Annotated in this window: 51 protein-coding genes; 12 read left to right on the forward strand and 39 right to left on the reverse strand. The window is 70.4% G+C overall.

The features are described 5' to 3' along the window. Positions 1–71: 71 nt before the first annotated feature. From chvE to BJ984_RS00855, 6 genes are all read right to left on the reverse strand, one after another. Positions 72–1199 carry a multiple monosaccharide ABC transporter substrate-binding protein gene (gene chvE, locus BJ984_RS00830; RefSeq protein ID WP_271206337.1) on the reverse strand — a complete coding sequence of 376 codons (1128 nt, stop codon included), beginning with the start codon at positions 1197–1199 and terminating at the stop codon, positions 72–74. Next, positions 1196–1894, reverse strand: coding sequence for an L-ribulose-5-phosphate 4-epimerase (locus BJ984_RS00835; protein ID WP_173182632.1), 699 nt, complete (start codon positions 1892–1894; stop codon positions 1196–1198). The genes chvE and BJ984_RS00835 overlap by 4 nt, the downstream gene beginning before the upstream one ends. 160 nt (positions 1895–2054) lie before the next feature. After that, positions 2055–3113 carry a LacI family DNA-binding transcriptional regulator gene (locus tag BJ984_RS00840; protein ID WP_179546422.1) on the reverse strand — a complete coding sequence of 353 codons (1059 nt, stop codon included), beginning with the start codon at positions 3111–3113 and terminating at the stop codon, positions 2055–2057. Between the two features lie 197 nt (positions 3114–3310). After that, on the reverse strand, positions 3311–3832 hold the full coding sequence (locus tag BJ984_RS00845; protein ID WP_179546423.1) for a hypothetical protein: 522 nt from the start codon (positions 3830–3832) through the stop codon (positions 3311–3313). Positions 3833–4054: 222 nt separating this feature from the next. Then, positions 4055–5536, reverse strand: a complete 1482-nt coding sequence (locus BJ984_RS00850; RefSeq protein ID WP_179546424.1) for an MFS transporter — start codon at positions 5534–5536, stop codon at positions 4055–4057. After that, the gene (locus BJ984_RS00855; RefSeq protein WP_179546425.1) at positions 5533–6195 is read right to left on the reverse strand and encodes a PadR family transcriptional regulator; all 663 of its coding nucleotides are present in this window, start codon (positions 6193–6195) and stop codon (positions 5533–5535) included. Before BJ984_RS00855 ends, BJ984_RS00850 begins: the two co-directional genes overlap by 4 nt. A gap of 125 nt (positions 6196–6320) precedes the next feature. On the opposite strand from BJ984_RS00855, the gene xylB reads away from it, so the two are divergent. From xylB to BJ984_RS00870, 3 genes are all read left to right on the forward strand, one after another. After that, complete coding sequence (gene xylB, locus BJ984_RS00860; protein WP_179546426.1) at positions 6321–7799, forward strand: xylulokinase; 1479 nt, start codon at positions 6321–6323, stop codon at positions 7797–7799. An 84-nt stretch (positions 7800–7883) separates the two neighbouring features. Beyond that, positions 7884–8324 carry a hypothetical protein gene (locus BJ984_RS00865; protein ID WP_179546427.1) on the forward strand — a complete coding sequence of 147 codons (441 nt, stop codon included), beginning with the start codon at positions 7884–7886 and terminating at the stop codon, positions 8322–8324. Next, positions 8321–9655, forward strand: a complete 1335-nt coding sequence (locus BJ984_RS00870) for a cellulase-like family protein (protein WP_179546428.1) — start codon at positions 8321–8323, stop codon at positions 9653–9655. Before BJ984_RS00865 ends, BJ984_RS00870 begins: the two co-directional genes overlap by 4 nt. Here BJ984_RS00870 and BJ984_RS00875 read toward each other — a convergent pair. The 6 genes from BJ984_RS00875 to BJ984_RS00900 form a co-directional block, all read right to left on the reverse strand. Next, complete coding sequence (locus BJ984_RS00875; RefSeq protein ID WP_179546429.1) at positions 9652–10695, reverse strand: acyltransferase family protein; 1044 nt, start codon at positions 10693–10695, stop codon at positions 9652–9654. The two genes, BJ984_RS00870 and BJ984_RS00875, sit on opposite strands and share 4 nt — an antisense overlap. A 97-nt stretch (positions 10696–10792) precedes the next feature. Further along, entirely contained in the window at positions 10793–11773 is a 981-nt protein-coding gene (gene nrdF / locus BJ984_RS00880) for a class 1b ribonucleoside-diphosphate reductase subunit beta (RefSeq protein ID WP_173182624.1), read from the reverse strand. 31 nt (positions 11774–11804) lie between these two features. Continuing rightward, a complete protein-coding gene (gene nrdE, locus BJ984_RS00885) occupies positions 11805–13952 on the reverse strand; it encodes a class 1b ribonucleoside-diphosphate reductase subunit alpha (protein WP_271206339.1) in 2148 nt (715 codons plus the stop codon). Further along, positions 13937–14341 carry a class Ib ribonucleoside-diphosphate reductase assembly flavoprotein NrdI gene (gene nrdI / locus BJ984_RS00890; protein WP_271206340.1) on the reverse strand — a complete coding sequence of 135 codons (405 nt, stop codon included), beginning with the start codon at positions 14339–14341 and terminating at the stop codon, positions 13937–13939. The genes nrdE and nrdI overlap by 16 nt, the downstream gene beginning before the upstream one ends. Before the next feature lie 8 nt (positions 14342–14349). Next, positions 14350–14589 carry a glutaredoxin-like protein NrdH gene (nrdH, locus tag BJ984_RS00895; RefSeq protein WP_173182623.1) on the reverse strand — a complete coding sequence of 80 codons (240 nt, stop codon included), beginning with the start codon at positions 14587–14589 and terminating at the stop codon, positions 14350–14352. A gap of 322 nt (positions 14590–14911) precedes the next feature. Beyond that, on the reverse strand, positions 14912–15415 hold the full coding sequence (locus BJ984_RS00900; protein ID WP_179546430.1) for a MarR family winged helix-turn-helix transcriptional regulator: 504 nt from the start codon (positions 15413–15415) through the stop codon (positions 14912–14914). Positions 15416–15454: 39 nt separating this feature from the next. Between BJ984_RS00900 and BJ984_RS00905 the strand changes: the two genes are divergently transcribed. Both BJ984_RS00905 and BJ984_RS00910 read left to right on the forward strand, forming a co-directional pair. Beyond that, positions 15455–16459 carry a DMT family transporter gene (locus BJ984_RS00905; RefSeq protein ID WP_179546431.1) on the forward strand — a complete coding sequence of 335 codons (1005 nt, stop codon included), beginning with the start codon at positions 15455–15457 and terminating at the stop codon, positions 16457–16459. A gap of 13 nt (positions 16460–16472) precedes the next feature. Then, positions 16473–18269, forward strand: a complete 1797-nt coding sequence (locus tag BJ984_RS00910) for a M1 family metallopeptidase (RefSeq protein WP_218869946.1) — start codon at positions 16473–16475, stop codon at positions 18267–18269. Between the two features lie 72 nt (positions 18270–18341). Here the strand turns inward: BJ984_RS00910 and BJ984_RS00915 are convergent, their stop codons facing one another. The 7 genes from BJ984_RS00915 to BJ984_RS00945 all read right to left on the reverse strand — a co-directional run bounded on the left by BJ984_RS00915 (position 18342) and on the right by BJ984_RS00945 (position 27726). Next, positions 18342–19709, reverse strand: coding sequence for an FAD-binding protein (locus tag BJ984_RS00915; RefSeq protein ID WP_179549242.1), 1368 nt, complete (start codon positions 19707–19709; stop codon positions 18342–18344). A gap of 20 nt (positions 19710–19729) precedes the next feature. Next, positions 19730–20887 carry a cystathionine gamma-synthase gene (locus tag BJ984_RS00920; protein WP_179546432.1) on the reverse strand — a complete coding sequence of 386 codons (1158 nt, stop codon included), beginning with the start codon at positions 20885–20887 and terminating at the stop codon, positions 19730–19732. Between the two features lie 38 nt (positions 20888–20925). Then, a complete protein-coding gene (locus tag BJ984_RS00925; RefSeq protein ID WP_179546433.1) occupies positions 20926–22293 on the reverse strand; it encodes a cystathionine beta-synthase in 1368 nt (455 codons plus the stop codon). A 216-nt stretch (positions 22294–22509) separates the two neighbouring features. Continuing rightward, entirely contained in the window at positions 22510–24474 is a 1965-nt protein-coding gene (locus tag BJ984_RS00930) for a glycoside hydrolase family 127 protein (protein WP_179546434.1), read from the reverse strand. Between the two features lie 2 nt (positions 24475–24476). Continuing rightward, entirely contained in the window at positions 24477–25406 is a 930-nt protein-coding gene (locus BJ984_RS00935; protein WP_179546435.1) for a carbohydrate ABC transporter permease, read from the reverse strand. Next, a complete protein-coding gene (locus BJ984_RS00940) occupies positions 25403–26320 on the reverse strand; it encodes a carbohydrate ABC transporter permease (RefSeq protein WP_179546436.1) in 918 nt (305 codons plus the stop codon). Before BJ984_RS00940 ends, BJ984_RS00935 begins: the two co-directional genes overlap by 4 nt. 104 nt (positions 26321–26424) lie before the next feature. After that, on the reverse strand, positions 26425–27726 hold the full coding sequence (locus BJ984_RS00945) for an ABC transporter substrate-binding protein (protein WP_179546437.1): 1302 nt from the start codon (positions 27724–27726) through the stop codon (positions 26425–26427). Between the two features lie 160 nt (positions 27727–27886). On the opposite strand from BJ984_RS00945, the gene BJ984_RS00950 reads away from it, so the two are divergent. After that, on the forward strand, positions 27887–28918 hold the full coding sequence (locus BJ984_RS00950; protein WP_179546438.1) for a LacI family DNA-binding transcriptional regulator: 1032 nt from the start codon (positions 27887–27889) through the stop codon (positions 28916–28918). A 25-nt stretch (positions 28919–28943) separates the two neighbouring features. Here BJ984_RS00950 and BJ984_RS00955 read toward each other — a convergent pair whose 3' ends face one another. Further along, complete coding sequence (locus tag BJ984_RS00955) at positions 28944–29426, reverse strand: hypothetical protein (protein WP_179546439.1); 483 nt, start codon at positions 29424–29426, stop codon at positions 28944–28946. Positions 29427–29581: 155 nt separating this feature from the next. On the opposite strand from BJ984_RS00955, the gene BJ984_RS00960 reads away from it, so the two are divergent. Both BJ984_RS00960 and BJ984_RS00965 read left to right on the forward strand, forming a co-directional pair. Continuing rightward, positions 29582–30250 carry a response regulator transcription factor gene (locus tag BJ984_RS00960; protein ID WP_179546440.1) on the forward strand — a complete coding sequence of 223 codons (669 nt, stop codon included), beginning with the start codon at positions 29582–29584 and terminating at the stop codon, positions 30248–30250. After that, entirely contained in the window at positions 30247–31908 is a 1662-nt protein-coding gene (locus BJ984_RS00965; protein ID WP_271206342.1) for a sensor histidine kinase, read from the forward strand. Before BJ984_RS00960 ends, BJ984_RS00965 begins: the two co-directional genes overlap by 4 nt. 17 nt (positions 31909–31925) lie before the next feature. On the opposite strand, the gene araA is transcribed toward BJ984_RS00965, so the two are convergent. The 13 genes from araA to BJ984_RS01030 all read right to left on the reverse strand — a co-directional run bounded on the left by araA (position 31926) and on the right by BJ984_RS01030 (position 49060). Then, the gene (gene araA, locus BJ984_RS00970) at positions 31926–33449 is read right to left on the reverse strand and encodes an L-arabinose isomerase (RefSeq protein WP_179546441.1); all 1524 of its coding nucleotides are present in this window, start codon (positions 33447–33449) and stop codon (positions 31926–31928) included. Then, the gene (locus tag BJ984_RS00975) at positions 33446–34156 is read right to left on the reverse strand and encodes an L-ribulose-5-phosphate 4-epimerase (protein WP_179546442.1); all 711 of its coding nucleotides are present in this window, start codon (positions 34154–34156) and stop codon (positions 33446–33448) included. The genes araA and BJ984_RS00975 overlap by 4 nt, the downstream gene beginning before the upstream one ends. Continuing rightward, positions 34153–35784, reverse strand: a complete 1632-nt coding sequence (locus BJ984_RS00980) for a xylulokinase (protein ID WP_179546443.1) — start codon at positions 35782–35784, stop codon at positions 34153–34155. The genes BJ984_RS00975 and BJ984_RS00980 overlap by 4 nt, the downstream gene beginning before the upstream one ends. 106 nt (positions 35785–35890) lie before the next feature. After that, positions 35891–36907: a LacI family DNA-binding transcriptional regulator gene (locus BJ984_RS00985; RefSeq protein WP_179546444.1), complete on the reverse strand. Its 1017-nt coding sequence runs from the start codon at positions 36905–36907 to the stop codon at positions 35891–35893. A 67-nt stretch (positions 36908–36974) separates the two neighbouring features. Continuing rightward, positions 36975–38051: a LacI family DNA-binding transcriptional regulator gene (locus BJ984_RS00990; protein WP_179546445.1), complete on the reverse strand. Its 1077-nt coding sequence runs from the start codon at positions 38049–38051 to the stop codon at positions 36975–36977. 62 nt (positions 38052–38113) lie between these two features. Next, the gene (gene yjfF / locus BJ984_RS00995; RefSeq protein WP_444979736.1) at positions 38114–39163 is read right to left on the reverse strand and encodes a galactofuranose ABC transporter, permease protein YjfF; all 1050 of its coding nucleotides are present in this window, start codon (positions 39161–39163) and stop codon (positions 38114–38116) included. Further along, a complete protein-coding gene (locus tag BJ984_RS01000; protein WP_179546447.1) occupies positions 39157–40209 on the reverse strand; it encodes an ABC transporter permease in 1053 nt (350 codons plus the stop codon). The genes yjfF and BJ984_RS01000 overlap by 7 nt, the downstream gene beginning before the upstream one ends. Then, positions 40206–41879, reverse strand: coding sequence for a sugar ABC transporter ATP-binding protein (locus BJ984_RS01005; protein ID WP_179546448.1), 1674 nt, complete (start codon positions 41877–41879; stop codon positions 40206–40208). The genes BJ984_RS01000 and BJ984_RS01005 overlap by 4 nt, the downstream gene beginning before the upstream one ends. 162 nt (positions 41880–42041) lie before the next feature. Beyond that, positions 42042–43031 carry an ABC transporter substrate-binding protein gene (locus BJ984_RS01010; RefSeq protein WP_179546449.1) on the reverse strand — a complete coding sequence of 330 codons (990 nt, stop codon included), beginning with the start codon at positions 43029–43031 and terminating at the stop codon, positions 42042–42044. A 388-nt stretch (positions 43032–43419) separates the two neighbouring features. Then, positions 43420–45315: an ABC transporter ATP-binding protein gene (locus BJ984_RS01015; protein WP_179549244.1), complete on the reverse strand. Its 1896-nt coding sequence runs from the start codon at positions 45313–45315 to the stop codon at positions 43420–43422. 163 nt (positions 45316–45478) lie between these two features. Then, the gene (locus BJ984_RS01020; RefSeq protein WP_173182597.1) at positions 45479–46462 is read right to left on the reverse strand and encodes a carbohydrate ABC transporter permease; all 984 of its coding nucleotides are present in this window, start codon (positions 46460–46462) and stop codon (positions 45479–45481) included. Next, positions 46459–47589, reverse strand: a complete 1131-nt coding sequence (locus tag BJ984_RS01025) for a carbohydrate ABC transporter permease (RefSeq protein ID WP_173182596.1) — start codon at positions 47587–47589, stop codon at positions 46459–46461. The genes BJ984_RS01020 and BJ984_RS01025 overlap by 4 nt, the downstream gene beginning before the upstream one ends. 148 nt (positions 47590–47737) lie before the next feature. Next, positions 47738–49060: an ABC transporter substrate-binding protein gene (locus BJ984_RS01030; protein ID WP_173182595.1), complete on the reverse strand. Its 1323-nt coding sequence runs from the start codon at positions 49058–49060 to the stop codon at positions 47738–47740. A 250-nt stretch (positions 49061–49310) separates the two neighbouring features. On the opposite strand from BJ984_RS01030, the gene BJ984_RS01035 reads away from it, so the two are divergent. Next, a complete protein-coding gene (locus BJ984_RS01035) occupies positions 49311–50333 on the forward strand; it encodes a LacI family DNA-binding transcriptional regulator (RefSeq protein ID WP_179546450.1) in 1023 nt (340 codons plus the stop codon). Between the two features lie 45 nt (positions 50334–50378). On the opposite strand, the gene BJ984_RS01040 is transcribed toward BJ984_RS01035, so the two are convergent. Continuing rightward, a complete protein-coding gene (locus BJ984_RS01040) occupies positions 50379–50741 on the reverse strand; it encodes a DUF952 domain-containing protein (protein WP_179546451.1) in 363 nt (120 codons plus the stop codon). Positions 50742–50817: 76 nt separating this feature from the next. Here BJ984_RS01040 and BJ984_RS01045 point away from each other — a divergent pair, with 76 nt between their 5' ends. Beyond that, a complete protein-coding gene (locus BJ984_RS01045; protein ID WP_179546452.1) occupies positions 50818–51399 on the forward strand; it encodes a TetR/AcrR family transcriptional regulator in 582 nt (193 codons plus the stop codon). 95 nt (positions 51400–51494) lie between these two features. Here BJ984_RS01045 and rplL read toward each other — a convergent pair whose 3' ends face one another. The 5 genes from rplL to BJ984_RS01070 form a co-directional block, all read right to left on the reverse strand. After that, positions 51495–51881, reverse strand: a complete 387-nt coding sequence (rplL, locus tag BJ984_RS01050; protein ID WP_173182593.1) for a 50S ribosomal protein L7/L12 — start codon at positions 51879–51881, stop codon at positions 51495–51497. 51 nt (positions 51882–51932) lie between these two features. Next, on the reverse strand, positions 51933–52448 hold the full coding sequence (gene rplJ, locus BJ984_RS01055) for a 50S ribosomal protein L10 (protein WP_173182592.1): 516 nt from the start codon (positions 52446–52448) through the stop codon (positions 51933–51935). Between the two features lie 265 nt (positions 52449–52713). Next, positions 52714–52932, reverse strand: coding sequence for a hypothetical protein (locus tag BJ984_RS01060; protein WP_173182591.1), 219 nt, complete (start codon positions 52930–52932; stop codon positions 52714–52716). 30 nt (positions 52933–52962) lie between these two features. Then, complete coding sequence (locus BJ984_RS01065) at positions 52963–54441, reverse strand: sensor histidine kinase (RefSeq protein WP_271206343.1); 1479 nt, start codon at positions 54439–54441, stop codon at positions 52963–52965. Then, entirely contained in the window at positions 54438–55202 is a 765-nt protein-coding gene (locus BJ984_RS01070; protein WP_373877405.1) for a response regulator transcription factor, read from the reverse strand. The genes BJ984_RS01065 and BJ984_RS01070 overlap by 4 nt, the downstream gene beginning before the upstream one ends. A gap of 175 nt (positions 55203–55377) precedes the next feature. On the opposite strand from BJ984_RS01070, the gene BJ984_RS01075 reads away from it, so the two are divergent. Then, positions 55378–56025, forward strand: a complete 648-nt coding sequence (locus BJ984_RS01075; protein WP_371741862.1) for a YqaJ viral recombinase family protein — start codon at positions 55378–55380, stop codon at positions 56023–56025. After that, positions 56022–56798, forward strand: a complete 777-nt coding sequence (locus BJ984_RS18860) for an alpha/beta fold hydrolase (RefSeq protein ID WP_179546453.1) — start codon at positions 56022–56024, stop codon at positions 56796–56798. Before BJ984_RS01075 ends, BJ984_RS18860 begins: the two co-directional genes overlap by 4 nt. Positions 56799–56808: the final 10 nt, after the last annotated feature.

Genomic DNA, 56808 nt, shown 5'->3' on the forward strand with positions numbered 1-56808 from the left:
CGGGTGGGGCGAGACCCCCGCGCCCCGGCCGCGCTCTCGCGCGACCGGGGCGGGGGTCTCAGTGGGGCTGACTAGCCCTTGATCTCTTCTTCGGTCCAGTAGCCGGACTTGACGAGGGTGTCCTCGATGTTGTCCTTGACCACGATCTGCGACTCGAGCAGGAAGGACGGGACGACCTTCACACCGTTGTCGTAGTCCTCGGTGTTGTTCGTCTCGGGCTCGTCGCCCTCGAGCAGGGCCGAAGCCATCTTGACGGCCACGGTCGCGAGCTCGCGGGTGTCCTTGAAGATGGTGGCGTACTGCTCACCGGACTCGATGGCCTTGACGGAGTCGAGCTCCGCGTCCTGGCCCGAGATGACGGGCCACTCGGCGCCGACGGAGTAGCCGGCGTCGGTCAGGGCCGAGATGATGCCGCGCGAGATGCCGTCGTAGGGCGACAGCACCGCGTTGACCTTGGAGCCGTCGGAGTAGGTCGACGTCAGCAGGTTCTCCATGCGCTTCTGGGCGGTCTCGCCGTCCCAGCGGAGCGTGGCGGCCTGCTCGAAGGCCTCCTGGCCGCTCTTCACGACGAGGACCTTCTTGTCGATGTAGGGCTGCAGGGTGTCGATCGCACCGTTCCAGAAGAACGTGGCGTTGTTGTCGTCGGGCGAACCGGCGAACAGCTCGATGTTGAACGGGCCGGCGGGGGCACCGTCGGTCGCGTTGCCGTCGAGGTCGACGAGGCCGAGGCCGTTCAGCACGGAGTTGGCCTGCTGCACGCCCACCTTGTAGTTGTCGAACGACGCGTAGTAGTCGACGTTCTCGGTGTCGCGGATGAGGCGGTCGTAGGCGATGACGGGGATGTCGTTGTCGGCGGCCTCCTGCAGCACGCTGGTGAGCGTGGTGCCGTCGATCGACGCGACGATCAGGGCCTTGGCGCCCTTGGTGATCATGTTCTCGATCTGCGAGACCTGGGTGGGGATGTCGTCCTCGGCGTACTGGAGGTCGACGGTGTAGCCGGCGTCCTCGAGCTGCGACTTGACGGCGTCGCCGTCCTGGATCCAGCGCTCCGACGACTTCGTCGGCATCGCGACGCCGATGAGGCCGCCGTCTCCGCCGCCCTCACCGCCGCCCGAGCTGCTGCCCCCGCTGGAGCAGGCGGCCAGGCTGACCATCAGGGCGCCGGCGGCGACTCCTGCGAGCAGTGTCTTGATCTTCACTGTGTTTCCTTTCGTGATGTGGTGTAGGACTTCTTCGTCGTGATGGGACTGGTGGCTGAGGGAGTGAGCTCCCGCGGCTCGCCGAGCTGGCGGGCCAGGTGCGCGACCCGCGCGGCGTCTTCGACGAGCACCGCCGTCTTCACCGCGGTCCGGGCATCCGGGCCGATGGTGAAGGGGCCGTGGCTCTGCATCAGCACGGCCGGTGAGCGGTGGCCCGCCAGCGTGCCGACGATCCCCCGCCCGATCGAGTCGTCGCCGATACGGGCGAGCGGCCCGACGGGGATCTCACCCCCGAACTCGGCTTCCATGGTCGTGGTGACGCAGGGGATGGGCTCCCCGAGCGTCGCCCAGGCCACGGCGTAGGGCGAGTGGGTGTGGGCCACTCCCCCGACCTCCGGCATGCTGCGGTACACGTAGGCGTGCGCCGCGGTGTCGACCGAAGGGGCGCGGGCGGCACCGGGCGTACCCGGCACGACCGTGCCCTCGAGGTCGCAGAGGATCATGTTCTCCGGTGCCAGGTCTTCATAGGAGACACCGGAGGGCTTGATGACGAACAGGTCGGCGCCGACCACACGACCCGAGATGTTCCCGCCCGTCCAGACCACGAGCTCGTAGCGCGTGAGCTCGGAGTGCAGACCAGCGATCTCCGCCCGCAAGCGGGCGATGCCCACCTCGAGTTCGGCTCGCATCGTCATCCTCATGACCCCTTCGTCTTGTGTGACCGTTCACAAATTCGTTCATGTGAACGGTCACATCGGATTGATATTACGCCCATGGCGGCCGAGCCTGTCAAGTCGGCGATGGTCTCGGTTCGGTAACCGAGCGGATGCGCCCACTTCGGGGGGTTCCGCGCGATCAGGCGGGCGGCGGGGCCGTCGAACGCCGCACCACGAGGGTCGGCAGCAACGACCCGGGCCACTGCAGCGGTGCCTCGGCGACCGGAGCCTCCCCCGACGCGTCGTCGCCGACGGCCGAGACCAGGAGCGCCACGCAGCGGCGGCCGAGCTCGGCGAAGTCCTGCCGCACCGTCGTCAGCGGCGGCCAGAAGTGCGCAGCCTCGGGGATGTCGTCGAAGCCGACCACGCTGATGTCGCCCGGCACGTCGAGCCCGGCGTCGCGAATGGCGTGGATGAGCCCCAGCGCCATCTGGTCGTTCGAGGAGAAGATCGCGGTGAAGTCGCGAACGCGCAGCAGCTCGAGCCCGGCGTAGTAGCCGAACTCCGCCGTCCAGTCGCCGAGGATCGGGGCCGTGGTCGGCACGTCCTGGTCGCTCATCTCGCGGAGGAACCCCTCCATCCGCGCCTCGGCCTCGACCCAGTCCTGGGGCCCCGCGAGATGGTAGATGCCGCGGTGGCCCAGCTGGATCAGGTGCCGGGTGGCGAGTCGCGCTCCCTCGATCTGGTCGACCGACAGCGAGTGGTCGCCCTGCCGGCCGGTGGACTGCAGGGTCACGTAGGGCAGGTCGAGGTTCAGCTCGTGCAGGGTGTCGAAGACGCGCACCTGCGGCGCGATGACGACCATGCCCTCGACCGCCTGGTCGAGGAGGTGCGTGATGGCCCGGGCGATCGAGGCGCGGTCGGTGCCGTCGGCGTTGGCGGTGACCACCAGGTAGCCGTGCAGCAGCGCGGCCTCCTCGATGGCCTTGATGCTCGAGGCCGGTCCGTACTCCGAGCGCGAGGAGGTGAGCACGCCGATGGCGCGGGAACGGCTCGTGACCAGGGCTCTCGCCGCGCGGTTGGGGCGGTAGTTCAGCTCGCCCATCACCTCGAGCACGCGGGCCTTGGTCTCGTCGCGGATGCTCGGGTGGTTGTTCAGCACCCGGGAGACGGTCTGGTGCGAGACACCGGCGAGCTTCGCGACATCGCGGATGCTCGGCGCCCGGGGGCGCTTGGCCTCCGCCGAGGGCTCGTTCATCCCGTACCTGCTCTGGTGCTGATGTGCACGTTCACACGGCGTGAACGCCCTTACATTATGCACGCCGCCGGGGTGGCCGGAACTGGGAGCCGGGGATATCCCGCTGAGGCCGATGTGACTGTCACACGCACTCGTCCCGACCTGGGGGACGAGCGTGTGACAGTCACACCGACGGTCGGCTCGGCCGCCGGGCCCCGCTACACACCCGCGTGGACGCGGGTGCCGCGGGGCGCCGGGACGGCCCGGGCCGAGTGCCGCAGCTGCTGCACTCCGCCCTCGAGCTCGGTCTCGCCGAGCACCGTGAGGCCGGCCGCGACGGCCGCCTCCCGGCGCCAGGCGAGGGCGTTCTGCACCTCGTCGGCGTGCCGGGTCGCCACCGGCACCTCGATCACGAAGTCGGGCGCCAGGATGGCTCCCGCCTCCGCGAAGGCGCGGTGCGCCGTGCGGATCAGCGCCGACGCCCACACCTCGGGGTGGGGCAGGGACGCGTCGACGATCAGGCAGTGCAGTTCGATGGGATGCACCGAGCCGACGGGGCCCCACCAGACGCCGCGGGCGACCGGGCGGTCGTCGACGAGGGCCAGCCAGGTCCAGTCGCGGCGATAGGTGCCGGCCGCGAGCCCGCGGCCGAACTGCAGGGAGTCGACCCCCGAGACGGGGTCGTGTTGATGGAACAGGAGCAGCTCGCTGTCGTGCGAGCGGGTTGATGCGGTGAACACGGGAAGTCTTCCTCCATGAGATGACGAGCGATGGAGGCGCTTCCTGGCGTTCGGGTCGCGGCTAGGCCGTGACGCGCATGAACGGGGGAAGCGCCATGTCGAAGTTCCGATTCGGAATCATGGTGTTCACCTCCCCTTTCGTTCATGGCGGCCGAGTTGCCGCGGGTAATGACGTTAGCGGCTGCCCGGCCCCGAGCGCAAGGGTTTTCCCAGGAATGTGTTCTAGTGACCCGTCGAGGTGCGCTTGGGCAGCGCGAAGACGAGCAGGAACGCGAGCACCGCGAAGCCCGTGCTGACGGCCATCGCCAGGGCGGAGCTGTTCACGAAGCCGGTGGCGAGAGCATCCGGAGACCCCTGCCCGACGACCAGCGAGCCGAAGAACACGCTGCCCACGACCGCGATGCCGATCGCGCTGCCGACGCGCTGCATGGCGCTGATGACGCCCGACGCCGAACCGGCCTCCTTGCGCTCCACCGTGGCGACGATGAACTGCGCGTTCGGGGCGATGAACAGCCCGTTGCCGGCGCCCGCGATCAGCAGCGGCGCGAGCAGCAGCCAGTTCGTGAGATCGGCCGCCGGGGTCACCAGGAGGATGACCCAGATGGCGGCGAGGCCCACGACCACGGCCGCGGTGCCGATCACGAGCACCGAGCGGCCGAGTCGCTGCGCCAGGCGCGCGCTCTGGCTCGAGCCGACGATGGAGCCGATGGCGAAGGGGATCGAGACGGCACCGGACTCGAGCGCGGTGTGACCGAGGCCCGCCTGCCAGAGCAGCGAGATGGTGAAGAAGATGCTCGTGAAGGAGGCGAAGTAGACCAGGGCGAGCACGACGCCGCCCGTGAAGGCCGGGTGACGGAACAGGCTCGGCGGCACCAGCGGGATGCTGCCGCGGCGGGTGTACCGCACCTCCCAGGCGCCGAAGGCGACGAGGAGGAGCGCGCCGGCGACGAGAGAGAGGATGGTCCAGAGCGGCCAGCCCTCGTCCTGCCCCTCGATCAGCGGCACGAGCAGCGCGACCAGCGCGGCCGAGACCAGCACGAGGCCCAGCCAGTCCATCGCGATCCTCGGGCGCTCGGCCGGAGCGCCCTCAGCGGCGGCCGTGCGGCCGGGCAGCAGGAAGACGGCGGCCACAAGGGTGGCGAGACCGATCGGCAGGTTCACGCCGAAGACGAGACGCCAGCCCGACTCCTCGCCGAACGCCTGGATGATCAGACCGCCCACGATCGGGCCGAGCGCCGACGAGACGCCGATCACGGCGCCCATGATGGCGAAGGCCTTGCCGCGCGACTGCGGCGGGAAGAGCAGCTGGATGAAGGCGGTGACGGCCGGCACGAAGATGCCTCCCGCGAGGCCCTGCACGACGCGGGCGACGATGAGCTGGGTGCTGTCCATCGCGAGACCGCAGGCGAGGCTCGCCACCGTGAAAAGCGCGACGCCGGTGAAGAAGACCCACTTGTGGCCGATGCGGTCGCCGATGCGGCCCGCCGGGATGAGGGCGAGGCCGAAGGCCAGGGCGTAGCCCGAGATGATCCAGGAGAGGGTCGCCTCCGAGGCGTCGATGCTGGTGCGGATCGTCGGCAGGGCGACGTTCACGATGGTCGTGTCGAGCAGGGCGATGAACATGCCGGCGAGCAGCACGATCAGCGCGCGCCAGGCTCGGGCCGGAACGGCGGGAGGCGCCTGGGTGGTGGCGGTCTCGGTCATGGGGTGGGGGCCTTTCGGGGGGTGCTGGGGGTGTCGGGACTGCTCGCCGTGGGGGGTTCGTCGTGCCGGTGGGTGCCCGGCGCCTTCGGGTCGGGGAGGGCGCCGGCGCGACGGCGCTCGTCGGCGACGATGTCGGGCACCGCGGCGAGGAGACGCTCGTGCGAGGCGATCTCCGAGCGCACGCGGTCGGAGCGGTGCTCCATCACCCAGGTCTCGGCGAGCGAGAGGTGCGGCCGGGCGCGGTCGAGGCGGTGCTGCTGTTCGGCGAGCAGCATTCGGAGGGCATCGACCCGGCGTTCGAGCTCGGGGGCCAGCTCGTCGAGGCGATCGGGGTCGAGGCGCGTGACCGCTAGGTCGAAGGGGTCGTGCTTCAGCCGGATGTCACGGAGACCCTCCTCGCGCAGGGCGGCGAGCGCCTCGCGCCCGGCCGGCGTGATCGCGTAGACCTGCCGCTCGGGATAGGCGCCCTCGCGCTCGACGCGTTCCTCGGCGATCAGGCCGTCCGCGGCCAGCCGCTTCAGGGCGCCGTAGAGCGAGCCGACGCTGACATCGGTCCAGAGGTGGATGCGCTCCTCCTCGCCGAGCAGCCGGAGCTGGTGCCCGTGCATCGCCCCGCGCGCGTCGAGCGAGCCGAGGACGAAGAGACGGAGCGGAGACACCGGAGTACTCTCGCACGAGTAGTCGGCATGCGCAAGCTCGGCCTCGGTGCCGCCGGATTGCCCCGGCGGGCATCCGTCGAATATGTTGTGCAAGCAAACTTTTTCATCCGCACCAGGAGACACCAATGACGCTCGTCGCCGGCATCGACTCATCCACCCAGAGCTGCAAGGTCGTGATCCGGGACCTCGACAGCGGGGAGCTCGTCCGCCAGGGGCGGGCCTCCCACCCGGCCGGCACCGAGGTCGACCCGGCCTTCTGGTGGGATGCGCTGGTCACCGCCCTCGCCGCGGCCGGCGGGCTCGACGACGTCGCCGCCATCTCGATCGCGGGCCAGCAGCACGGCATGGTGGTGCTCGACGAGGCGGGCGAGGTCATCCGGCCGGCGCTGCTCTGGAACGACACCCGTTCGGCGCCCGCAGCCCGTGCACTGATCGAGGAGTTCGGCGCCGCGTCCCTCGCCGAGCGCACCGGCGCCGTGCCGGTGGCCTCGTTCACCGCCACCAAGCTGCGCTGGCTGCGCGACGCCGAGCCTCCCGCGGCCGAGCGGGTGTCCGCCGTCGCGCTGCCGCACGACTGGCTCACCTGGCGCCTGCGCGGCTACGGGCCGACCGGGTCGTCGCCGCTCGGACCGGTGCTCGAGGAGCTGGTGACCGACCGCTCCGACGCGAGCGGCACCTCGTACTGGAACCCGCGCACGGGCTCCTACGACCGCGAACTGCTGGTGGCGGCGCTGGGGCACGACGCCGTGCTGCCGCGGGTGCTGGGGCCGGCGGAGGCCGCCGGGTCGACGGTCGCGTTCACGGCGTCGGCGTCGGCGTCGGCTTCTGCCTCTGCTTCGGCGCCGGTCTCGCTCGGGGTACCGGCGGGGATCGTCGTCGGGCCCGGTGCGGGCGACAACGCCGGCGCGGCCCTCGGGCTCGGCGCGGTCGAGGGCGACGTCGTGGTGTCGATCGGCACCAGCGGCACCGTCTTCGCCGTCACCAGCGAGCCGTCGGCCGACGAGAGCGGCACGGTCGCCGGCTTCGCCGACGCCTCGGGCGCGTTCCTCCCCCTGGTCGCGACGCTCAACGCGGCGCGGGTGCTCGACGCGACCGCCGCCCTGCTCGGGGTCTCGCACACCGAGCTGGGGGCGCTGGCGCTCGAGGCGCCCGCCGGCTCCGACGGCCTCGTGCTGCAGCCCTACTTCGAGGGCGAGCGCACCCCGAACCTCCCGACCGCGACCGCGAGCCTGTTCGGCCTCACCCTCGCCTCCACCACCCGGCCGGGGCTCGCCCGGGCCGCCATCGAGGGGCTGCTCTGCGGCCTGGCCGACGGCCTGGACGCGGTGCGGCGGGTCGGGGTCGTGCCGCAGCGCATCCTGCTGATCGGCGGCGCGGCTCTCAACCCGGCGGTGCAGGCGGTGGCGGCGCAGGTGTTCGACGTGCCCGTGACGGTGCCGCTGCCGGGCGAGTACGTGGCCGACGGAGCCGCCGTGCAGGCCGGCTGGGTGCTCTCGGGCACGCGGCCGTCGTGGGCGATCTCGCTCGCGGGCTCGCCGGCGCCCGACCACCGGCCGATCATCCGGGAGCAGTACGCGGCGCACGCCGTTCCGCCCCGGGGCTGAGGCTCCGCCGGGCGGCGGATCGTCCAGGCCGAGCGACGTTTCGGCCATGGTGCGGTGCGGTCGCGCATCCGTAGTGTCGATGCCGTGACGACCGACGACGCCCGCACGGCTCTCCCCCGCGGCCCGCTCGCGCTGCGCGACGAGCAGTCGACGTGGTGCGTGGGGCCGTACGCGGTGAGCGTGTCGGTGGAGACGGATGCGCGGCGGCGCCGGATCGCCCGCGTCGGCGTCTCGACGACCGTCGTCGTGCCGCGGGCCCGAGTGCGGCTCGAGGGGCCCCCGTTCGCCCCCGCGTCGCTGACCCCGCCCGTCACGGGCACCCTCTTCGCCGCCATCGCGCCGGCCGGCGGCATGACGGCCTGGGAGTGGTGGGTGGCGCTCGCGCCGGGCTCGCCGTTCGTGGTCGAGCTGCCGCTCGCGGGCCCGGTCGCCGCCTCCGCGCTGACGCTGCGGGTGCTCGCGGGCGCCGAGGAGCTGCTGTCGTGGACACCATCGCCCACCCCCACCGAGAGGCTGCCCGCATGACCGACCTGACCGGCGCCGTTCCGGCCCACCTCCCGCCGCGGCTCACCATCAGCCTGTGGGACTTCTCGTGGTACACCCGCGCCGAACCCGGCGGCCCCTTCGCCGACCTCGATCGCGCCTTCGCCGAGACCGTCGAGCGCGGCTACAACGCCGTGCGCATCTGCGCCGCTCCCCTCTTGCTGTTCGGCGAGCTCTCGCATGACGGCCGGCCGCTCGCCTCGCTCGCCCGTGACCTGTCGATCGAGGGCCTCGGCGTCGCCCCCGGTGGCGGCTTCTACGGCCAGGGCACCCGCTGGTACGACGTGCCCGGCGACTACTCGCTCGATGTCGGCGCCCGCCTGCTCGAGCTGTTCGAGGCGGCGTCGCGGCACGGAGTGGTCGTGATCCTCGCGAGCTGGGAGTACCAGCAGTCGCCCGCGTTCGCCCGGTCGAGCGCGTGGTTCGAGGCCATCCACGCCGTGCCCGAGGCCTCGCGCTACGAGCTGCTCGCCGCCTCCTGGAACCGGATGCTCGAGCATCTCACCACCGCCGGCCACCGCGACACGATCGCGATGGTCGAGCTGCACAACGAGGTCGACTTCTCGTTGCTGCCCGACTTCGCGGGCGTCACCGTCACTCGCGCCGGGTCGCCGGAACCAGCATCCGGCTCACATGCCCTGAGCGGCATACAGGCCGTCGAGCGGCTGCGGGCGGCCCACCCCGACCTGCTCGTCACGGCCAGCTGGGGCAAGCCGCCGCACCTCGCCATGCACCAGCTGCCCGACGGGCTGGGGGCGGCGCAGTTCCACGTCTACAGCTACGGGGTGCTGGATGCGCTGCAGCAGCGCCTCGACATCCGCTCCGAAGGCAGCGAGGGATTCCCGAACGCCGCCCTGCGCGAACTCCTGCGCCCCGACGCCCCCAGCCCGGCCGAGTACGGTCGCGCCGACGCCTGGAAATTCGAGGCCACCGTCGTCACCGACCAGATGATCTACGGCTACGACCAGCTCGACGCCGATCGCTGGGACACCTGGCTCTACGAGAACTATGGCCCCTATCGCGCCGTGATGGAGCGGGAGATCGAGTCGCGCACCATCGCCATCGCGGAGTGGGCGCGCTGGAAGGGCGTACCCGCGATCATCGGCGAGGGCTGGATCGGCTACACGCCCCTGCACGGCACCTTCGAGGAGGGGCCGATCGGCCGCTCCCTCGCCGAGCTCGGCATCCGCACCGCGCTCGAGCACGGCGTCTGGGGCGTGGTGCTCTGCTCGAACGCGGCGCCGCACCACCCGATGTGGGCCGACGTCGCCTGGCAGCGCCGCCTCACGGCGGAGATCCTCGCCCACCCCTAACTGCTCCTGCTCCGTGCGCCTCCGCTGCGCGGCAGAGAGAAGAGGAACGCGAGCCCGATCCGCTGCGCCAACGCCTCGACGCCGACGCAGCCGGCGAGCGTCGCGGTCAGCAGCAGCCAGGGGTAGACGATGACCACGAGGTCGTGGTCGCGCATCCATTCGGCTGCTCCCGGCCGGGCCAGCAGTGCGTCGTTCGCCAGGATGAAGACGAACGGGTGCACCAGGAAGATCGCGAGGGTGTGCCGGCCGAGGTACCGCACGGGTGCGGCGAGCGGATGCGCGGCCACCCGCACCGACAGCTGGAGCGCGAAGGCGACCGATACCACCCCCGCCGCGAGGAACAGCCCGAGATCGGCGAAGGTCGCCACGTACAGCGCGGCCAGTGCCACCGCGACCAGCCCGGTGACCGTGGTGGCGATCCAACCCGAACGGTGCAGGACCAGGTCGACCAGCTGCGGCGCCCGGGCGGCGACGAGGTAGAACACGAAGGAGCGCAGGAGGTGCTGCGGGAGCCCGTCGAGGGAGGTCGTGCCGAGCACCGAGAGCACGATCGCGACGGCGAGCAGCGCGGGCAGTGGCACCCGCCGTGTCAGACGGGCGGCCACGAAGAACAGCAGCAGGGCGTAGAGGTACCAGAGCGTGGTCTGGGGCCAGATCAGGTTGTCGAGCAGAAAGCGGGGGACGTCGACCGGGCCGCCCTGGCCGAACCGCTCGCGCAGCACGTCGAAGACGGCGTTGACGACCACCCAGACGAGATAGAGGTAGACCAGCAGCAGCACGCGGGGTCGCAGCACCGTCCGCCACGGCCGCCGGATCGCCCGGGACGCGAGGTAGCCCGAGACCAGGAAGAACAGCGGCATGCGCAGCGGCAGGGTCGCATCGACGACGGCGTTCACGACGTCGGACCCGGGGAATCCGTAGAAGAAGTAGATGTAGTGCAGCAGGAACAGGTGCAGCAGCACCACCATGACGATGCTCGCCCCGCGCGCGAAGTCGGGCCACTCCAGCCGCGCCGCGACGGTCTCGGAGGGTGCAGCCATACCCTCCCACGCTAGCCGACGGCCCCCGCCCGGCCGAACGCGAAGGGCCCTCCCCCGGAGGGGAGGGCCCGATCGTGCGGAGGGGCGGACGGCGGGGCTAGAAGTCCCAGTCCTCGTCTTCGGTGTTGACGGCCTTGCCGATGACGTACGACGAACCCGACCCCGAGAAGAAGTCGTGGTTCTCGTCGGCGTTCGGCGACAGGGCCGAGAGGATCGCCGGGTTCACGTCGGTGACCGACTTCGGGAACATCGGCTCGTAGCCGAGGTTCATCAGCGCCTTGTTGGCGTTGTAGTGCAGGAACTTCTTGACGTCCTCGGTCAGACCGACCTCGTCGTAGAGGTCCTGCGTGTACTGCACCTCGTTCTCGTAGAGGTCGTACATCAGCGAGAATGCGTAGTCCTTGATCTCGTCGCGCTTGGCCTGGTCGACCAGTTCCAGCCCACGCTGGAACTTGTAGCCGATGTAGTAACCGTGCACGGCCTCGTCACGGATGATGAGGCGGATGAGGTCGGCCGTGTTCGTGAGCTTCGCCCGCGACGACCAGTACATCGGCAGGTAGAAGCCGCTGTAGAAGAGGAAGCTCTCGAGCAGCGTCGAGGCGACCTTTCGCTTCAGGGGCTCGTCGCCGTGGTAGTAGTCGAGGACGATCGACGCCTTCTTCTGCAGGTTCGGGTTCTCGGTCGACCAGCGGAAGGCCTCGTCGATGTCCTTCGTGTTCGACAGGGTCGAGAAGATCGACGAGTACGACTTGGCGTGCACCGACTCCATGAACGCGATGTTCGTGTAGACGGCCTCCTCGTGCGGGGTCAGCGAGTCGGGGATGAGCGAGACCGCGCCGACCGTGCCCTGGATCGTGTCGAGCAGGGTGAGGCCGGTGAACACGCGCATGGTGAGCTGCTGCTCGGCCGGCGTGAGCGTGGCCCACGACTGCACGTCGTTCGACAGCGGCACCTTCTCGGGCAGCCAGAAGTTGTTGACGAGGCGGTTCCACACCTCGACGTCTTTATCGTCCTGGATGCGGTTCCAGTTGATCGCCTGCACCTTGGTGAGGAGCTTGAGCGGCTCGGGAGGGGTCATCGGAGAGTCCTTCGGGTTGTCGTGTCGACGATCACAGCATGCACGAGACGCAGCCGTCGATCTCGGTGCCCTCGAGCGCCAGCTGGCGCAGGCGGATGTAGTAGATCGTCTTGATGCCCTTGCGCCAGGCGTAGATCTGCGCCTTGTTGATGTCGCGCGTGGTCGCGGTGTCCTTGAAGAACAGGGTCAGCGAGAGGCCCTGGTCGACGTGCTGCGTGGCCGCGGCGTAAGTGTCGATGATCTTCTCGGCGCCGATCTCGTAGGCGTCGTCGTAGTACTCGAGGTTGTCGTTCGTGAGGAACGGCGCCGGGTAGTAGACGCGCCCGATCTTGCCCTCCTTGCGGATCTCGATCTTCGAGGCCACCGGGTGGATCGACGAGGTCGAGTTGTTGATGTACGAGATCGAGCCGGTCGGGGGAACCGCCTGCAGGTTCTGGTTGTAGATGCCGTGGGCCTGGATGGAGGCTTTCAGCGCACGCCAGTCGTCTTGAGTGGGGATGCGCACGTTCGAGGTCTCGAACAGCTCGGCCACACGGGCCGTGGCCGGCACCCACTCGGCGTCGGTGTACTTGTCGAAGAACTCACCGGAGGCGTAGGTCGAGTCGTCGAAGCCGTCGAACTTCTCGCCACGTTCGATGGCGATGGCGTTCGACGCCCGCAGCGCGTGGAACAGCACGGTGTAGAAGTAGATGTTCGTGAAGTCGACACCCTCCTCCGAGCCGTAGTAGACGCGCTCGCGGGCGAGGTAGCCGTGCAGGTTCATCTGGCCGAGGCCGATGGCGTGCGAACGGTCGTTCCCGGTCTCGATGGAGCGCACCGAGGCGATGTGCGACTGGTTCGACACCGAGGTGAGGCCGCGGATGGCGGTCTCGACGGTGGTGCCGAAGTCGGGCGAGTCCATGGTCAGCGCGATGTTCAGCGAGCCCAGGTTGCACGAGATGTCCTTGCCGATCTCGGCGTAGGAGAGGTCTTCGTTGTAGGTCGTCGGCGTGTTGACCTGGAGGATCTCCGAGCACAGGTTCGACATGTTGATGCGGCCCTTGATGGGGTTCGCCTTGTTGACGGTGTCTTCGTACATGATGTACGGGTAGCCCGACTCGAACTGGATCTCGGCGAGGGTCTGGAAGAACTCGCGGGCCTTGATCTTGGTCTTGCGGATGCGCGGGTCGTCGACCATCTCGCGGTACTTCTCGGTCACCGAGATGTCGCCGAAGGGCAGGCCGTAGACCTTCTCGACGTCGTACGGCGAGAAGAGGTACATGTCCTCGTCGTTCTTCGCGAGCTCGAACGTGATGTCGGGCACCACGACGCCGAGCGAGAGCGTCTTGATGCGGATCTTCTCGTCGGCGTTCTCGCGCTTGGTGTCGAGGAACTTCATGATGTCGGGGTGGTGCGCGCTGAGGTACACCGCCCCCGCACCCTGGCGGGCGCCGAGCTGGTTGGCGTAGCTGAAGCTGTCTTCGAGCAGCTTCATCACGGGGATGATGCCCGAGGACTGGTTCTCGATCTGCTTGATCGGGGCGCCGGCCTCACGGATGTTCGACAGCAGCAGGGCCACGCCGCCGCCGCGCTTGGAGAGCTGCAGCGCCGAGTTGATGCCGCGGGCGATCGACTCCATGTTGTCTTCGATGCGGAGCAGGAAGCAGGAGACGAGCTCGCCGCGCTGGGCCTTGCCCGTGTTGAGGAAGGTGGGGGTGGCGGGCTGGAAGCGGCCGCCGATGATCTCCTCGACGAGGTTCGTGGCGAGCTTCTCGTCGCCCTGGGCGAGGCCGAGGGCCGTCATGACCACGCGGTCCTCGAAGCGCTCGAGGTAGCGCTTGCCGTCGAAGGTCTTCAGCGTGTAGCTCGTGTAGTACTTGAACGCGCCGAGGAAGGTGTCGAAGCGGAACTTCTTCGAGTAGGCGAGGTCGTTCAGCTGCTGGATGAACTCGAACGAGTACTGGTCGAGCACGGCCTGCTCGTAGTACTCCTTCTCGACCAGGTAGTCGAGGCGCTCCTTGAGGTTGTGGAAGAAGACGGTGTTCTGGTTGACGTGCTGCAGGAAGTACTGCTTCGCGGCCTCTTTGTCCTTGTCGAACTGGATCAGTCCGTTCTCGTCGTAGAGGTTCAGCATCGCGTTGAGCGAGTGGTAGTCGAGCGCCGGCGCCGCCGTCGGTGCGTCGATCAGAGTTGCTTCCACAGTCTGTCCAATCCAATCTGGACGGCCTCACGGTCATCCGGTGTTCCGAATACTTCGAATCGATAGAGCAGCGGGACCTTGCACTTGCGCGCGACGATGTCGCCCGCCAGGCAGTAGGCCTCGCCGAAATTGGTGTTGCCCGCAGCGATCACGCCACGGATGAGCGATCTGTTCTCCTCGTCGTTGAGGAACTGGATTACCTGCTTCGGAACGGCGCCACCCGTCTCTCCGCCACCGTAGGTGGGGAGGACGAGCACGTAGGGTTCCGTGGCCTTCAGTCGCTCATCGCGCGCATAGAGGGGGATGCGAGAGGCGGGCCGGCCCAGCCCCTCGACGAACCGCCGGGTGTTGCCCGAGACGCTCGAGAAGTAGATGAGGTCTGTGGACACCGGAGTGATCAGCTGGCGGAGCGGGACGCCAGCTCCGCGATCTTGTCGGGGCGGAAGCCCGACCAGTGGTCGCCGTCGTCGGTCATGACGACCGGAGCCTGCAGGTAGCCGAGCTCCTTGACGGTCTCGAGGGCCTTCTCGTCGACCGAGAGGTCGAAGATCTCGAACTCGAGACCCTTGTTCTCGAGGGCGCGGTACGTGGCTGTGCACTGGACACAGGAGGGCTTCGTGTAGACCGTGATTGCCATAGGTGCTGCACCTTTCTCGAACGATGAAAAAACGGGAAGATCTGTGTTTCTGCGGGCTGTTCGCGCTGTTCCGGCGCGCTCCCCGACCCGGGAGTTCAATACTACATCTAGTTGTCGTACCTGGCGAGCACCCCTAGATGAAGTGTTACACCCGTGTAATTATCCACAGGCCGCCGACATCTGTGCACAGCTTTCACGACTATTCCTCCACAGCCTCTTCCGCGAAAAGACGCCATTTCGACCCCTCCTGTGGAGACCCGGGAGGAGATGGCCTGAGGATAACTTCGGCCACCGACATCGAGCGCGTCGGGCGTGTCGCGCCCTAGAGGCTCAGGTCGTTCAGCCAGTGCGACAGGATGCGCTCCAGAGCGGCCCGGTCATCCGTCGACAGCCCGGCCAGCAGCCGCGCCTCGTTCGCCATGTGGGCCGTGAAGGCCTCGTCGATCAGCTCCACGCCGGAGGGGGTCAGTGCCACCACGCGGCGCCGGCCGTCGCCCACCGCGGCTCGCCGCACGACCAGACCGGCAGCCTCGAGCCGGTCGAGGCGCTTGGTCATCGCCCCGGTCGTGACCATCGTGTGCCCGGCGAGCTCGCTCGGCGCCAGCTCGAACGGGTGACCCGAGCGCCGGAGCGTGGCCAGCACGTCGAACTCGCCCTCGCCGAGACCGAAGCGGGCGTAGACCTCGACGAGCTCGGCGGTGAGGTGCGCGGCGAGGCGGTGCACGCGGCCGATCACGCCCTGCGGCGAGACGTCGAGGTCGGGACGCTCGCGGCGCCACGCCGCCTGGATCTCGGAGACGCGGTCGGCGGGTTCGGGGCTTGCCATGCCTCGACTATAGCTTCCTGGGAAGCTATAGTCGCTTCCATGGAAGCTAAATGGCGGTGGATGCTGCTCACGGCGGTCGCACCGGTCGCGTGGGGGTCGAACTACTTCGTGACGCGCTGGTTCCTCCCCGACGACGCCCCGCTCTGGGGTGCGGTGCTCCGGGCGCTGCCGGCCGGCCTCCTGCTGCTCGCCGTGATGCGGGAGCGGCCCCGAGGCGATTGGTGGTGGAAGTCCGCGGTGCTCGGCATTCTCAACGTGGGCGCCTTCTTCGTGCTGATCTACGCCGCCTCGCAGCTGCTGCCGACGAGCACCGCATCGACCCTGATGGCCACCTCGGCCGCCGTGCTGATGCTCGTGGCGTGGCCGCTCCTCGGCGAACGGCCCCGGGCGGCCGGGGTGGTCGGTGCCCTCGTCGGCATCTCGGGAGTCGTGCTGATGCTCGCGGCGACCTCGACCGGGGTCGTGGCGGATGGCCCGGGTGCCATCGGGGCCGGGTCGGGCGGGGGCGGGTCGGGCGGGGGCGGGCGGCTCGGGCTCGGCGTGGCCGCGTCGCTCGGCGCGATGGCGATGTCGTCGGTGGGGTTCGTGCTGACGAAGAAGTGGGGCGGGGGCATCAGGGTGCTGTCTCTGACGTCGTGGCAGCTGGTGGCGGGCGGGCTCGCGGTGCTGCCGGTGGCCCTGCTGCTGGAGGGGGCGCCGCCGCCGCTCGACGGGCCGGCGCTGGCGGGTTTCGGCTACGTGTCGCTCGTGGCCACTGCACTCGCCTTCGCGGCCTGGTTCACGGGGCTGCGGCACCTGCCGGCCGGGTCGGTGGGTCTGATCGGGCTCCTGAACCCGGTGACGGGGGTGCTGCTCGGCACCCTGCTGGCCGGAGAGCCGTTCGGGCCGGCTCAGGCCGTGGGCACGGTGCTGGTGCTCGGCGGGGTGCTAATCGGGCAGCATCCTCTCCTGCACAGGGGAGCTCGTGTTAAAGGTATGAGACGGGATGTCCCGTCGGGTGGCGCAGGCGACACGGCGTCGGATAGGGTCGCGTCACCGAACTGAGATGAGGTCGTCCGTGACGAGTTGTGTGCTTGCCGCCACCGGTTTCGAGTCCTGGCCGCTGCTGCTGACCCTCGGGCTCCTCGCCATCGGCGGCGGAACAGCAGCCTGGCTGCTGCTCGGGCGCCGCGCCGGCCGCGGAAAGACGGCGGCGTTCGCCGCGATCCCGCTGCTCGTGCTCGCCCTCGTCGCCTCGGGCGGCTTCGCGCCTGCTCCGGCGAGCGCCGCGGCTCCGTGCCCTCCCGGTTCCACACCGTCGCCGATGCCGAGCACCCCGGCTCCGATCATCACGCCGACCGCCACCCCCTCCCCCGTCGACTACCAGCCCGGCGCGGCCGGCATCGGCGACGCGTACTTCCCGCTCGACGGCAACGGCGGCTACGACGTGCAGCACTACGACCTCGACCTCGCCTACGCGCCCGACACCGACGTGCTCTCGGGCACGGCGACGGTCACCGCGCTGGCGACGCAGAACCTCTCGGCGTTCAACCTCGACTTCGACACCCGCGCGGTCGACGGCACCGACTCCATCACGATCTCGGCCGTCACGGTGAACGGCCAGGCCGCCGACTGGAGCCTCACGTCCACGCAGATCAGCGACGTGACCGGGCAGCCGCAGGCCGCGGGTTCGACCGACGGCGATGCGACTCCGCCGCGCACGGAGCTCACGGTGATCCCCCTCGCCGGGATCGACACCGGGGCGTCCATCACCACGACGGTCGCCTACAGCGGGGTGCCGATCGAGGTCTCCGACGCGTTCGGCCCGGCCGGCGTGTTCGCCACGCCCACGGGCGCGGTCGTCGTGGGGCAGCCCCGCGTCGCCGCGACCTGGTTCCCCTCGAACGACCACCCGGCCGACAAGGCGACCTTCTCGACCCGCATGACGGTTCCCGCGGGGCTCGAGGTGATCGGCAACGGCCGGCTCGCCGGGCAGAGCACCGCGAACGGGCTGACGACGTTCGACTGGGAGATGGAGCAGCCGATGGCCACCTATCTCGCGACGGCCACCCTCGGCGACTACACGGTCACCAGCGAGACCGGCGCCGACGGCATCACCTACTACGACGCGATCGACCCGACGCTCTTCGACCGCGACGTCGACGGCACCCCGGGCGTGAAGGTCGGCGACGTGGCGAAGACCATCTTCGAGAGCGAGCCCCAGGTCATCTCCTTCCTCTCGCAGTACTTCGGCGACTACCCGTTCTCCGAGGCGGGCGGGCTCGCCATCGGCTACATCGGCGAGCACGTCGATCCCGACACGGGCGAGACCGTGCCAGACGATCTGCCCTACGCACTCGAGAACCAGACGCGGCCGATCTACCCGGCGTGGGCGTTCCCGGCCGATGCCGACCCGAGCGTGGTCGTGCACGAGCTGGCCCACCAGTGGTACGGCGACAGCCTGTCGATGCAGCGCTGGTCGGACATCTGGCTGAACGAGGGCTTCGCCACCTACGCGGAGTGGCTGTGGGCCGCCGAGCACGGCGGGCCGAGCACGCAGGAGGCGTTCCAGGACGCCTATGACTCGATCCCCGAGACGAGCTCGTTCTGGCAGACCGTCGTCGCCGACCCGGGCGCCCCCGGCATCTTCGACGGGGCGGTGTACACCCGCGGAGGCATGACGCTGCAGGCCCTCCGCACCGAGGTCGGCGATGCCGACTTCTTCGCCATCCTGAAGGGCTGGGCCACCGAGCACGCGGGCACCGCGGTCTCGACCGAGCAGTTCGTCGCCTACGCCGAGCAGGTCTCGGGCGACGACCTCACCGCCTTCTTCGACACCTGGATCTACTCGGCGGGCAAGCCGGCCCTCGACTGACCGTCACCGGTCCCGACGACGAAAGGCCCTTCCCCGTCACGGGAAGGGCCTTTCGCGTCACTGCTCCGTGGATCAGGCCGGGAGGCCGAGCACGCGGGTGAGGTAGGGATTGCGGAAGCGGTGCGCGGGGTCGCGTGACTCCGCGAGCGCCGCGAAGTCGGCGAGGTGCTCGTACTTCGGCGCCAGCTCGGCCGCGCCGAGCGCGAACCACTTGCCCCAGTGCGGCCTCACGTCGATCGGCGCGAGCGCCTCCTCGAGCGACGGCAGCAGCTCCCGCACCTCAGCCGGGTGCGACTTCCAGGTGAAGTGGATCGCGAGGCTGTCGCGTCCGAACGCGGGGCTGAGCCACAGGGCGTCGGCGGCGATCGTGCGGAGCTCCGTCACGAGGAGGTGGGGGCGGAGACGGTCGCCGAGGGCGCGCACGGCCAGGAGGGCGGCCCGCGCATCCGCCCGGGAGACGAAGTACTCGGTCTGGATCTCGTCGCCCGCGCTCGGCGTGACGTCGGCGCGGAAGTGCGGCAGCCGCTCCGACCACGGCCCGGGCACGCCGCCCTGCACGGTGGTGTTGTCGAGGTCGTCACCCGCGGGCGACATCACCTTCGACCCGGCCGGCCGCGCCCCGAAGAACGAGTCGGCGTAGGCGAACGGCGCCGAAGCCGTCGACGATGCCGGAGTAGCAGAGAGCGAACCCGCACCGGAGCCGACGCCGTCGAGCCGCGTCTTCACCCACGCCTGCTTGAACCCCGCGTCGCCCCAGTCGCCGAACAGGCTCACGCTGTACGCGGCGGCCATGATCTCGTCGAAGCCGTCGAGCGCGGCCCCCCACGAGAGGTCGACGAAGATGTCCTGCCGCACCTGGTAGCTCGGCTGGATGTCGAGGGTCACCCGCGTGACGATGCCGAGCGCTCCGAGCGACACGACCGAGCCCTCGAAGCCCTCGTCGCCGCGCGCGATGGTCACGAGCGACCCCGTGCCGTCGACGTACTCGAGGGCGGCGACCGCCGTGGACAGGCTGCCGTTGCCGACGCCCGAGCCGTGCGTGCCGGTGGCGATGGCGCCGCCGATGGAGATGTGCGGCAGCGATCCGAGGTTGTGCAGCGCCCAGCCGCGCGGCTCGAGGAACGCCGCGAGCGACGCGAAGCGGGTGGCCGCGCCGACCGTCACCGTGCGGTCCGACTCCGAGATCACGGGCTCCTCGTCCCCGAACAGCGCGTCGACCGAGACCAGCACGCCCGGGCTGTCGGCCACGTCGTTGAACGAGTGGCGCGAGCCGAGCGCCCGCAGCCGCGGCGACGAGGTCACGAGCGACACGAGCTCGTCGAGCGAGGTGGGGCGCAGCAGGGCCGCAGCCCCGTACTCGTAGCTTCCGGCCCAGTTGGAGCCCACAGGGCCCACAGGCCCCACCGGTCCCGCCGGTCCCGCAGTCCCCGACGACTCCATCGCGCTCATGCCCGCCCCGCTCAGCGCCGCGGCAGAGCGCGGTCGAGGTCGGCGATCAGGTCGTCGACCGACTCGATGCCCACCGAGAGGCGGATGACGTTCTCGGGCACCTCGAGCACCGTGCCCTTCACCGACGCGTGCGTCATCTCGGACGGGTACCCGATCAGCGACTCGACACCGCCGAGCGACTCGGCCAGCTGGAACACGGTGGTCGACTCGGCGAACTTGCGCGCCGCCTTCGGGCCGCCCTTCAGCGCCAGCGAGATCATGCCGCCGAACGACTTCATCTGCCGCTTCGCCAGCTCGTGGCCGGGGTGATCGGGCAGGCCGGGGTAGAACACGGTGTCGAGCGCCGGATGCCCGACCAGGTGCTCGGCGATGGCCTGCGCATTGGCGGAATGCCGGTCCATCCGCACAGCGAGCGTCTTGATGCCGCGAACGGTGAGCCACGCATCCATCGGCCCGCTGACCCCGCCGGAGGCGAACTGCAGGAAGCGGATCTTCTCCTCGAGCGCGTCGTCGTTCAGCACCACGGCGCCGCCGAGCACGTCGGAGTGACCGCCGAGGTACTTGGTGGTCGAGTGCACGACGACGTCGGCGCCGAGGGTGAGCGGCTGCTGCAGGTACGGCGAGGCGAAGGTGTTGTCCACCACGACGAGGGCCCCGGCCGCATGGCCGATCTCGGCCAGCTCGGCGACGTCGCTGATCTTCATCAGCGGGTTGGAGGGGGTCTCGAGCCAGAGCAGCTTCGTCTTGCCGCCGGCGACGGCCTTCGAGACGGCCGAGAGGTCGCTCATCTCGACGACGACGTTCTCGACGCCCCACTTGCCGTGGATGCGCTCGATCAGGCGGTGCGTGCCGCCGTAGACGTCGTTGCCGAGCACGATGCGGTCGCCCGGTTCGAGCAGGGCGCGCAGCAGCGCGTCCTCGGCGGCGAGGCCCGAGGCGAACGAGAGACCGTGCGCGGCGCCCTCGAGCGAGGCGAGCAGCGTCTCGAGCGAGGTGCGCGTCGGATTGCCGCCGCGGGAGTACTCGTAGCCGTTGCGGAAGCCGCCGATGCCGTCCTGCACGTAGGTGGAGGTCATGTACACGGGAGGGATGATGGCGCCGGTGGTGGGGTCGAACTCCTGGCCGGCGTGGATGGCGCGCGTCTCGAACGCGTCGGTGTTCTTGGCCATGATGGCTCCTTACTGAAGGGGAAGACGGGAGAAGTGGCTCACGCCTCGGCGAGGAAGGTGAGCAGGTCCTGGCGGGTGATCACCGAGACGGGCTTGCCGTCGTCGGAGACCAGCAGCGCGCTGGACTGGGTGAGGGCCTGGCGGGCGGCCGAGACGGGCTCGTTCGCGCCGATCAGCGGGAGGGCGGGGGCGACGAGGCCCGCCACGGTGTCGGTCATGCTGGCCTGGCCGCCGAAGACCCGGTCGAGCAGGCTCTGCTCGTCGAGCGATCCCACGACCTCGCCCATCACCACGGGCGGCTCGGCCGAGAGCACGGGCAGCTGCGACACCCCGTACTTCGCCATGATCTCGATCACGTCGTGCACCGTGTCGGCCGGATGCGCGTGCACGAGTGCGGGCAGCTCGCCGCTCTTGCCCTTCACGATGTCGCGCACCGTCGCCCCGGCGGGGGAGTCCGTGAAGCCGTAGCTGCGCATCCACTTCTCGTTGAAGATCTTGCCCAGGTAGCCGCGGCCACCGTCGGGGAGCAGCACGACGACCACCGCCTCGGCGGGCAGGTCGCGGGCCGCCTCGAGGGCCGCCGCGACCGCCAGGCCGCTCGAGCCGCCGACGAGCAGGCCCTCCTCGCGGGCGAGGCGGCGGGTCAGCTCGAAGGAGGTCGCGTCGCTCGCCGCGATGATGCGGTCGACGACCGAGCCGTCGTAGGCGGTCGGCCAGAAGTCCTCGCCGACGCCTTCGACGAGGTAGGGGCGCCCGGTGCCACCGGAGTAGACCGAGCCCTCGGGGTCGGCGCCGATGATCTGCACGGCTCCCCCGGAGACCTCCTTGAGGTACCGGCCGACGCCGCTGATCGTGCCGCCGGTGCCGACGCCCGCGACGAAGTGCGTGATCTGCCCCTCGGTGTCGCGCCAGATCTCGGGACCGGTGGTCTCGTAGTGGCTGAGCGGGCCGTTCTGGTTGGAGTACTGGTTGGGCTTGAAGGCGCCGGGGATCTCGCGGGCCAGGCGGTCGGAGACCGAGTAGTAGGAGTCGGGGTCCTCGGGCGCCACCGCCGTCGGGGTGACGACGATCTCGGCGCCGTAGGCGGTGAGCACGTTGCGCTTGTCCTCGCCGACCTTGTCGGGCAGCACGAACACGCAGCGGTATCCGCGCTGCTGCGCCACGAGGGCGAGACCGATGCCGGTGTTGCCCGAGGTGGGCTCGACGATCGTGCCGCCCGGCTTCAGGAGGCCGTCGCGCTCGGCGGCGTCGATGATGCGGGTGGCGATGCGGTCCTTCGACGACCCGCCCGGGTTGAGGTACTCGACCTTCGCGAGCACGGTGGCCCGGATGCCCTCGGTGACGCTGTTGAGCTTCACGAGCGGGGTGTTGCCGACGAGGTCGATGACGCTGTTCGCGTACTTCATTGCTGTGTCCTTGATGGGGCTCGCAGCCGCTACGTGCTCAGATTCGCACGGCGCGCGCTGGTGAGCGGCGGCTTCGGGGCTGTGACGAACCTGGTCTGCGAGGAGGGTCGTCGCTCAGCGACGACAACAGAGGAGATTCACGAACACCCCTCCAGCCTAACCCATCGGGAACCGAGAAGACCGGGCCGCCCTGAAGCGACCCGGCCCGGCGCTCGGCTACGCGGTCGGCAGCCAGATGCGCATCGTGGAGGGACCGCGCTCGGCCCAGTCGTGGTAGGGCACCAGCCGCACCGCGACGGGGTCGCCGAGCTCGGCGCCGGGAGCGGGCGTGTAGGGGAACGGCGCCTCGGGCACGCTGCGGGGCCGCAGCGTGACGAGCACCTCGCCGTCGCGCACGACCGGCGCGATCGAGGCGTCGAGCACCATGTCGGCCACGTCGTCAAGCCCGGCGGGCAGGTCGACCGACTCGAGCGCCAGCACCTCGGGGCCACGGGCGACCGCGATCGATCCCCGCACGCCGTCGATCCGAGGATCGGGGTGCTCGAAGCGCGGCGCCATCGGCAGCTGGAGCGTGATCGTGTCGCCGGCCCGGAACGCCCGCGTGACCTCGGCCGTGCCGGGCGGCACGGTGCGCTGCTCGCTGCCGGTGCTGCCGTCGGCGGGGTCGACCGAGAGCACGGCACCCTCGGCCCAGGCCGGCACGCGCAGGGAGAGGGTCCAGGTGCGCGACGCGTCGGCATCGACCCGCACCGTGACTCGCCCGTCGTCCGGGTACTCCGTCTGCACCGTCAGCGCGATGTCCTCCCCGTCCTCGAGCCGCGTGCGGATGACCGCCGGCGCGTACTGGTGCAGCTGCACCCCCTCGGCATCCCGCGTCGCCACGTAGCTGTCGAGGCTCGCCAGCGTGCGGGCGATGTTCGGCGGGCAGCACGACACCTCGAACCAGGGTGCGCGAAGAGAGGCGGATGCGCGCAGCGACGCCTCCTCGACGTCCGCCACCGCCCCGGGCACCCGCTGCTGCAGGGTGTTGGCGTAGTAGAACGCCCGGCCGTCCTCCGACGGGGAGGTGGCGAGCACGTTGTACAGTGTCCGCTCGATCAGGTCGGCGTACGCGGGATCGGGCTCCGCCAGGAGCATCCGCCAACTGAACTGGATCGAGGCGATGCCCGCGCAGGTCTCGGAGTAGGCGCGGTCGCTGGGCAGCTCGAAGTCCTCGCCGAAGCCCTCGTCCTGGTGGTGCGAACCCTGGCCGCCGGTGACGTAGGTGCGGCGCGCGATGGTGTTCAGCCACTGGCGCCGGAGCGCCTGCTGCAGCTCGTCGTCGCCGAGCTCGCTCGCCACGTCGGCGGCGCCGCTCGCGAGGTAGTTCGCCCGCACGGCGTGGCCGCGCATCACGTCGGCGTCCCGCACGGGGATGTCGTCCTGGAAGTAGGAGCGGCCGTACTCGATGTCCTTCAGCACCTGGTGCCCGCGGCGCTCCACGAACAGGCGGGCCTGCTCGATGTAGCGGGGGTCCCCCGTGACGCGGCCGAGCTCGACCAGGGCGGTCTCGACCTCGGCGTGGCCGCAGACCGAGCGGATGCCCTGCTCCCCGAACACGTCGCAGACGAGATCCGCGACCCGCGTCGCGATGCCCAGCAGGCCGTCGTCGGCGCCCGGCGCGGTGCGCGCCCGGGCGACCGCGGCCTGGAAGAGGTGCCCGGCGCAGTACAGCTCGTGGCCCCACTCGAGCTCTGACCAGCGCGGCTCCTGACCGGGGCGGCCGAAGCGCGTGTTCAGGTAGCCGTCGGGCTCCTGGGCCGCGGCGATGCGGTCGACGACCGCCCGGAAGCGGGTCTCGATCGCGGCGTCGGGGCGGCGGCCGAGCTCCCACGCGACGGCCTCGAGGTACTTGTAGACCTCCGAGTCGCTGAACTCCCGGCCCCGGCGCCCCTCCGGCAGGGTGCCGGCGGCGGCGAGGTCGAAGTTGGCGAGCCAGCCCTCCCGCTCGAGCCAGTGCTCGATGTGCGGAAGGGTGTTCGCGGCGTTCACGCGCTGGCGGGTGGCCCAGAAGCCGCCGGTCAGGCGCACCTCTCCCACGCCGAGGGGCACGAGGGCCGAGGAGCCCGGCACCACGGGCGCCACGACGGCGCGACGGTCTGAGCGGGCGATGGTGCGGCCCGCGGGGTCGATGAGAGTCATGATCATCCTTTGAAGGCGCCGGACAGGAAGCCGCGCACGTAGTGACGTTGGAGAACGAGGAACAGCACGACGCACGGCAGGGCGAGCACGACCACGCCCGCCTCGGTGGCGCCGTAGTCGACGACGCCCTGCACCTGCCCGCGGAGGTTGGAGATCGCGAGCGGCAGCGTCATCTTGTCGGAGTCGTTGATGAGGATCAGCGGGGCGAGGAAGTCGTTCCACGCCGCCAGGAAGGCGAACAGGCCGACGGTGATCATGCCCGGCTTGACCGCGGGGATGAGCACCCTCCAGAGAGCACTGAAGCGCGAGCATCCGTCGACCATCGCGGCCTCGTCGAGCTCCTTCGGAACCGCCTCGAACGAGACCCGCATCAGGAAGGTCGAGAACGGCAGCTGCAGCATGGTCAGCACGAGCGAGACGCCGACGAGGGAGTTCGACAGGCCGATCATGTTCAGCAGCACGTAGAGCGGGATGAGCAGCGACGCGTACGGCACCATCAGGATGGCGAGAGTCGCGAGGAACAGCACGTTCTTGCCCGGGAAGCGGAAGCGGGCGAAGGCGTAGCCGCCGAGCAGCGAGGTCACCAGCGTCAGCACCACGGTCAGCAGCGAGACGAACAGCGAGTTGCCGATGTAGGTCCAGATGCCGGCCTGGTAGTTCGCCAGGGTGATGTAGTTGCCGATGCCCCAGCCGTCGGTCTGGTTGGTGCCGGCGAGCGGCGCGAACGACGACACCCCGGCCCAGATCAGCGGGTAGAGGAAGACGATCGCGAGGCCGCCGGAGAGCACCCAGAACGGGGTGCGCAGGGCGATGCCGCCGATGCGGCTGCCCTGGCGGCGGCGCCTGGGGGGCAGCGGCGCGGGCCCACCGGTCGTCGTGGCCGGGGCGGCCGTGGTGCTCCGGCTGCTGCGGGGAAGCGACTGGACGCTCATTTCGGCTCCTTGTCGTTGAACACGCGGATCTGCGCGATGTTGATGATCACGAGCGCCGCCAGCACGATCACCGAGAGGGCGGCGGCGACACCGAGGTTGTTGGGGCCCTGGAAGGCGACGGAGTAGATCAGCTGCACCACGGTGATGGTGCTGTTGTCGGGCCCGCCCTTGGTGAGGATGTAGAACTGCTCGAACGCCAGCAGCGAGCCGGTGATGCAGAGCACCATCGTCATCGCGATCGTCGGCTTCAGGAGCGGCACGGTGACCGAGCGGAAGGTCTGCCAGCGGCTCGCGCCGTCGATGCGCGCGGCCTCGTAGACCTCGTCGGGGATGGCCTGCAGGCCCACCAGCATCAGCAGCATGTAGAAGCCGGCGTAGCGCCAGACGATCAGGAACACCGTCGACCAGAGCGCCCCCTCGGGCGTCCCGAGGAAGGTGAAGCCGAGGTCGTTCATCAGCCCTGCGAACGGGCCGGCGATCGGCGAGTACAGAACGTAGAAGAGCAGAGAGGCGGATGCGAGGCCGAGCGCGCTGGGGATGAGGATGGCCGTGCGCAGGAACCCCTTCCACCGCGTCGACTCCTGCACCAGCAGCGCGAGTCCGAGGGCGAGCCCCAGAAGGATGACCGTGGTGATCACGGTGTAGAGGAGCGTGAAGCCGACGGCGTTCCAGAAGAAGCGGTTGGCGACGGCGTCGGTGAAGTTCTCGGGCACGTTCAGGCCCTGGTTGCCGCCGAGCAGCGGCCAGTCGCTGGCCGACATCTGGAACACCAGCAGCAGCGGCACGACGAACAGCACGACGACGATGACCGCCGTCGGGGCGGCGAACAGCCAGCCCCGCCAGCCCTCGGCGCGCTGCTGCGCGCTGCGCCGGCGCACCGGGGCGGTGCGGGTCTTGATGGCATTGCTCGACATGGAGCGCCTTTCGGTATTCGATCTCGGGCCGCGGGCTTCGCGGCCTCCGGCCGGGTGTGAGGCGGCCCGCCCCGGGGGTGGGCGGGCCGCCGGTGGTGGGTCGACTACTGCGAGAGCACCGCGGTGATCTCGTCGTTGTCGGCGTCGACCGAGCTTCCGCCGTCGAGCACGGCGTTCCGCACCAGGGTGAGCCAGGGGCTCGACGGGGCATTGAAGGCCTGCTGGAAGTTCAACGCCAGCGGGGTCTGGCCCTCGGCCGCGACCTCGTTGATGGTGACCAGGCGGGGGTCGGCCTCGGAGTACTGGTTCGAGGCGAGGTCACCGCGGGCGACGGCGTCGCCGTTCTTCGCCAGCACGCCGACCTGGGCGTCCTCGGAGGTCAGCCAGGAGAGGAAGTTCCAGGCCTGGGCCGACTTCTCGGAGTCCTTCGAGATGCCGATGCCGTCACCGCCGACGAAGGTCGACTGGCCGCCCTCGGGGCCGGGGATGCCCGACACGCCCGCGTCGAACGGGGTGGAGCTCAGCAGCGTGGCCGGGTAGAACTGCAGGCCGACCTTGCCCTCGGTGAAGCCCGCGGTCCAGGTGGGGCCGGCCTCGTCGGTCGAGGAGGGCAGCACCGCTCCGGAGTCGTAGAGGTCCTTCCAGGTGTCGTAGACCTTCTTGGCGGTGTCGCTGTTCAGCAGCGACTCCAGCCCGTCGTCGCTCAGCACCTGGTCGCCGTCGGCCCAGACGCTCGGGAACCAGGTGAACACGAGGCAGCCGCCGCAGTTCAGGCCGGTGGCCGTGCCGTAGGTGCCCGGCTTGTTCAGCGCCTGGATCTTCTTCGCCGCGTCGGCGAACTCCTCGAGGTTCGCGGGGGCCACCTCCGGGTCGAGGCCGGCCTCCTTGAACAGCTCCTTGTTCCAGAACAGCATCGACAGGTCGAGCACGAACGGGACGACGTACTCCTTGTCGTCGACCGTTCCGGCGGCAAGGTGGCCCTTGTTCAGCTCGTCCTTGTACTCGAGGCCGTCGATCTGCGAGGTGATGTCCTTCCACAGACCCTGCGAGGCCCAGTTCGGTGCGTAGACGATGTCGGCGGCGAACAGGTCGGGGAGACCGTTCGCGCCGGCCGCGGCACCGACCTTGGCGACGTAGTCGTCGTTCGGCACGACGGTGAGGTCGACCTGGTTCTCGTGCGAAGAATTGTAGGCCTCGACCAGGAGCTTCGCCTGCTTCTCCAGCGGCGCACGGGTCCAGAGGGTGAGGGTGCTGCCGTCGTCGGTGCCGGCGGCCGGGATGTCGGCGGGAGCTGCGGCTCCGCCGCCGCCTCCTCCGCCGCTCGAGCAGGCGGCCAGGGTGACCGCCAGCGCGCCGGCGACCGTCACCGCCGCGATACGGCCGAAGCGGCCCTTGATGCGTGCCATGTGTGTTCTCCTCGTGAGCTCGTCGTTGAGCCGGGATGCCCGGCGATGCTGTGTGCGGGGCTTTTCTGAAAGTTTTCGAAAGGCCTTTCGAGAAGTAAATCGAAGCCTCTGTGATGTGTCAAGAGCTAGTGTGGGACAACGCTTTCGAAAGTTGAGAATCATGGCCAACACTGCGCGATCCGGCCAGCGCCGGGCTGCGACGCTGAACGACGTCGCGCGCCTCGCGGGCGTGTCGATCGCCACGGCGTCCAAGGCCGTGAACGGCCGCGCCGAGGTGGCCGAGAGCACTCGGCAGCGGGTGATGGCGGCGGCCACCGAGATCGGGTTCACCCCGAACGCCCTCGCGCAGAGCTTGATCGCGGGGCGCACGGGCACGGTGGGGCTGCTCACGAGCGACCTCGAGGGCCGCTTCGTGCTGCCCATCCTGATGGGGGCCGAGGACGCCTTCGGCTCGGGCCAGATCAGCGTGTTCCTCTGCGACGCGCGGGGCGACCGCATCCGCGAGAACTACCACCTGAAGGCGCTGCTGAACCGGCGCGTCGACGGGATCATCGTCGTGGGCCGCTCGACCGACCCGCGGCCATCGCTCGGCCACGACCTTCCGGTGCCGGTGGTCTACGCCTACGCGCCCTCCGACGACCCCACCGACCGTTCGCTCACCCCCGACAACGTCGTGGGCGGGCGGCTCGCCGTGGAGCACGTGCTCTCGTTCGGCCGACGGCGCATCGCGCACATCACCGGTGACGTCGGCTACGCGGCGGCGCTCGACCGGGCCGAGGGCTTCCGCGAGGGCCTGGCCGCGGCGGGCGTGACCCCGGTCGCCGAGCCGATGTTCGGCAGCTGGACCGAGGGCTGGGGGCGCGACGCGGCGGCCATGCTGCTCGACCGGCACCCCGACATCGACGGCTTCGTCTGCGGCTCCGACCAGATCGCCCGGGGCGCCCTCGAGACCCTCCGCGACTACGGCCGCTCGGTGCCCGAGGACGTCTCGGTGATCGGCTACGACAACTGGGAGGTGCTGGCCGTGAACTCCCGGCCCGAGCTCACCAGCATCGACTGCACGCTGCAGGAGCTCGGGCGCCGGGCCGCCCAGCGCATCTTCGAGGCGATCGACGGCGGGCCGCTGGAGGGCGGCACCGAGTACGTCGCCCCGAAGATCGTGATGCGGGGCAGCACGGTCGCTTCACGCTGAGCGGGCGGGCGCGGGTGGGCGCGGGCTAGGAGCCCTCGACCTGGGGGGTGTCGGTCGGCGGCGTGGGTGCGGCGGGCGTCGAGCCGTCGGTCGGCGGCGTGGGCGGGGTGCCCGCGGGGCCACCGGCGAGTGGGCCTCCGGCCGCACCCGGGGCGCAGTCGCCACCAGGAGCCGGCGGGGTTGCGCCATCCGCCGGAGCGGGAGGCGTCGTGCCGTCGGGAGCGGCGGGAGGCGTGGGGGCGTCAGTCGGGGGCGTGGCCGCGTCGGTGGAAGGGGCCGCGGGCGGCGGGGTCGCCGAGGAGGCCGGGGCCGAGGCGACGACGGTCGGCAGGGGGCTCGATCCGCCCGAGGCGGCGAAGGCCGCCGTCGTGCCGACGAGGCCGAGGCCCACCACGCCACAGGCGGCTCCGATGGCGATGCGGCGGGCGAGCGAGGGTCGGCGGGGCGGCTGCGGCTCCATCGGGATGGGCTTGGTGGCGTCGTCGAAGTGGCTGTTCAGCTCGGACATGGGGTCTCCGTTCGGTGTCGGCGCCGGGGCGCCGTCCGGGCGACTTCGGCCCGGCATCCCCCACTCTCGGAAGCGAATCTGAAGCTCGACTTAAGCTCAGCCCGCTCCCAGCCCGTCGATAGGGAGCCGATAGCCGCTCTGCCTACCGTCGCACCATGACCACCCCTGCGCGCATCCTGCTGGTCGAGGACGACGAGACCATCCGCGAGGCCGTCGCCACGGCGCTCAGCGCCGAGGGCTTCGTTGTCGGTGCCCTTCCCGACGGCCGCGCCTTCGCGGGCGAGCTGGCGTCGTTCATGCCCGACCTGGTCGTGCTCGACTGGATGCTCCCGGGCCGGAGCGGCATCCAGCTCGCCGCCACCGCGCGCACCACGACCGACTGCGGCGTGCTCATGCTCACCGCCCGCGACGCCGTCGACGACCGCCTGCGCGGCTTCTCGGAGGGCATCGACGATTACCTCGTGAAGCCCTTCGCGATGGCCGAGCTGATCGCCCGGGTGACGGCCGTGCTGCGGCGGCGGGGGCGCATCCCCGCGGTGATCGAGGTGGCCGACCTCGTGATCGACGTCGACGGCGCCCGGTCCCGCCGGGCCGACGCGACGCTCGAGCTGACCGCCACCGAGTTCCGCCTGCTCAGCTTCCTCGCCGAGAGCCGGGGGCGCACGCTGTCCAAGGGCCAGATCCTGACGCAGGTCTGGGGCTACGACGACGTCGACCCCAACGTGGTCGAGGTGCACCTGAGCTCGCTCCGGCGCAAGATGGAGGCGAACGGCCCCCGCCTCATCCACACGGTGCGCGGCATCGGCTACCGGCTGAGCGCGTGACCCGCGCTGCCACGGCCCCGACGACCACGATCACTGCGACCGGCGGCGGCCTGCGCACCGGATCGCTGCGCGCCCGCACGGTGCTGGCGGTGCTCGGGCTGCTCGCGGTGCTGCTGGTCGGCCTCGGGCTGACCGTGCAGCTCGTGCTCGGCGAGCGCCTGCGCGCCCAGATCGAGGAGCGGCTCGCCGACCGCGCCGCCGCCGCCGCGGCCCTGATCGGCACGGTCTCCAACGACGACCTCGCCGACCGCCTCTCGGCCCAGGGCGTCTCGGTGCTGATCGAGTCGCCAGACGGCGCGGCGGTCGTCGCGGGCCCCACCCCCGACGAGCTCCGCCGCGGCCCCGACCCGGCGGCCCTCCCTCCGCTCCCCGGCCCCGCCCCGTCCGCGCCCTCCCCCGACACCACGACCACGCCGGACAGCCCGACCACGCCCGACGGAACCGCCGGAACCGACGCGACCACGCCGGGCGTCGGCGCAGCGACCACGTCCACCGCCGGAGCGACCGTCACCTCGTCGAGCATCGACAGCTCGGATGCGCGGCTCCTCACCCTCCGCTCCGAGCTCTCCGACGGCAGCACCCTCACCCTCACGGCCGACACCGCGAGCGTCGGCGAGACCCTCGCCCAGTTGCGCTGGATCATGCTGGCCGCCTCGGCCGCGTTCCTCGTGGTGGCGGCCGGAGCCCTCGTGCTCGTCGTGCGCCGCTCTCTCCGCCCCCTCGAGACCATGACCGCCCTCGCTCGCGACATCGGCGAAGGCGACCGCGGCCGGCGCCTGCACCCCACCCGCCCGCGCACCGAGATCGGCCGCACCGCCCGCGCCTTCGACGAGATGCTCGACGGCGTCGAGGGCGCCGAACGCGCCGCCCGCGAGGCCGAGCAGACCGCCCGCGACGCCGAGCAGACCGCGCGCGGGGCCGAGGCCGCCGCCCAGGAGTCCGAGCTCGTCGCGGTCGAGGCCGAGCGACGGGTGCGCGCCTTCGTGGGCGACGCCGCGCACGAGCTGCGCACTCCGGTGGCCGGGATGCGCGCCGCCGCCGACACGCTCGTGCGGGCATCCGTCGACCCGGCAGTCCAGGAGCGCCTGGCGATGCACGTCGTGCGCGAGGCGGCCCGCGCCGGACGCCTGATCGACGACATGCTGCTGATGGCCCGGCTCGACGAGGGCCTCACGCTCGCGCTGCGACCGGTCGGCCTGCGCGAGGTCGTCGCGGCCGAGGTCGAGCGGCGGCGCATCCGTCACCCGGCTCTCGAGCTGCGGGTGGAGGCGCCCGAAGAGCTGCCCGTGCAGGGCGACCCCGGGCGGCTCGGCCAGGTGGTCGCGAACCTCGTCGACAACGCCAGCCGGATGACCGGCGGGCGCGGCCCCGTGACCATCACCCTCTCGGCCGAGGGCCGCACCGCCCACCTCGAGGTCGGGGACACCGGCCCCGGCGTGCCCGCGGACGATCGCGAGCGGATCTTCGACCGCCTGGTGCGCCTCGACGTCTCCCGGGAGGCGGCCGGTGGCGGATCGGGCCTCGGCCTCCCGATCGCCCGCGGCATCGCCCGCGCCCACGGCGGCGAGCTCGTCTGCGCCGACCCGGCCCGGAACGGCGAGAGGGGAAGGGGAGCACTCTTCGTGCTCACCCTCCCCCTCGACGTCGGCGACGCCTGACCCCGGCCGGCCGGCGGTCAGATGCCCTGGGCCAGGCGGTAGTACGCCTGGTTCCAGCGCACCTCGTTCTTGAAGCCGCGGAGGGTGGTCTCGGCGTCGATGCGCAGCAGCTCGGTCTTGGCGATGGTGGCGAAGTCCTCGAAGACCTCGACGCCGACCGCGGTCGACATCACCGTGTGGTGCGCCGCACCGGCGGTGAGCCAGGCCGCCGCCGAGACGGCGAACGACGGCTCGGGGCGCCAGACGGCACGGCCGACGGGCAGGTGCGGCAGCGGGGCGCGCGGCGGCACGACCTCGACCACGTTCGCCACGAGACGGAAGCGGTCGCGCATGTCGCTGAGCGCGACGACGACGGCCGGGCCGGGGTCGGCCGTGAAGACCAGGCGCACCGGGTCGTCCTTGCCGCCGATGCCGAGCGGGTGGATCTCGAGCGAGGGCTTCGAGGTCGTCAGCGACGGGCTGACCTCGAGCATGTGCGCGCCGAGGATCGTCTCGGCACCGTCGACGAGGTCGTAGGTGTAGTCCTCCATCAGGCTGGCACCACCGGGCAGGCCGGCGCCCATCACGTTGGCGGCGCGCACCAGGATGGCGGTCTTCCAGTCGCCCTCGGCGCCGAAGCCGTAGCCCTCGGCCATCAGGCGCTGCACGGCGAGGCCGGGCAGCTGCTTCAGGCTGCCGAGGTCTTCGAAGCTCGTGGTGAAGGCGCCGAAGCCGCCCTCCTCGAGGAACGAGCGCAGGCCGAGCTCGATCGCGGCGCCGTCGCGCAGCGACTGGTGACGGTCACCGCCGACGCGCAGCTCGGGCACGACGTCGTAGAGCTCCTCGTACTCGGCGACGAGCGCGTCGACGGCGGCGGTGTCCTCTTCGGCGAGCGACACCGCGGCGGCCAGCTCGTTGACGCCCCAGGTGTTCACCTGCACGCCGAAGCGCAGCTCGGCCTCGGTCTTGTCGCCCTCGGTCACCGCGACGAAGCGCATGTTGTCGCCGAAGCGGGCGAGCTTCAGCGTCTTGACGGCCTGCCAGCCGGCGGCGGCACGCGCCCACTGGCCGATCTCGTCCTGCACGCGGCGGTTGGTGGCGTGACCGACGACGGTCTTCCGCGCGACGCCCAGGCGGGTCTGGATGTAGCCGAACTCCCGGTCGCCGTGCGCGGCCTGGTTCAGGTTCATGAAGTCGAAGTCGATCTCGGCGTAGGGCAGCTCGACGTTCGCCTGGGTGTGCAGGTGCAGGAGCGGCTTCTGCAGCGCATCCAGCCCGGCGATCCACATCTTGGCGGGGCTGAAGGTGTGCATCCACGCGACGAGGCCGATCACCTTGTCGTCGGCGTTGGCGTCGAGGGCCGCGCGGCGGATGGACTCGGAGTCCTTCAGCACGGGCTTCCAGACGATCTTCACCGGGATGGCGTCGGCGCCGTCGAGGGTGGCCACGATCTGCTGCGACTGCTCCGCCACCTGGCGGAGCGTCTCCTCGCCGTAGAGGTTCTGGCTGCCGGTGAAGAACCAGATCTCGTAGGAGTCGAGGGAGGTGCTGAGTTCGGTCAATTGAGTGATCCCGTCGGGTCTTGTCCGTAGACGTTCTGGTAGCGGTTGAAGAGGGAGTCGATGGCCGGCTGCGGGATGGGGTTCGGCGTGCCGAGCTGGCGCGAGAACAGCACCGAGCGGGCGACGTCCTCGACCATGACGGCCGCCTTGACGGCGTCGCGCGCATCCTTGCCGATGGTGAAGGGGCCGTGGTTCTTCATCAGCACCGCGCGCGAGCGGTGACCGCTCAGTGTCTCGACGATGCCCCGGCCGATGGAGTCGTCGCCGATGATGGCGAACGGCCCGATCGGGATCTCGCCGCCGAACTCGTCGGCCATCGCGGTGGTGACGCACGGGATGGGCTCGCCGTAGGCGGCCCAGGCCACGGCGTAGGGCGAGTGCGTGTGCACCACGCCCCCCACGTCGGGCATGTTGCGGTACACGTAGGCGTGCGCGGCGGTGTCGCTCGAGGGTGAGCGGTCAGAGCCGGGCGAGCCCTCGACGACCGCACCGTCGAGGGTGCAGAGGATCATGTTCGCCGGCGTCAGCTCGTCGTACAGCACGCCGCTCGGCTTGATCACGAAGAGGTCGGCGTCGGGCACGCGGCCCGAGACGTTGCCGCCCGTCCAGACGACGAGGCCGTAGCGCACGAGTTCGGAGTGCAGAGCGGCGACGTCGTCGCGCACGCGGTCGATCGCCTCCTGCACCTCGGGAGTGATGTCGGTCATCGGGTGGGTCCTTCCAGGGTGAGGGCGTCGACCGCCGCGCGCTCGACGGCGAGGCCGGCGCTGTAGCGGTCGAGGTAGGCGGAGAAGCCCTCGACGTCGGCGACGTCGGGCTCGGAGGTCTCGAAGACGGCGCCCCCGAAGACATGCTCGTCGAGGAATACGTCGAGCGCGACGTCCTCCTGCTCGGCCGCCCGCACGTAGGCGGCGAGCACCGCGATGCCCCAGGCACCGCCCTCCGAGGCGGATTCCGCCACCGACACCGGAGCCGCGAGGGCGCCGGCGAGGAAGCGCTGCGCCACACCGCTGGTGCGGAACATGCCCCCGTGGGCGAACATCCGGTCGAGCTCGACGCCCTCGCCGGCGAGCACCCGCATGCCCAGGGCGAGGGTGCCGAACACACCGTAGAGCTGGGCGCGCATGAAGTTGGCGAGGGTGAAGTCGCTGTCGGGGGTGCGCACGACGAGCGGGCGGCCCTCGGTCAGACCGGCGATCGGCTCGCCGGCGAGGTGGTTGTAGGCGAGCAGGCCGCCGGCGTCGGGGGCGCCCGCCAGCGCCTCGCGGAAGAGCACGTCGAACACGGCGTCGGCGTCGGTCGCACCGCCCGGGTTCGAGGCCTCGGCGAACCGCCCGAACAGCCCCACCCACGCGGCCAGCTCGCTCGCGCCGTTGTTGCAGTGCACCATCGCGACCGGGTCGCCGGCGGGCGTGGTCACCAGGTCGAGCTCGTGATGCACCGAGGCGAGCGGATGCTCGAGCACGACCATCGCGAAGATGCTCGTCCCGGCGCTCACGTTGCCCGTGCGCGGCGCCACCGAGTTGGTGGCGACCATGCCCGTGCCCGCGTCGCCCTCGGGCGGGCAGAGCACGGCGCCCGGACGGAGCCTCCCGCTCGGGTCGAGCAGCGCCGCCCCCTCGGGCGTCAGCGTGCCGGCGGCGCGGCCGGCGGGCAGCACCTCGGGCAGCAGCTCGGCGAGCGTCTTCGGCAGGGCGGTCGGGGCGACGAGCGCGTCGTAGCGCGCGACCAGCTCGGCGTCGTAGTCGTCGGTGGCCGAGTCGATCGGGAACATGCCGGAGGCGTCGCCGACCCCGAGGACGTTGCGGCCGGTGAGCTTCCAGTGCACGTAGCCCGCGAGGGTCGTGACGGAGTCGAGCTGGGGCACGTGCGGCTCCTGGTCGAGCACGGCCTGGTGCAGGTGGGCGATCGACCAGCGCAGCGGGATGTTCACGCCGAGCAGCTCGCTGAGCTCCGCCGCGGCGGGGCCGGTGCTGGTGTTGCGCCAGGTGCGGAACGGCACGAGCAGTTCGCCGGAGGCGTCGAAGGCGAGGTAGCCGTGCATCATGGCCGAGACGCCGATCGCGCCGAAGGTCTCGGGGCGCACGCCGTGGCGACGCTCGGCGTCGGCGACCAGGTCGGCGAAGGCCGCCTGCAGGCCGCTCCAGACGCTCTCGAGGGAGTAGGTCCAGACGCGGTCGACGAACTCGTTCTCCCAGGCGTGGCTGCCGACGGCGAGCACCTCGGTGGGGTCGTCGCCGACCAGGCAGGCCTTGATGCGGGTCGAGCCGAGCTCGATTCCGAGGGTGGCACGGCCGCTGCGGATGGCGTCGGCCGGGTCGCTGTCGCTCGTCATCGGGGCTCCTTCGTCGAGATGAGGGGGTTTGACGCCGTCGCATGTGATCGATCACATGACAGGCCGCCGTAGCGAGTGTACGGCATCCGGATGCCCGATCCCAGGGTCAATCCGGAAGCGGCGCCGTCGAGGCGCGCACGACCAGCGACGGCTCGACGGACGGGCTCGTGCCGTCCTCGTCGAGCAGCCGGGCGAGGGCGCGGCGGCCGGCATCCGCGAAGTCCTGGCGCACGGTGGTGAGGGGCGGCAGGTAGTGCGCGGCCTCCGGGGTGTCGTCGAAGCCCACCACGCTGAGGTCGCGCGGCACGGCGAGGCCCGCGTCGTGGGCGGCGTGCAGCAGCCCCAGTGCCATCTGGTCGTTGGCCGAGAAGACCGCGGTGACGCCCTGCGCGATCAGCTCCTGCCCGGCCAGGTAGCCCGACGGTGCGCTCCAGTCCCCGGCGGCCACCGGGCCTCCGGCGATCCCGCGGGCGTCGAGTTCGGCGGCGAAGCCGGCACGGCGCGAGACGGCGTCGATCCAGTCGACCGCCCCCGCGAGGTGCCCGATCCGGCGATGTCCCAGCTCGGCGAGATGCGCCGTGGCGAGCCGGGCGCCCGCCACCTGGTCGAGGGCGAGCTCGGCGCCGTCGGTCTGCCGCAGCGTCTGCAGCGTCACGAACGGGATGCGGAACGACCGCGCCGACAGCGCCGACAGCACCTGCAGCTGCGGGGCGATCACCACGATCCCCTCCGCCGAGAGGTCGACGAGGTGCTCGAGCGCCTCGTCGATCGAACGCTGGTCGACCCCGTCGGCGTTGGCGATGCTCACGCTGTAGCCCCGGGCGCGGGCGGCGGCCTCGACGGCGGCGATGCTCGACGCAGGGCCGTACTCGCCGCTCGAGGTCGACAGGATGCCGATGATCCGCGACCGGCTCGTCACGAGCGCCCGGGCCGCGAGGTTCGGCCGGTAGTCGAGCTCCCGCATGGCGTCGAGCACCTTCTGGCGCGTGGCGGGCCTGAGGCTCGGATGATCGTTCAGCACCCGCGACACCGTCTGATGCGACACCCCCGCGGCCTTCGCCACGTCGAACACGCTCGCAGCGCGCACCCGCGCCGCCCCCTCGCCCGTGCCCGCGCTCACCATCCCCCGATTATGCCTCCCGGGCTCCACGTGACATCCCGCCCGAGCGATCGACCCGTCGCGAATCGCCCTATGAGGGCCTCGAGAGGGCGTTGTGCGACGGCTCGATCTCCGAGCCGGCGAGGGCGGCCGGCGGCGCCGTGCTGCCGCGCTGCACGAGCGACACGCCCGAGACCGCCGCGACCGCGCCGGCCTCCGGCGGCCGCTCGCCGAGCACCTCGAGCACGGTCTCCATCGCCGCCCGCCCGAGCACGGTGAAGTCCTGCCGCACCGTCGTCAGCGGCGGCGACAGGTACTCCGCCTCGGGGATGTCGTCGAACCCCACCACGCTCAGGTCGCCCGGCACCGACAGCCCCGCCTCGGTGTACGCCCGGATCAGCCCCAGCGCCATCTGGTCGTTCGCCACCACCACGGCGGTCGCCGCCCCCTCGGCCGCGAGCCGCACCCCGTGGGCGTACCCGCTCGCCGGCGTCCAGTCCCCCACCATCGGCTCCCGGCTGACCAGCCCGTGCGCCGCGAGCCCGCCGAACCAGCCGCGCAGGCGCTCGGCGGCGTCCATCGAGTCGGCCGGCCCCGCGATGTGCCGGATGTCGCGGTGCCCCAGCGCGGCGAGGTGGTCGACGGCGGCGCGCGACCCCGCGTACTGGTCGAGCTGCACCCGGTGGGGCACCCCCCGGTCCTCCGACGCGACGGCCACGACGGGCACCCCGAGGTCGACGCCCGCGATGCCCTCCACGGCCGCACGCTGCTGCACGATCAGCACGATGGCCTCGACGTTCTGCCGCACCAGCAGCTCGGCCGCGCTGCGCACGTGCACGGCGTCGGCCTCGAGCAGCCCCGCGGTGATGACGGCGTAGCGCGCATCCCGAGCCGTCTCGTTGAAGTGCAGGGCCGTCGAGGACGGCCCGTAGTCGGCCGAGCCGGTCGTGATCAGGCCGATGGTGCGCGAGCGCCGGGTGACCATCGCCCGGGCGGCCGGGGAGGGCACGTAGCGCAGCTGCTTGATCGCGTTCTCGACCCGCTGCCGGGTCGCGGGCCGCACGTTCGGCATGTCGTTCAGCACCCGGGAGACCGTCTGGTGCGACACACCGGCGAGGCGCGCCACATCGAAGATCGTGGCGGCTCGCGCCCTGTCGTCTTCAGTCACAGTCGATCCTCATCGGCGGCCCGGATGCGCGCGCGTCTACGTATTATGTCGGCCCCGCACTCTCACCTCCTGCGAGCTGTCAGCACCTTCTGCAGAATGATGAAGACGAGCAGCAGCGCGCCGATGAAGATCTTGGTCCACCAGGAGGACAGCGTGCCCTCGAAGGTGATGATCGTCTGGATCACGCCGAGCACCAGCACACCCAGCACCGAGCCGAGCACGAAGCCGTAGCCGCCGGTCAGCAGGGTGCCGCCGATGACCACCGCGGCGATGGCGTCGAGCTCGGTGCCGACCGCCGTCAGCGGGTAGCCCGAGAGCGTGTAGAACGAGAACAGCACGCCCGCGAGGCCCGAGCAGAAGCCGCTCACGACGTACACGATCACCTTGGTGCGGGCGACCGGCAGGCCCATCAGCATGCCCGACTGCTCGCTGCCGCCGATGGCGTAGACGGTGCGGCCGAAGCGGGTGAAGCCGAGCACCCACACCGCGACGATCACCACGGCGAGCGCGATCACGACGCTGGGGGTGATGCTGAGACCGCCACCGAGCGGGATGCGCGTCACGGCGAGCGCCACGAAGGTGGGCTCGGTGATCGAGATCGAGTCCTTCGAGATCACGTAGCAGAGGCCGCGGGCGAGGAACATGGCGGCGAGCGTCGCGATGAAGGGCTGCACCTTGAAGACGTGGATCATCAGGCCGACCAGCAGGCCCAGCACACAGGTCAGCACCAGGATGAGCGGGATGACGACCCCCGGCGACCACCCGGTCTGCAGGAGGCTGGCCGCGATCATCGTCGACAGCGCCACGACCGCCCCGACCGAGAGGTCGATGCCGCCGGTCAGGATGACGAAGGTCATGCCCACCGCGAGCACGATCAGGTAGGAGTTGTCGACGAACAGGTTCAGCAGCACCTGGCCCGAGAAGAAGCCGTTGTAGCGCACGCCGCCGACGATGAAGACGGCGACGAAGAGCACCGCGGTGACGAGCACCGGGCCCGACTTGGGGCTGGTGAGCACGTCGCGCAGGCGGTCGACAAGTCGCCGCGGTGGGCGGCCGGGCTTGGTCGGCAGGGGCGCCCCGGCGCGGGGGCGGTCGATGGTGGCGGTCATGATGCGGCTGCTTCCTTGACTCGGGCGGTGCGGGCGGCGAGCCGCTGGCGCAGCTGGGCGAACGCGGCGTTGGTGGTGGGCGACTGCAGCAGGCAGACGGCCGTGACGACGGCCGCCTTGAAGACCATGGTCACGATCGGCGGGATGCCCACGGTGTAGACGGTGGTGACGAGGGTCTGGATGACCAGCGCCCCGACGAGCGTGCCCGCCAGCGAGTAGCGGCCGCCGGCGAGCGAGGTGCCGCCGATGACCACCGCGAGGATGGCGTCGAGTTCGATGAACAGGCCCGTGTTGTTCGCGTCGGCGGCCGTCTGGTTGGCCGTCAGGATGAGCCCGGCGATGCCGGCCGACAGCGCGCAGAACGCGTAGACGGTGAACAGCAGCACCCGCGCCCGCACACCGGCCTGGCGGCTGGCCTCGGGGTTGATGCCGACCGACTCGATCAGCATGCCGAGCGCGGTGCGCCGGGTGAGCAGGGCGGCGACCGCGAAGATCACGGCGCCGATCACGACGGCGACCGGGATGCCGAACCAGAAGCCCGAGCCGAGCTCCTTGAACGGCGCGCTGTCGACGGTGAGGATCTGCCCCTCGGTGATCAGCATCGCCACACCGCGGCCGGCCGTCATCAGGATGAGCGTCGCGATGATCGGCTGGATGCCGATGACCGAGACGAGGAACCCGTTCCAGACGCCGAGCACGAGCGAGATGACGAGCGCCACGATCACGGCGACCGCGACGGTGGCCGGGTTGCCCGGGTCGGAGGAGCCGAGCAGGATCGAGCACGCCACGGCCCCCGAGATCGCCGCCACCGCGCCGACCGAGAGGTCGATGCCGCGGGTGGCGATCACGAGCGTCATGCCGACCGCGATGATCAGCGTCGGCGCCCCGTTCCGCAGGATGTCGACGATCGAGCCGAACAGGTGACCGTCCTTCACCGTCACGGTGAGGAAGTCGGGGAAGGCGATCACGTTGATCAGCACGAGGACGAGCAGCATCACGACCGGCCAGAACAGCCGGCTCGAGACGGTGCGGAGCAGCAGGGCGTTCATCGTCGGTCTCCCGAGGTCTCGAGGGGGGCGGGGTCGGTGTCGGCTGCGGGGCCGCTGTCGTGTGCGGGGCCGGGGGCGGCGACGGATGCGCGGCCGGCGCCCGGGCCGGAGTCGGCGGTCGGGGCATCCGGAACCCCGCCCTCCTCGGCGACCGACCCGTCGGCGATCAGGGCGAGCAGCGCGTCGACCGTGAGGCCGTCGTTCTCGATGTCGGCCACCAGGCGGCGGTCGCGGAGCACCACGACGCGGTGCGCCAGGCGGAGCACCTCCTCGAGCTCGGCCGAGATGAACACGACGCTCATGCCGTTCTCGGCGAGCGTGTAGACGAGCTTCTGGATCTCGGCCTTGGCGCCGATGTCGATGCCGCGCGTCGGCTCGTCGAGGATGAGCAGCCGGGGTGCGATGGCGAGCCAGCGGGCGAGCAGCACCTTCTGCTGGTTGCCGCCGGAGAGGTTGCGCACGAGCGCGTCGGGGTTCGCGGGCCGGATGTTGAGGGCCTGGATGTAGCTCTGCGCGAGCTCCTCCTGCCGCTTCTTCGGGATGGGGCGGAACCAGCCGCGGTCGGCTTGGAGGGCCAGCACGATGTTGTCGCGCACGGTGAGCTCGTCGATGATGCCCTCGCCGCGGCGGTCCTCCGAGGAGTAGGCGATGCGCCGCGAGATGGCCTGACGCGGTGTGCGCAGCTTCGAGCCGGCGCCGCCCACGGTCAGGGTGCCCGAGTCGGCGCGGTCGATGCCGCCCAGGATGCGCGCCAGCTCGGTGCGGCCGGAGCCGAGCAGACCGGCCAGGCCGATCACCTCGCCCTCGCCGATCACGAGATCGAACGGCTCGATGGCACCCTTGCGGCCGAGGCCCTCGGCCCGGGCGAAGTCGGCGGGACGGTCGGCCGCGCCGCCGTCGGCATCGGCGGCGTGGGCCTTGCGGCCGATCTCGTCGAGCACCGTCAGCTCCTTGCCGATCATCTTCTGCACGAGGTCGATGCGCAGGAGCTCCTCGGTGAGGTACTCCCCCACGAGGCGGCCGTTGCGGAGCACGGTGAGCCGGTCGGTGATCTCGTAGATCTGGTCGAGGAAGTGGGAGACGAAGAGGATGGCGACGCCGGAGTCGCGGAGCGAGCGGATCACCCGGAACAGCTCGGCCACCTCGTCGGCGTCGAGGCTCGAGGTCGGCTCGTCGAGGATCAGCACCTTCGCGTCGACGTTGATCGCGCGGGCTATGGCGACGAGCTGCTGGATGGCGAGGGAGTGCGAGCCGAGCAGCGAGCCCGGGTCGATGTCGAGGTTCAGCCCGTCGAGCAGCTCGGCGGCGCGGCGGCGCATCGCGCGGCCGTCGATCGAGCCGAAGCGGCGGGGCTCGCGCCCGAGCAGGATGTTCTCGGCGACCGACAGGTTCGGCAGGAGGTTGACCTCCTGGTAGACCGTCGCGATGCCGGCGGCCTGCGCGGCGGCGGGCCCGGCGAACGACACGGTCTCCCCGTCGACCACGATCGTGCCGCTGTCGATCGGGTAGACGCCGGTCAGCGCCTTGATCAGCGTCGACTTGCCGGCGCCGTTCTCGCCCATCAGCGAGTGCACCTCGCCCGGGAACATGCGGAAGCTGACGTCGTCGAGCGCTTTCACCCCCGGGAAGGAGATGGAGATGGCGCTCATCTCCACGACTGGTTCGGTCATGAGTTCTCTCTTCTTCGAGGGAGTGGCGTGCGGTGGGGTGCGGGTCGCGGGGTGCTGGTTCGTGGTGAGGCGGTGACGGATGCGGGGTGTGGGGCCGCGCATCCGTCACCGCTCTCAGGTGAAGCTGGTGGTGCTGGTCGTGCTGGTCGTGCTGGTGCCGGCCTAGTACTGACGGGTCGGCAGCGCCTCGGCGGCCTGGTCCTTCGTGAAGGTGGTCTCCTCGGTGATGATGCGCTTCTCGGGGGTCTCGCCCTCGTTGATCTGGTTCACGATGTCGACGAGCTGCTTGCCGAGCAGGGGCGAGCACTCGACGATGAAGTTGATCTTGCCATCGGCGAGGGCCTGCATGCCGTCCTTCACGGCGTCGACGCTGACGATCTTGATGTCGACGCCCGGCTTCAGGCCGGCCGCCTCGATCGCCTCGATGGCGCCGAGCGCCATGTCGTCGTTGTGGGCGTAGATCAGATTGGCGTCGGGGTTCGACTTCAAGAGAGCCTCGGTGACCTGCTTGCCGCCGGCGCGGGTGAAGTCACCGGTCTGGCTGGCGACGACCTCGAACTTGTCGTCGCCCTTGATGGCGTCGGCGAAGCCCTCGGCCCGGTCGATGGCGGGCGCGGCGCCCGTGGTGCCCTCGAGCTGGATGATCTTGACGGGCTCGGTCGAGTCCTTGTACTCCTCGAGCACCCACTCGCCGGCCTTCTTGCCCTCCTCGACGAAGTCGGAGCCGAGGAAGCTCTCGTAGAGCGAGTCGTCGGCCGAGTCGACCGCACGGTCGGTGAGCACGACGGGGATGTTCGCGGCCTTGGCCTCGTTGAGCACCGCGTCCCACCCGGTCTCGACGACCGGCGAGAACGCGATCACGTCGACGCCCTGCTGGATGTAGGAGCGGATCGCCTTGATCTGGTTCTCCTGCTTCTGCTGCGCGTCGGAGAACTTCAGCTCGATGCCCGCGTCCTTGAACGCGGCCTGGATGTCGGTGGTGTTGGCCGTGCGCCAGCCGCTCTCGGAGCCGACCTGCGAGAAGCCGACGACGAGCTGGTCGGCGGGCTTGGGGCCTTCGGAGCTGCCGGCGCTGGTACCGCCGCCGGCACAGCCCGCGAGCGTCAGGAGCATCGCTCCGGCCGCGGCGAGACCGAGGAACTTCTTCTTCATGGTGAACCTCTCTGTTCATCGTCCCGGCCGCGTCGTGCTGCGTGATGGTGCCGGGTCGGCCGCCACGTCGGGGCCGGTGCGTCATGGTAGTCACAAATTGTGAGCCTTCACAATTGCCAATTCGGTAACGAATCGATAACCGGAATGAGGCTGGTGCTGGCGCGCTGCAGGCCCTAATGTGAACGCTAATATTCCGAACGCATCAGCACGACGGAACGCACCCCCACCGCCGAGGGTGCCGAGAGGAGGACCGGCTCAGGCCGTAGTGGCCCGGTGTGGCGCAGTCGGCGGTGCCGGCCGGCTCGGGCCATGGCGAGCTGGTGCGGCCCGCGCCACCTGTGCGGGTCAGACCGTGGCGAGCTGGCGCGGCCCGCGCCACCGGTCCGGGTCAGGCGGTGGTGAGCTGCTGCGCGTACAGCGCCGCGTACGAGCCGCCGCGCGCGAGCAGCTGCTCGTGCGTGCCCGACTCCACGATGCGGCCCGCGTCGACCACGAAGATGACGTCGGCGTTCACGATCGTCGAGAGCCGGTGGGCGATCGCGATCGTGGTGCGGCCGCGCGCGGCGGTGTCGAGCGCATCCTGCACCACACGCTCGGAGATGGAGTCGAGCGCGCTCGTCGCCTCGTCGAGGATGAGCACCGCAGGGTCTTTCAGCAGCACCCGCGCGATCGCGATGCGCTGCTTCTCGCCGCCCGAGAGCCGGTAGCCGCGCTCACCGACGAGCGTCTCGTACCCCTCGGGGAAGCTCATGATGCGGTCGTGGATGTTCGCCGCCCGCGCCGCCGCCGCCAGCTGCTCGTCGGTCGCCTCGGGCTTGGCGTAGCGCAGGTTCTCGGCGATCGTGGCGTGGAAGAGGTAGGTCTCCTGGCTGACGATGCCGAGCCGGTCGATCAGCGACTCCTGCCGCAGCTCCCGCACGTCGTGCCCGTCGACCTTCACGGCCCCGGAGGTGGCCTCGTAGAAGCGCGGCACGAGGTACGACACCGTCGTCTTACCTGCCCCCGAGGGCCCGACGAAGGCGGCGAACTGACCCGGCTCGATGGCGAACGACACGTCGTCGAGGGTCGGATGCTCGAGCTCCCCGTCGGGGTACACGAAGCTCACGTGGTCGAACTCGACCCGCCCCGCGCGCTCGGCACCCGAACCGCGGGGCAGGTCCACCGCATCCGGTGCATCGGCGATCGTGGGCTTGAGGTCGAGGTACTCGAAGATGCGGGCGAACAGCGCGCCCGAGGTCTGCAGGTCGAGCCCGACCCGCATCAGCCCGAGGAGCGGCCAGGTCAGCCGCGCCTGCACGGTGGTGAACGCGACGATCGTGCCGGCCGTCACGTCGACGCCGCCCTGGATGAGGTAGCCCGACGCGAGGTAGACGACCGCCGGCACCACCGAGAGCACGATGCTGACGATGGCGAAGAACCACTGGCCGCTCATCTGCTGGCGCACCTGCAGCGCGATCTGGTTCTGGTTCTCGTCGGAGTAGCGCTCGATCTCGGCGCCCTGACGGTTGAAGCTCTTGGCGAGCAGGATGCCCGAGACGCTCAGCGTCTCCTGGGTGATGGCCGTCATGTCGGACAGCGACTCCTGCGTCTTGCCCGCGATGCGCGCCCGCACCTGGCCGACCCGGCGCTGCACGAGCACGAGCAGCGGCATCAGGATGACCGCGACCACCGTGAGCTGCCAGCTGAGCAGCAGCATCGCGACAAGAGCCGCGATGACCGTGACCGTGTTGCCGAGCACGCTCGAGACGGTGTTGGTGAGCACGTTGGCCACGCCGCCCACGTCGTTCTGCAGCCGCGACTGGATGATGCCCGTCTTCGTGCGGGTGAAGAAGGCGAGCTCCATGCGCTGCAGGTGGGTGAAAAGACGGATGCGCAGATCGCCCATCACGCTGTTGCCGACCCGCGCCGTGAGGTACGTCTGCCACACGCCGAGGGCGGCCGACACGATCCAGATCAGCACCATCGCGCCGACCAGCTCGAACAGGATCGGGATGTTCGGACCGCCGGCCGGGAAAAGGCCCAGGTCGAAGGCCTGCTGCGTCAGCAGCGGAGGCAGCACGGTGAGCGCGGCCCCGATCAGCACGAGCACCGCGGTGACGGTAAGCGCCGGACGGTAGGGCCGGAACAGCTCGCCGATACGACGCAGCAGGTTCGGGATCTTCGGCGCCTCGGCGTTCGCGGCGCGCTGCGCGTCGCGGTCGCCGCTGGAGACGCGGCCACCGCCCCCGCCCCCACCGCCCCCGCCGAGACGGGTGCGCCCGCCCGCGGCCGCGACGGCGCTCATGCGGCCGCCGCCGCCCATTCCACTCATAGTGATGACAGTACGCCGCACCACCGACGCCGCCGTCACCGTCCTCCTAGGGCGAAATCCGAACGCGGCCACACGCACGAATCGCGGCCACCGAGCCCGTGAGAGCGTCGGTGACCGCGATGCGTGCGCGAGCGCGTCAGCCCTTCGTGGAACCCGCCAGGAGCCCCCGCACGAAGAACCGCTGCAGGGCGAAGAAGACGATCAGCGGCACGATGATGGCCACGAACGCCCCCGCCGTGAGCAGGTACCAGTCCTGCCCGCGCGAGCCCGTGATCTCGGCCAGCAGCTTGGTGATCGGGGCCACCCCGCCGTCGGCGAAGATCAGCGCCACCAGGAGGTCGTTCCAGACCCAGAGGAACTGGAAGATGGCGAACGACGCCAGCGCCGGCATGGTCAGCGGCAGGATGATCCGGAAGAAGATCTGCCCGTGACCGGCGCCGTCGACGCGAGCCGCCTCGATGACCTCGCGGGGGATCTCCGACACGAAGTTGTGCAGCAGGAAGATCGCCAGCGGCAGGGCGAAGATCGTGTGCGCGATCCAGACCTGCGAGAAGGTGCCGTTGGAGGGCACCCCCGAGAAGATCCAGTCGTCACCGACGGCCACGCCGCGCGAGAACAGGCTGAGCAGCGGCACGAGAGCCATCTGGATCGGAACGATCTGCAGCGCGAAGACGCCGATGAACAGCCAGTCCTTGCCCTTGAAGTCGATCCACGCGAAGGCGTAGGCGGCCAGGGCCGCGATCACCAGCGGGATCAGCGTCGCCGGGATGGTGATGGCGATCGAGTTCACGAACGACGAGGCGATCGTGACCGAGGAGTTGCCGGAGCCCAGAACCTCGACGTAGTTGTCGAGGGTGAAGCCCCAGTTCTCGAATATCGTCCACCAGCCCGAGGTCTGGATGTCGTTCCGCTCGCGGAACGAGGAGATCAGCAGCCCGAAGGTCGGGATCGTCCAGATCACCGCGATGATCAGGGCGGCGACCGTCGCGCCGCGACTGGTGAGCCGGCGCTTGGTGCGCTTGGTCACGGTCTCGTCGCGCTCGATCGCGCGTTCGCCCGACCTCAGCTGCTTCTTCGTCGACTTGTCGACCGGCAGGTCGATCGGCTGCACGGCGCTCATCGGATCTCCCTCTGCTTCTTGATCTGCCTGGCGTTGTAGATGACGATCGGCATCACCAGGATGAAGAGGATGACGGCGAAGGCCGCCGACCGCCCGTACTCGAAGTTCTTGAACTGCGTGTACATCTCGTTCGCCAGCACGCTGGTCTCGTTCGCGCCCGCCGTCATGGTGCGCACGATGTCGAACACCTTCAGCGAGGCGATCGAGATGGTGGTCAGCACCACGATCAGCGACGAGCGGATGCCCGGCACCGTCACATTGGTGAAGCGCTGCCACGCGTTGGTGCCATCGAGCTCCGCCGCCTCCAGCTGCTCGGCGGGAACGCCCTTGATCGCCGCCGAGAGGATGACCATGGCGAAGCCCGTCTGGATCCAGATGAGCACCACGATCAGGAAGAAGGTGTTCCAGGGCGACTCCTGCAGCCACTGCACCGGCTGACCGCCGAGCCACACGACCACCTGGTTGAGGAGGCCGATCTGGCTCTGGTCGTCGGGCCGGTAGGTGTAGACGAAGCGCCAGATGATCGACGCGCCCACGAACGAGATCGCCATCGGCATGAAGACGAGGATCTTGAAGAACTTCTCACCGCGGCTCTTGTCTATGAAGACGGCATAGGCGAGACCGAAGATGGTCGACGCGATCGGCACGACCAGCACCCAGATGATGGTGTTCAGGATGACGCGCAGGTTCTGCGGGTTCGTGAGCACCCAGGCGAAGTTGTCGAGCCCGACGAAGTTGCCGCGGCTCGAGAACAGCGAGTCGATCGCGGTCTTGACCGTGGGGTAGATGAGCCCGATCACCAGCAGGATGATCGCGGGGGCCAGGAAGCCGAAGAGCTGGAAGAGATAGCCGGCACCCTGCGAGGACCGCTTGTCGATCCAGAAGAAGAGCAGGCCGAGGGCCGCCGCGATGAGCGCCGCCCACCAGACCGAGCCCACGAGCACGAGGGCGAGGAACGGGGCGATGACGCAGACCGCGAGACGGATGATCGTGTACTTGCGCCCGGTTCGCGGAGCGATCTCCACGAAGAACAGGATCAGCGCGACGACGATGCCGAACGCGATGAGGACGATGGGGATCTGCGCCAGCGCGGGCAGCTTCCCCACCCAGAGAAGGAAATCGGACATGAAAACCTTTCGAGTGCGACTCTGGACTCAGGAACGGCCCGGCGCCCTCGGCGCCGTGAGGACACCGTAGCACCAGGGTGCAAGGAGGCCGCCCGAGGGTTCGGGCGGCCTCCTCACGACCGTTCTGTCTATGGATGGACGGGTCGACCTACTCGGTCGGCCAGCCGCCCTCGATGGACGTGAGCACTTCCTCCTGGGGAGTGCCGTTGATCCAGTCGACCATGCCCTTCCAGAAGGTTCCGGCGCCGACGGCACCGGGCATCAGGTCGGAGGCGTCGAACCGGAACGTGGTCTTCTCGTCCTGGAGGATGCCGATGGCCTGCTGCAGGATGGGGCTCTGCGCGTTGGAGGCCTCGAGGCCCTTGTTCGCGGAGATGACGCCACCCAGCGACACGCGGCTGTTCGCCCACTCGGGGCTCGAGAGGTACTCCTGCACCTTGACGGTGTCGGCGTCGTTCGAGAACGCTCCGACGATCTCGCCACCACCGGTGACGGCGGTCTCGCCCTCGTTCACCGCGGGGGTGACGAACGCCCAGATGTCGGCGTCGGGGCCGACCGTGGCTCCGGCGTCGGTGAGGAAGCCGTCGAAGAACGAGGCCTGGTGGGTCAGCGCGCAGCTGCCGTCGGCCATGGCGTTCGCCACGTCGCCGAAGGCGGTCGCGTTGATCGACTTGACGTCACCGAAACCGGCGTTGACGTAGCTCGGGTTGAGCAGGATGTCGCCGACGGAGGTGAAGGCGTCGCTGATCGCGGGGTCGGTGAACTTCACCTCGTTCTTCACCCACTGGTCGTAGACGTCGGGGCCGCTCTGGCGCAGCACCAGGTCTTCGACCCAGTCGGTGCCCGGCCAGCCGGTGGCGTCGCCCGAGCCGAAGCCGGCGCACCACGGGGCCGTGCCCAGGGTGGTCTGCATCTTCGCGGTCAGGTCGACCATCTCCTGGTAGGTCTTCGGGACCTCCCAGCCGTTGTCGGCGAACTGCTTCGGCGAGTACCAGATGAAGCCCTTGACGCTGGCCATCAGCGGAGCACCGTAGAAGGTGTCGTCGACGGTGCCGTAGGCCTTCCAGTCGGTCGACCAGTACTCGTCGACGTTCTTCTCGACGCCCTCGGGAGCCTTCTGGATGAAGCCGCGCGACGCGAGGTCGGCGAGCAGACCCGGCTGCGGGAAGATCGCGAGGTCGGGCGGGTTGCCACCCTGCGCGCGGATGCCGATCTGGGACTCGAACTCCTTCGACGACTCGTACTGGATGTCGATGTTGTTCTCTTTCTCCCAGTCCGCCCAGGACTGTTCGAGAAGCTCGGCCTCGGTGTCGGCGATGGTGCCGTAGACGGTGACGACGCCGTCGGCCTCACCGGCCTCACCGCCCGCCGCTCCGCCGCCGGCGCCGCCGGAGCAGCCGACGAGTGCGAGCCCGAGGCCCGCCGCGATGGCGATGGGTGCTGTGACACGGCGGTGCGAAAGTGACCGCATATCTCCTCCTCATTGAGTTAGTGCGCTCCGTAGTGGTGCCTTCGGTGGCGCGTGTAGGGAAACCTTTCCATAACTCCCACCAAATGACAAGCGACGTCCTCGATGTCTCGAGAAGGTAACGATCCGTTCGGAGAGAGCGCTCTCACGCTAGCAGACGCGCGGGTGATCGCGAAACTGGTCCTCCACATCCGCCGCCACCTGGCACTAGGATTCTGGAAGCGTTTGCACACGAGAAGACGAGGAGGTCGTCGTGTCGGGAATCGAAGACGTGGCGACCCTGGCCGGGGTGTCCAAGGCCACGGTGTCCCGCGCCCTGAGCGGCCGCGGCTACGTGTCGGCCGAGACGCGCACCCGGGTGTCCGCCGCCGCCGCGACGCTGGGCTACGTCGTCTCCTCGAGCGCGTCGAGCCTCGTCACCGGCCGCACCAACAACGTCGGGGTGATCATCCCCGAGATCAATCAGTGGTTCTTCGGCAGCATCATCGAGGGCGTCGAGCGCGCGCTGCTCGATCGCGGCTACGACCTCATGCTCTACAACACCACGAAGACGGTGGAGGAGCGCAGCCGGGTCTTCGAGTACTTCCTCGTGCGCAAGCGGGTCGACGCCGTGATCGCCGTGACCCTCGAGATCACCGCTCCCGAGGCCGAACGCCTGCTCGCCCTGGGCAAGCCCATCGCCGGGATCGGCGGCCCCCTGGTCGGCATCCCGACGCTGAGCATCGACGACATCGAGGCGGCGCGGCTCGCCACCGAGCACCTGCTGCTGCTCGGGCACCGTGACATCGTGCACGTCGGCGGCGACATCGACGAGCAGATGGACTTCCACGTGCACTCCAAGCGGCTGCGCGGCTACCGCGAGGCGCTCGAGGCGGCGGGCATCCGCTACGACGCCGACTCGCACGTCGCGACGCCCTTCGACATCCCGGGCGGCTACCGGGTGGGCAAGCAGCTGCTGGGCGATCCCCGGCGGCGGCCCACCGCCGTCTTCGCCGCCTGCGACGAGGTGGGCATCGGCGTCATCCTCGCCGCGCGCGAGCTCGGGCTCTCGGTACCGGAGGACCTGTCCGTGATCGGCATCGACGACCACCCGCTGAGCGAGATGTTCGGGCTGACCTCCATCGGCCAGCGCCCCGACCTGCAGGGCGAGCAGGCGGTCGACTGGGTCATCCGCCAGCTGGAGGAGCCGGGCTGGACGCCGCCGTCCAAGCACACCTTCGTGCCGGCACGGCTGGTCATCCGCTCGTCCACCGCTCCCCCGCGCGCCCGCTCCTGACGCCCCGTCCGTCCCTCTCGTCGCACCCGGGGGCCGGGCCGCGGGTCAGGCGAACGACGAGAGGTCGGGCGGCACGAGCGCGCCGTCGCGCCGATCGACCGGGACCACCGCGACCACGGCCGCCGTCTCGGTCGGCAGGGCCCCGTCGATGTGGAACGAGCCCGGGTCTCCGGATGCTCGCACGGTCACGCCCGCCGTCTCGAGCTCCCCCGGCTCGAGCACCACGATCAGCACGGCGAACCGGCTGTCGTCGTAGCCCCGCAGCACCTCCCCCACCCGGTCGAGCGCGACGGCCTGGATGAAACCGGTGTCGGCCAGCGGGACACCCCTCGTCGAGACCTCGTACTCGCCCAGCCTGCGGGCGGCCACCCAGTCGTCATGGATGGCGATGTGGGCGATGCGGGTCACGGGTTCCTCCGATGGTCGATGACGGTGCCCGAACGGGCACTGGTGCGTTAATGACACTGGACGGTATCATTAAGTCATGACCGCGACATCTCCCGCCGGCCGACGCGGGCGCCCGACCGAGGCCGACCGGGCCCGGCGACGGGATCGCCTGCTCGACGCCGCGGTCACCTGCTTCGCCGAGACCGGTTTCGAAGCCACGACGCTCGACGCCGTCGCGGCGCGGGCCGGCGTGACGAAACGCACGATCTACGTCGACCACGGCGACAAGGCCGCGCTGTTCGCCGCCGCCGTCGACCGGCTGCACGCCGGCATCCGCGGGGTGGCCTCCGCGGAGGGCAGCCTGGAGTCCGCCGCGATCGAGCTGGTGCACGTGCTGCACTCCGACGAGGCGGTGGCCCTGCACCGACTCGTGCTGATGGAGGCGTGGCGGTTCCCCGCGCTGGCTGCGGCGTTCTACGAGACCGGGCCCCGGGCATCCGTCGCAATGCTCGCCGCCCTGCTGCCGTCGGGCGACCGCCATCTCGCCGAGCCCCTGCACGCACTGCTGCTGGGAGAGCCGCATCGTCGCCGCCTGCTCCGGCTGGCGCCCGCCCCCGACCGGGCCGAGGCACGGCGCCACGCCGTCTCGACCCTCCGTCTGCTCGCTCTCATCCCCTGAGTTCAGCGCCGACGAGCGCCGGTCAACCGGGTGCCCGGTTAAACGACGGATGCCCGAGCCGTGAGGCCCGGGCATCCGCTTCGAAGCAGAGAAGACTACTTGAGGGTGACGGTGGCGCCGGCCTCTTCGAGCTGGGCCTTGGCCTTCTCGGCGGTCTCCTTGTTGGCGCCCTCGATGACGGCCTTGGGAGCGCCGTCGACGAGTGCCTTCGCCTCACCGAGGCCGAGGCTGGTGAGGGCGCGCACCTCCTTGATGACCTGGATCTTCTTCTCGCCGGCAGCCTCGAGGATGACGTCGAACTCGGTCTGCTCCTCGACCTCTTCGGCGGGCGCGCCACCGGCAGCGGCGGGGCCGGCGACGGCGACGGGGGCAGCCGCGGTGACCTCGAAGGTCTCCTCGAACGCCTTGACGAACTCGCTCAGCTCGATGAGCGTGAGCTCCTTGAAAGCCTCGAGCAGTTCCTCGGTGGAAAGCTTTGCCATGTTGTTCTCCTTGTTGTGGTAGTTAGTTCAACCGCGTGCTGGAGCCGGAGCTCAGGACGCGGACTCCTGCTTCTCACGCAGCGCATCGACCGTGCGAACGGCCTTCGACAGCGGGGCGTTGAAGAGATATGCGGCACCGAACAGCGAGGCCTTGAAGGCACCGGCGAGCTTCGCCAGCAGGACTTCACGGGACTCGAGGTCGGCGAGCTTGGTGACCTCGTCGGCGGTCAGGGGGTTACCGTCGAAGTACCCGCCCTTCACGACCAGAAGAGGGTTTGCCTTGGCAAAGTCACGCAGCGACTTGGCGACGGCCACGGGGTCACCGTGGACGAAGGCGATCGCGGACGGACCGGCGAGCTCGTCGTCGAACGACGAGATGCCGGCGTTGTTCGCCGCGATCTTGGTCAGCGTGTTCTTTACCACGGCGTATGACGCGTGCTCACGGATGCTTCCGCGCAGCTGCTTCAGCTGGGCGACCGTGAGACCGCGATACTCGGTCAGCAGAACGGCGGTCGAGCTCTGGAACAGTTCCGTGAGCTCGGCAACCGAGGCTTCCTTGTTCGCCATGGCGCTCCTAGTAATCGATGGTGTCGGCCGGGACGACCACCGGATGCACCTGGAGAAGGAGCTCTGGGACAGGAAAGAGAAAAGCTCCGGCGCAGGAGGCCGGAGCGAGAACACAGCAGAACGCTGGAGACTTACTTCGTACACCTGCGCAGGTCTTCGCTCTCACGAATCTTCGGCCGGTGAACTCTGCTTCTCAGCAGCGCACACCGACGACCGGCGGTCTTTGGCCTCGTGAAGTCTAAGGCACCCGGCCGCCGATGGCAAATCAGCTCTCGCCGGCCTCCCAGGCGGCCAGGCGCCCGATCTCCTCGTCGTCGACCTCGAGGCCGGCCTGGCCGAGGCGCTCGCGCAGCAGCTCGGCGATCTCGGCCGAGGAGGCGTCGGGCGAATCGGCCTTGACCTGGGCGAGCACGCCCTCGACCTTCTCGGTGAGTGCGGCGTCGTCGGCTCCGGCCATGATGGGCTCGTTCTGCTGATCGGTCATGGTCTCACCGTACCCCTCGTCACGGCCGGCTCACCGCGGTCGCGGCAGCGCGGTGGCGGCCAGCGGCAGCACCACCGAGAAGACCGTCGATCCGGGCTCGCTCTCGACGTCGACCGTTCCGCCGTGGGCGTCGACCACCGCCTTGACGATGGCGAGGCCGAGTCCGGTGCTGCCCTTGTGCCGCGAACGGGAGACGTCGCCGCGCACGAAACGCTCGAACAGCGTCGGGAGGAGCTCGGGCGCGATGCCCGGGCCGTCGTCGGCGATGCGCACGAGGGCGACCGGAGCATCCGGAGCACCGGCGGAGCCGTCGATCGAGACCGTCACCCGCGTGCCGGGCGGCGTGTGCACCCTGGCGTTGGCCAGCAGGTTGGCGAAGACCTGGTGCAGGCGCTCGGGGTCGCCCGACACGGTGACGGGCTCCTCGGGCAGCTCGAGGTCCCAGACGTGGTCACGGCCCGCCACGTGGGCGTCGCTGACGACGTCGACGAGCACCAGCGAGAGGTCGACCTCCGACATCGCGAGCTCGGGCTTGGCGTCGAGGCGGGCGAGCAGCAGCAGGTCCTCGACGAGGGTGGTCATGCGGGTGGCCTCCGACTCGATGCGGCCGAGCGAGTGCGCCACGTCGGTGGGCAGCTCGGGGGCCGTGCGCCGGGTGAGCTCGGCATAGCCCCGGATGCTCGCCAGCGGTGTGCGCAGCTCGTGGCTCGCATCGGCGACGAACTGCCGCACCTTGTTCTCGCTCTGCTGCCGGGAGGTCAGGGCCGAGGCGACGTGCTCGAGCATCCGGTTGAAGGCCAGGCCCACCCGGCCCACCTCGGAGCGCGGGTCGGTGTCCTCGGCCGGAACGCGTTCGGCGAGGGCCACGTCGCCGCGGTCGAGCGGCAGTTCGGCGACCCGGGTGGCAGTCGCCGTGACCCGGTCGAGGGGTCGCAGGGCGAGACGGATGATCAGGAACGCCGCCACGGCCGCGAGCGCCATGGCTCCGGCGGTGACGATCACGATCACGACGATCTGCTGCTGCAGGGTGCCCTCGAGGTCGCCGAGCGGGAGGCCGGTGACGACGAGGTCGCCCGCGGCCGTGACCGTCTGGGACTCGACCCGGTAGCTGCCGAGACCGGGCAGCGTGATCGTCTCGGGGGCGCTCTGCGGAGCCAGCGTGAGGTCGGACGCCCCGTCGGCCCCGATCCCGTCGAGCGCCGCGAGCTGCTCCTCGGTGAGGGTCTGCGACTCGCCGTCCTGGGCCAGCACGACGCCGGCCGACGCCTCGCCGTTCGACACGACCGCCACGAGGGTGCCGGAGGCCTGGCCGAGCGAGAGGCCGGGGCGCGGGCCCTGCGAGCCCGCCGTGATGTTCTGGATGGTGCGGTTCGACGCCTCACGCAGCTGCGAGTCGAGCTGGTTCACGAGGTAACCGTTCAGCGCCACGGTGCTCACGACGCCGATGATCACGCCGGCGAGGGCGATCAGGCCGAGCACGCTGGCGATCAGCGTGCGCCGCAGGGTCACAGCGCGGGCTTCAGCAGGTAGCCGGCGCCGCGCACCGTGTGGATCATCGGGGTGCGGCCGGCGTCGACCTTCTTGCGCAGATAGGAGATGTAGATCTCGACCACGCTCGACTTGCCCCCGAAGTCGTAGCTCCAGACCCGGTCGAGGATCTGCGCCTTGCTCAGCACGCGCCGCGGGTTGCGCATGAGGTAGCGCAGCAGCTCGAACTCGGTCGCGGTGAGCTCGATCGGGTCGCCGTCGCGGAACACCTCGTGGCTGTCCTCGTTCAGCTCGAGGTCGCCGACGGTGACGATCGGGTCGTCGGCGTCGGCCACGACGAGGGTCGAGCGGCGGATGAGCCCGCGCAGGCGCGCCACAAGCTCCTCGAGGCTGAACGGCTTCGTCACGTAGTCGTCGCCGCCGGCGGTGAGCCCGGCGATGCGGTCGTCGAGCGCATCCTTCGCCGTGAGGAAGAGCACCGGGGTCTCGTGGCCGTCGCCGCGGAGGCGGTTCAAAACCTGCAGCCCGTCGATGTCGGGCAGCATCACGTCGAGCACGACGACGTCGGGACGGAACTCGCGGGCGATCGTGATCGCCTGGCGTCCCTCGCTCGCCGTCTTGACCTCCCAGCCCTCGTAGCGCAGCGCCATCGAGAGCAGGTCGGTGAGGGTGTTCTCGTCGTCGACGACGAGCGCGCGCACGGGCGAGCCGTCGGCCCGTCGCAGGCGGGGCTGCTTGGCCGGGTTGCTGCGGGAGTCACCGCTGAGGAGGGAGCCGTCGATAGTCACATCTCCAGTATTGGCAGTGGGCTATGAGGAGTCTATGAGTGAGCATTGCGTGGTCTGAGAGTGGAATCCTGCGGTTCGGCGTCGGCCTTCGCGAGGCGGCGGGTGCGCATCCGCCCGCCTGGCCGGTCGACGTGGCGTCGATGACGGTGGCTCGGGTGAGAATGGAGGGGTGACCGACACCCTGCTCTCCTTCCCCTGGGAGGAGCACGAGGTCGCGGTGCCCGCGCCGGCCCCGCCGCCGCACCTCGCGCGGCTGGTGGCGGCCTCGACCGACCGGGTGGCCTGGTTGCGCGCCCGCAGCCGCGGGGTCACGGCGACGGATGCGGCACGGCTCGCCAGCGACGCCGCCGTGCGCGCGGTCGCCTGGGAGAAGTTCAACGGCTCGGGCTTCGGTGGCAACGCCTTCACCGACCACGGCCGGGCCCGCGAGCCCGAGATCGCCGCCTGGGTGCTGCAGGAGCACCTGATCGAACCGAGCGTCGCGCTCTTCCACGCCGCCCGGGAACGGCGCCACCTCGCCACGCCCGACGGCATCCGGGTGACGCCCGAGGGGTCGCTCGAGCTGGCCGAGATCAAGACGACGTCGAAGCCGTGGACGCGCATCCCGCGCTCGTACCTGAGGCAGGTGTGGTGGCAGCAGTACGTGCTCGGCGCCGAGCGCACGCTGGTGGTCTGGGAGCAGCACGTCGACTTCGTGCCGCTGGCGTCCGACCCGCGGTGCCAGTGGGTCGATCGAGACGAGTCGCAGATCGAGCTGCTCGTGCGCCGCGCCGACGAGCTGCTGGCATGGATGCGCGGGGAACGGGGCCGCGTGTGACCACGCTGCTCCTGCACGGCCTCGGCGGGTCGCCGTCGCAGCCGCTGTCACTGTTCTCGCCGATCATCCCGCCGACCGAGACGGTGCTGGCACCCGACGTGCGGGGGCACGGCGACGATCAGCGGGTGTCGGGGCCGGCGTCGGCGTTCTCGCTCGCGGCCCTCGCGTCCGATGTGGCGTCGCAGGTGCGGTCGTCGGTGGGTGACACCCCGCTGACGGTGATCGGGATCTCGATGGGGGCGGGGATCGCCCTGCGGCTGGCGCTGGCAGCGGCGGCCTCGGCGCCCGATGCGCTCGCCATCGGCCGGCTGGTGTTCGTGCGGCCGGCCTTCACCGACGTGCCGCTGCCGCGGAACCTGCTGCCCTTCCCCGTGATCGGCTCGCTGCTCTCCCGGCTCGGGGCGGTCGAGGGGGAGCGCTCGTTCCGCGGCACCGCCCTCTACCGGGAGGCCCTCGAGGAGTCGCCGCTCGGGGCCGAGGGTCTGCTGGAGCAGTTCCGGTCGCCTGGTGCCGCCGCGCGGGCTCGGCGGCTGATCGAGATCCCGCGGTCGGTGGCGTTCTCCGCTTCTGAGAGCCTGGCGTCGATCGGGGTGCCGACGGCGATCGCGTGGGCGCCGCGTGATCCGGTGCACCCGGTGTCGGTGGCCGAGCAGTGGATGGACGAGCTCGACGGGGCGGCGAGCATCCCGCTGCCGGCGCGGGACGACGGGTACGGGGCGTACGTGCGGGCGACCCGGGTGGGGGTCGCGTCGTGGCTGGGGTGGGGCGCGTAGGGGCGCTGCG

Origin of the sequence: Herbiconiux flava (genome assembly GCF_013409865.1) — a bacterium.
GTDB lineage: Bacteria > Actinomycetota > Actinomycetes > Actinomycetales > Microbacteriaceae > Herbiconiux > Herbiconiux flava.

Coding starts and splice junctions, on each gene's coding strand:
- BJ984_RS00835 (WP_173182632.1), bottom strand. CDS start 1,894: ATGACGATGCGAGCCGAACTCGAGGTGGGCATCGCCCGCTTGCGGGCG.
- BJ984_RS00840 (WP_179546422.1), bottom strand. CDS start 3,113: ATGAACGAGCCCTCGGCGGAGGCCAAGCGCCCCCGGGCGCCGAGCATC.
- BJ984_RS00850 (WP_179546424.1), bottom strand. CDS start 5,536: ATGACCGAGACCGCCACCACCCAGGCGCCTCCCGCCGTTCCGGCCCGA.
- xylB (WP_179546426.1), top strand. CDS start 6,321: ATGACGCTCGTCGCCGGCATCGACTCATCCACCCAGAGCTGCAAGGTC.
- BJ984_RS00870 (WP_179546428.1), top strand. CDS start 8,321: ATGACCGACCTGACCGGCGCCGTTCCGGCCCACCTCCCGCCGCGGCTC.
- BJ984_RS00875 (WP_179546429.1), bottom strand. CDS start 10,695: ATGGCTGCACCCTCCGAGACCGTCGCGGCGCGGCTGGAGTGGCCCGAC.
- nrdF (WP_173182624.1), bottom strand. CDS start 11,773: ATGACCCCTCCCGAGCCGCTCAAGCTCCTCACCAAGGTGCAGGCGATC.
- nrdH (WP_173182623.1), bottom strand. CDS start 14,589: ATGGCAATCACGGTCTACACGAAGCCCTCCTGTGTCCAGTGCACAGCC.
- BJ984_RS00900 (WP_179546430.1), bottom strand. CDS start 15,415: ATGGCAAGCCCCGAACCCGCCGACCGCGTCTCCGAGATCCAGGCGGCG.
- BJ984_RS00905 (WP_179546431.1), top strand. CDS start 15,455: ATGGAAGCTAAATGGCGGTGGATGCTGCTCACGGCGGTCGCACCGGTC.
- BJ984_RS00915 (WP_179549242.1), bottom strand. CDS start 19,709: ATGGAGTCGTCGGGGACTGCGGGACCGGCGGGACCGGTGGGGCCTGTG.
- BJ984_RS00920 (WP_179546432.1), bottom strand. CDS start 20,887: ATGGCCAAGAACACCGACGCGTTCGAGACGCGCGCCATCCACGCCGGC.
- BJ984_RS00925 (WP_179546433.1), bottom strand. CDS start 22,293: ATGAAGTACGCGAACAGCGTCATCGACCTCGTCGGCAACACCCCGCTC.
- BJ984_RS00930 (WP_179546434.1), bottom strand. CDS start 24,474: ATGACTCTCATCGACCCCGCGGGCCGCACCATCGCCCGCTCAGACCGT.
- BJ984_RS00935 (WP_179546435.1), bottom strand. CDS start 25,406: ATGAGCGTCCAGTCGCTTCCCCGCAGCAGCCGGAGCACCACGGCCGCC.
- BJ984_RS00940 (WP_179546436.1), bottom strand. CDS start 26,320: ATGTCGAGCAATGCCATCAAGACCCGCACCGCCCCGGTGCGCCGGCGC.
- BJ984_RS00945 (WP_179546437.1), bottom strand. CDS start 27,726: ATGGCACGCATCAAGGGCCGCTTCGGCCGTATCGCGGCGGTGACGGTC.
- BJ984_RS00950 (WP_179546438.1), top strand. CDS start 27,887: ATGGCCAACACTGCGCGATCCGGCCAGCGCCGGGCTGCGACGCTGAAC.
- BJ984_RS00955 (WP_179546439.1), bottom strand. CDS start 29,426: ATGTCCGAGCTGAACAGCCACTTCGACGACGCCACCAAGCCCATCCCG.
- BJ984_RS00960 (WP_179546440.1), top strand. CDS start 29,582: ATGACCACCCCTGCGCGCATCCTGCTGGTCGAGGACGACGAGACCATC.
- BJ984_RS00975 (WP_179546442.1), bottom strand. CDS start 34,156: ATGACCGACATCACTCCCGAGGTGCAGGAGGCGATCGACCGCGTGCGC.
- BJ984_RS00980 (WP_179546443.1), bottom strand. CDS start 35,784: ATGACGAGCGACAGCGACCCGGCCGACGCCATCCGCAGCGGCCGTGCC.
- BJ984_RS00985 (WP_179546444.1), bottom strand. CDS start 36,907: ATGGTGAGCGCGGGCACGGGCGAGGGGGCGGCGCGGGTGCGCGCTGCG.
- BJ984_RS01000 (WP_179546447.1), bottom strand. CDS start 40,209: ATGAACGCCCTGCTGCTCCGCACCGTCTCGAGCCGGCTGTTCTGGCCG.
- BJ984_RS01005 (WP_179546448.1), bottom strand. CDS start 41,879: ATGACCGAACCAGTCGTGGAGATGAGCGCCATCTCCATCTCCTTCCCG.
- BJ984_RS01010 (WP_179546449.1), bottom strand. CDS start 43,031: ATGAAGAAGAAGTTCCTCGGTCTCGCCGCGGCCGGAGCGATGCTCCTG.
- BJ984_RS01015 (WP_179549244.1), bottom strand. CDS start 45,315: ATGAGCGCCGTCGCGGCCGCGGGCGGGCGCACCCGTCTCGGCGGGGGC.
- BJ984_RS01020 (WP_173182597.1), bottom strand. CDS start 46,462: ATGAGCGCCGTGCAGCCGATCGACCTGCCGGTCGACAAGTCGACGAAG.
- BJ984_RS01025 (WP_173182596.1), bottom strand. CDS start 47,589: ATGTCCGATTTCCTTCTCTGGGTGGGGAAGCTGCCCGCGCTGGCGCAG.
- BJ984_RS01030 (WP_173182595.1), bottom strand. CDS start 49,060: ATGCGGTCACTTTCGCACCGCCGTGTCACAGCACCCATCGCCATCGCG.
- BJ984_RS01045 (WP_179546452.1), top strand. CDS start 50,818: ATGACCGCGACATCTCCCGCCGGCCGACGCGGGCGCCCGACCGAGGCC.
- rplL (WP_173182593.1), bottom strand. CDS start 51,881: ATGGCAAAGCTTTCCACCGAGGAACTGCTCGAGGCTTTCAAGGAGCTC.
- rplJ (WP_173182592.1), bottom strand. CDS start 52,448: ATGGCGAACAAGGAAGCCTCGGTTGCCGAGCTCACGGAACTGTTCCAG.
- BJ984_RS01060 (WP_173182591.1), bottom strand. CDS start 52,932: ATGACCGATCAGCAGAACGAGCCCATCATGGCCGGAGCCGACGACGCC.